This window comes from Ruegeria sp. BI11, assembly GCF_056538005.1.
In genome coordinates, this window is sequence record NZ_JBQFSM010000003.1 from 1 (window position 1) to 56159 (window position 56159).

The window sequence follows — 56159 nt, forward strand, 5'->3', positions numbered from 1 at the left end:
ACCTATCGCGATGGAAGACGGCCTGCGTTTCGCCATCCGCGAAGGCGGCCGCACCGTCGGCGCCGGCGTTGTCTCGAAAATCATCGAGTAAATCGCTTAAGCGAATGATCTATCGGAAAGGGCGCCCCTAGGGGCGCCCTTTTTTTGTTTTAATTCAAAACTAAACCTGCAAACTGCGTTTGCCGAGGATCTACTCGTAGGCCGCGTCTACGATGAATTCCACCTTAAGTTCGGGTCGCGCCAGTTTGGCTTCTCCGCAGGCGCGGGCCGGTGCATGGCCTTTTGGAACCCAGGCATTCCAGACCTTGTTCAACCCGGCAAAGTCCTTCATATCGGCCAGCCAGATCGTTACGCGCAGCATGTTTTCGCGGGATGATCCGGCTTGTACAAGCAGGGCATCAATTTTCTCAAGGCAAATTTGGACTTGTTCCTGAATCGTATCACCCTCGGCGACTTGTCCGGTCAGGTAAGCTACACCGTTGTGTTTTACGATTTTTGAGGACCGTTCGCCGGTATCGATGCGTTCAATCATTGGGCATTCTCGTTTTTGGATGTTTGATGCGGGTGTTCATGGTCACAAGATGACCAGCTTGGCAATTGCTATTTTCACGGTAAGCGCTGCGGTCGTCAGGACGGATTAATTTTCCCTCCACCTCAACGCAAAGAAATCCCCCCATATTTTCAATCGAAATAAGGGGTGCCGAACACTCTGGTGTAGGCGCCAGACAATCAAAGCTTGGAGTGAACCATGTTTGGCCTTCCGTTTGTACATTACAGCACGCGCATCTTGCACAGCATCGATCTGGACGACATGCAGACAGCCATTTTAAGCGGTGACGATGTTGTGTCCGGGGGTAAGGCGCCTAAGTTGCGCTCGCAAAAAAAGGTAAGTCCGATTACCTTTCTTTCTGAAGAACCCGAGAGCTTTCGGATAGATAAGCAATAGGCCGAATACAACACTGTGGCTCGGATCACCGCGACTGCTACACTCAACATGTATCCTTAAAGCGTGGCTGGCATCTGTCAGCGCGCATAGCTGACGAGGTAAGGGCATGGTGGGTTTGGACATCTTGGTGAATGCGGCGAATGTCTTTTACCTGATTTCCTATTCGGTCCGCGACATCTTCTGGCTGCGTGTTCTGTCGGTAATCGGGGCGACGATCTTGCTCCCTTATTACTATCTGCAACCCGCACCACTTTGGGCTCCGATTGGTTGGAACTTGTTCTTCACCGGTATCAACATCTTTTGGATTGTGCGTTTGCTGTTGGAACGGCGTCCAGTGCCATTTACCGATGCGGAACGGCACCTCTATGAAACCGCTCTGCGCAATTTCTCAGAACGGGATGCGTATAACCTGCTGAGAATGGGCGTTGCCAAATCGGTTCCGGCCGGATCCAGTCTGTTAACGCAGGGAAGCCCGGTGCACAGTCTTTCGTTAATCGTGGATGGCGAGATCGACGTTGAGATGAACGGAAATCACGTCGATACGCTGGGCGAAGGCCGCTTCCTTGGCGGAACAGCCTTTCTGAGCAAAGATCGGGGTTTCGCGGCGCCCGTGACCGTGACGGCGAGAACGCCCTCACGCGTGATTGAATGGAAAATGCCAGATCTGACTGCAGAACTTCAGAAACAACCTGATCTGGCGATTTCAATCGAAGCCAGCCTTGGGCTCGAAATCTCGCGGTTTCTGCAAACCGCCAGATTGCAGATGGCCTAAAGCGCGGATTCTGCGGCGGCCCGAACGGCGCGTATATTGTCGCCATAGACACCAGGGTTCTCAACTGATCCGCCTTTAAAGACGGCTGAACCGGCGACCAGAACGTCAGCGCCTGCGGCTGCAACCAGCGGGGCGGTTTTCGGATCAACGCCGCCGTCGATCTCGATATGCACAGGGCGGTCACCGATCATATCGCGCAGTTTGCGAACCTTGCTGGTCATGTCGATGAATTTTTGACCGCCGAAACCGGGGTTCACGGTCATGACGCAGACCAGATCAGTCAGGTCCAGCAGATGCTCGACCGCGTCGGCAGGAGTGCCGGGGTTCAGGGCGACGCCCGCTTTCATTCCTGTAGCGCGGATCGCCTGCAGGGTGCGGTGAGTGTGCGGACCGGCCTCGAGATGGGCGGTCAGGATATCAGCGCCTGCATCGGCATAGGCCTGAATATAGGGATCAACTGGCGTGATCATCAGGTGCACGTCCATCACTGTATTGACATGCGGGCGGAATGCTTTCACGGCGGGCGGGCCGAAGGTCAGGTTCGGTACGAAATGACCATCCATCACATCGACATGGACCCAATCTGCGCCCTGGGCTTCGATGGCCTGAATCTCTTGTCCGAAATTGGCGAAATCTGCGGACAGGATCGACGGGGCGATCTTGATGGTACGGTCAAAGCTCATGGTGGCCTCGTGTCAGCTGAAGAGTCGCGGTCGCATATACCTGTGCCACGCCGCGATGGGTAGCCCTTATGGTTTGCCCGAAGTTACAAAACACTCACTGGGTTGCGGGAACGTTCGATCAATACGGAGACTGTCACATCAAAAGGCGGCAATACTCCCGCATCCGCAGGTGCATCGGCTGCGCCGGGCCCAACGGGATGAAGCCTCCCCTAGGGGGTCGAAGACGGGCGGGAGCCTCCGGTGTTCAATCGTCGTTCAGGGTCAGAGTAACGCGCTCTCCTGCAAAAACAGTGCGTCCGTATTCCACCGGCACACCGTTCAGGTCGGCATTTATTCCCACAGAGTAGAGCACTGGGGCGCCTTGGGGCAATTGCAGATGCAAAGCCTGCGTCGCCGTGGCAGCCCGTGCCGTCAGGCGGGTGGACACGCGGGTGTAGTCTGCAACGCCACAGTGTTGCAGGGCCTTGGTCACGGATTGTGTGTCTCGCAGGGCCGTCAGGATGTTTGGTAGGTGATCTGCCGGGAAAACGCTCTGGAACAGGCCGACGGGCTGCCCATCGGCCAGAGATAAACCATCATACACATGAACCTTGTCTCCGGGGGCAAGCTGCAGAGCTTCGGCTTCTGTCTCATCTGCAATGCGGGTGGTCAGGGAGAGGATCGTCTTGCCCGGCATCTTGCCGCTGGCCGAAATGCTCTTGTGGTATCTCACTCGCTTGCCAATCGGATAGTCGGTCGGACGCGCGGCCACAAAAACGCCTGACCCGCGCCGGGGGCGGACCAGACCTTGCTCGGACATGTCCGATAGCGCGCGCCGTACCGTATGCCGATTGACCCCGTGTTGCGCCGCCAACTGTGCCTCGGTCGGCAGACGGTCACCCGTATTGTATCGCCCCTCGGCAATGTCCGAGGTCAGGCTCAGCGCAATGCTTTTCCAGACTGGCGTTTTACTCATGTCGTCAAACTTTCACCGGTCGCGGATTGCGCCCCACCTTTCGGGGGTGTAATATTTGTCTAGTTGTATAGTTCAAATAGACAACCCGGCCAAGAGGGTTTGATGGCAGATCAGAAAAATATAGCGGCTGTCGCGCGTCAGGAATGGATGGGATTGCTGGCCCGCGCGCCGGAAAAGACGCTTATGGCGTTTTGGGGTGAGATGGGCTTGAAGCCGAGCTTCCAATGGCTTCGCAATCCCGAAGTAGGCGGTGTGATGGTGCGTGGGCGGATCGGCGGTACCGGCGCGCCATTCAACTTGGGTGAAATGACGGTCACGCGCTGTTCGCTGGTATTGCAGGATGGAACAGTTGGTCATGGCTACGTGCAGGGACGGTCCAAGCGCAAGGCTGAAGCAGCGGCGCTGATTGACGCGTTGATGCAAACCGAAACCGCCAGTGAAATCCGCGCGCGGGTGATCGCTCCGCTTAGCCAGCAAATGCAGACGCTCAAAACCGCCCGTGCCGCCAAAGCTGCGGCCACCAGGGTTGAATTCTTCACGATGGCGCGGGGAGAGGATTGATGGCCGTGCAAAACCAATTCTCAGGCGGGTTCCAGAACGCACCGATCAACGCAGCCCGTGCTTTCCGCGCAGCAATGACCGTTATGGCGCGTCCGGGTGATATCTGCTGCATCTCGGGCAGTCAGCCACCGACGCCCTTGTCTGTGGCGGCGGGGACATTGCTGCTGACGTTGTGCGATCCGGACACCAAAGTCTTTCTGGCGGGAACGACCGATACTGATGCGGTGCGGCAATGGTTGACCTTCCACACTGGCGCGCCGCTTGTTGCTGCGGAACAGGCCGATTTCGCTGTGGGAACGTGGCAGGCGCTGGTACCCTTGGAGCAATTCCGCATTGGAACGGCTGAATACCCTGACCGGTCGGCAACTCTGATCGTAGAATGCGATGACCTGCGACAGGCGGGGCCCGAGTTGACCGGTCCGGGGATCAGTAAAACGGCGCATCTGTCGTTGCCGGATATTCCGGCGCTTCAGGCCAATGCGGCACTGTATCCTCTGGGATGTGATTTCTTCTTCACCTGCGGTGACAGAGTCGCGGCGCTGCCTCGCAGCACGCAAATCAGGGTAGAGGTTTAGCCGATGTACGTAGCTACCAAAGGTGGTGAGAAGGCCATCGAAAACGCTCATGCCTGGCTGGCCGAGGAACGGCGCGGGGCGACCGATGTCACCGAACTCAGCATCCCGCAAATCCGCGAGCAGCTCAGCCTTGCAGTGAACCGGGTGATGGCCGAAGGATCTTTGTTCGATCCTGATCTTGCTGCGCTGGCAATCAAACAGGCGCGCGGCGATTTGATCGAGGCGACATTTCTGATCCGCGCCTACCGCACCACCTTGCCCCGGTTTGGTTATTCGAAACCGGTCGAAACGGACCAGATGGCTTGTGACCGACGAATCTCAGCCACATTCAAGGACGCGCCGGGCGGGCAGGTGCTGGGTCCGACCTTCGATTACACCCACCGTCTGCTGGATTTCAAACTGGCCGCCGAGGGTGAGGTTTCCCCGGCGCCCGAGGGTCAGCCGCGCGCAGAGCCGATCCCCCACATCACCGATTTCCTGAAGGACGAGGGTATCATTCAGGACGAACCCGCAAGCGACGACGCTCCGGATGATTTGACCCGCGAACCGATGGAGTTTCCGGCCGGGCGCCCTCTGCGCCTGCAATCGTTGACCCGCGGGGACGAAGGGTTCGTGCTGGGAATGGCCTATTCAACCCAGCGCGGCTATGCCCGTAACCACGCCTTTGTCGGCGAGTTGAGGATCGGAAAAGTCGCGGTCGAGATGGAGATCCCCGAACTGGGATTTTCAATCGAAATCGGCGAGGTCGAGCTGACTGAATGCGAAACGGTGAACCAGTTCAAGGGCTCCAAGACCGAACCACCTCAATTCACGCGCGGCTATGGTCTGGTCTTTGGCCAGTCGGAACGCAAATCAATCGCCATGGCTTTGGTTGACCGCGCGTTGCGCTGGCAGGAATTGGGAGAAGACAATCTGGGCGCCCCCGCACAAGACGAAGAGTTTGTGCTGAGTCACGCGGACAACATTCAGGCGACCGGGTTCCTCGAACATATCAAGCTGCCGCACTACGTGGACTTTCAGGCTGAACTGGAATTGGTCCGCAAGCTGCAGCGTGAGGCTGACGGGCGGACCACACCGCAGGAGGCTGCGGAATGAGTTCAGTCGCCTCCGTCACCGCCGCCATCCCCATCGCCTCCGTCTTGCGAGTACCATTCTCCTCCTGGGCGGTCGGGGTGCAGTATGGATTTTCGTTCATTACCGTCAATTTCAATCCAAACCCAAAGGCCGTATTCGTCTTGTCGCAGAGACTTTCTGCGCTTCGCCTTCCGGATCATGTCGCGGGCGATCAGGCTTCCGACAACTGCAAAAATTGCCCAGAAAATCGTTTGCTCCACTGCCTATCCCTTCAAGAATGCGGAGAAATCAATGTCTGAGTACAACTTTGCATATTTGGACGAACAGACCAAGCGGATGATCCGCCGGGCGATCCTGAAAGCTTTGGCCGTGCCCGGATATCAGGTGCCCTTTGCCAGCCGCGAGATGCCCATGCCCTACGGCTGGGGAACGGGCGGCGTGCAGGTCTCGGCCGCGATGCTGACACCCGATGATACGTTCAAAGTGATCGACCAGGGGGCCGATGACACCACCAACGCGGTTTCAATCCGAAAGTTCTTTGAAAACACAGCTGGGGTAGCGACGACCGAGAAAACCGCGAAGGCGACCGTCATCCAGACCCGCCACCGCATCCCCGAGGCAAATCTGACCAAGGATCAGATCCTTGTGTATCAGGTACCGATCCCGGAGCCACTGCGTTTTCTGGAGCCGCGTGAGACTGAGACCCGCAAGATGCACAGTCTTGAAGAGTACGGTCTGATGCATGTGAAATTGTATGAGGATATCAGCCAGCACGGGGCGATCTCGACCGCTTACGCCTATCCGGTCAAAGTTTCAGGGCGCTATGTGATGGATCCGTCGCCGATCCCTAAATTCGACAATCCGAAACTTGAAATGGACGCGATCCAGTTGTTCGGGGCGGGGCGGGAACAACGCATCTATGCGGTGCCGCCGCATACCAATGTGGTGAGTCTGGATTTCGAAGATTACCCGTTCGAACCTACCAAGGCCGACCATCCCTGCGATCTCTGCGGGGCGGATGACAGCTATCTGGACGAGGTGATCATGGATGACGCGGGCAATCGGATGTTTGTTTGTTCAGACACGGATTACTGCCGGGCACGCCGCGCGCAGGGGCATGAGGGACGTTTAAGTAAGGAGGACGCGGTATGATGCGTCAGAAGGTATTGGGAATTGATCACCTTGGCCTGACGGTCGCTGATTTGGACGCGACCAAAGGGTTCTTTGTCGACGGGCTGGGCTGGGACGTGGTTGGTGGCAAGCCGGAATACCCCTCGGCCTTCATCAGCAACGGTGCCGCCGTGCTGACCCTGTGGCAGCAGAAGGGTGACAACCAGCGCGGGTTCGATCGGCACGCAAATGTGGGTCTGCATCACGTGGCATTCAAAGTGCCGGACGAGGCCGCGCTGAACACCGTATTCGATGCCATCAAGGACTGGCCGGGGGTTAAGGTCGAATTCGCGCCAGAGCTATCGGGCGCGGGTCCGAAAATCCACTTCATGATCCGGGAACCCGGCGGCAACCGGATCGAATTTGCCTACGACCCGAGGTAACAGGCATGACACCCCTGCTGAGCGTTCAAGACATCACCAAGACATATGGCCCGCGGATCGGCTGTACTGGTGTCAGTTTCGATCTCTATCCCGGCGAGGTGATGGGGATCGTCGGTGAAAGCGGCTCGGGCAAAACAACCCTTTTGAACTGTCTGGCCGGCTATCTGGAGCCGGATACCGGGCAGGTGATCTTTGACACGCGCGCCGATGGTCCGAAGGACACAATGACCATGTCGGAATCTGAGCGCCGAATGCTGGGGCGGACGGATTGGGCCTTCGTCCATCAGCACGCCCGCGACGGCTTGCGCATGTCTGTCAGCGCGGGGGGGAATATAAGCGAGCGGCTTATGGCCGTAGGTGAGCGTCATTATGGGTCGATCCGTGGCAAGGCAATGAGCTGGCTGGGACGGGTCGAGATCGACACAGACCGCGTAGATGACCGCCCCACCGCGTTTTCGGGCGGGATGCAGCAGCGCCTGCAGATCGCGCGCAATCTGGTGACGGGCCCTCGGCTGGTGTTCATGGATGAACCAACCGGTGGGCTGGATGTCTCGGTTCAGGCGCGCCTGCTGGACCTGCTGCGGGGGTTGGTGCGCGAAATGGGGCTGAGCGCCATTATCGTCACCCATGATCTGGCTGTGGTTCGCCTGCTGGCGGACCGCTTGATGGTGATGAAGGGCGGCCATGTGGTCGAAGCCGGGCTGACCGATCAGGTACTGGATGATCCACAGCACGCTTATACCCAGCTGTTAGTCTCAAGCGTTCTGCAGGTTTAAAGGCGAAGACGATGATAGAACTCAGAGATGTCAGTAAAAGCTTTACCCTGCACAATCAGAGCGGCGCGGTGATCCCGGTGGTGGAGGGCGCATCGCTGAAGGTGTGCCCCGGCGAATGCGTTGCTCTGACCGGGGCGTCAGGGTCGGGCAAGTCGACCTTGATGCGAGTGATCTATGGTAATTATCTGGCGGCCTGCGGTCAGGTTCTGGTCGGTGGCCTGGACGTGGCACAGGCCGAACCGCGCGAGATTCTGGCCCTGCGGCGCGAGACGTTGGGGTATGTCAGCCAGTTCCTGCGGGTTGTGCCGCGAGTGCCGACGCTTGAGGTGGTGGCGGAGCCACTGCTGGCAATTGGGAGTGATCGGCAGGCAGCGCTGGACAAGGCGGCAAGCCTGCTGGCGCGACTCAACATTCCAGACCGCTTGTGGACCCTAAGCCCCACGACGTTTTCCGGTGGTGAGCAGCAGCGGGTGAATATCGCGCGCGGCTTTGTGCGTGACTATCCGGCGTTGTTGCTGGATGAACCCACGGCCTCATTGGACGCCCAAAATCGCGAGACGGTACTGGCACTGATAATCGAGGCCAAGGCGCGCGGTGCGGCGGTTGTAGGCATTTTCCATGATAACGACGCGCGCGCGCGGGTGTGTGATCGCGAGGTTAACGTGTCAGATTTCGCACCCGGAATGGCCGCATGAACCTTGCCCCGGTCATAGCGGTCGTCGGCCCGTCGGGCGTGGGAAAGGATAGCGTGATGCAGGCGCTTGCAGTCCGGGCGACCGTTATCCAACGGGCACGTCGGGTGATCACGCGACCTGAGGGTGAGGAAGGTGAGGATTTCGACCGGGTGTCTATTGACGAGTTTCAGCAGTTAGTCGCGCAGGACGCTTTTGCTGTGCACTGGTCCGCGCATGGGCTGTTCTATGGGGTAACTCGCGCTATTGAGGGCCAGAGGCAACAGGCGGATGCTGTGCTGGTGAACCTGTCTCGGTCTGTCCTGTTGCAGGCGCAAGAAGTGTTTGGCGATCTGATCGTAATCTCTCTAACCGCTGACCCCGACGTGTTGGCACAACGCCTTTCTGCACGTGGACGCGAAAGCAAAATTGAACAGACGCGGCGCTTAGCGCGTGCCAAAACGCCTTTACCCGAGGGGCTAGCACGGGTCATCGAAATCGATAATTCCGAACGGCTTGAGGTGACGGTCGACGCCATCCTGGCCCAGCTTCAAGCGGAAAGGGCGTAGCGTTGGATCAGATGAAACCGCCCATCTTCGGCTTCGCCCACCAAAGCCAGATCGTTGATTTGGAAGGGCGCGGGCAGCAGGGGAACGAGACGCGATTGCAGCTCAGTCTCAACCGTGGCCAGCGTGGTTTTGTCCAACCTGCTACTGAGGGTGATGTGAAAGCGGAAGGAATCCATCACGTGGGGATAGCCCCACTGCTCGAGATTGGCCTCCTGTTGGGCGTTCAGGACATGGGCGCGGCGGCGCTGCAACTCGGCCTGCGTTGCGGGCGCGCGAAAGCCGTCCAGATCACGCACACAGGCCGCGGCCAACGCGTTCAACGCAGCCTCATCCCCCAGCGGGCGCAAGGCCAGAAAGCGGCCCAAACGGGCGATCTGAAGCCCATCCAGAATAACCCGGGTCCGCGTGGACGCAAGCCGCGCGCAAGCCTCGCTCAACGCTTCAACCGACTGCCCGTCTTGCAGGCGAAAGGGTGGCTTCATCGTCGCATGCAGCCCGTATTTGCGCGGCACCTCGGTCACGGCTGCAACGTTCACGCCGTCGATCACCGGGTGGGCAAGGGGCTGTCCGGCCTTCATATCCCAGCCCAGCCAGCTGGTGGCGAAATTCGCCCATTCAGCTTGGGCCGGGGGAGCAAAATAGATCGCATAACGCGTGAATGTCACCTTGGCCTCCTGTGCGCGGCCTTGCCAATCGTTCAGACCGTGTAGAGTTCAGATGACAGAAGAATTGATCCTTGCCAATGCCACGCTTGTTCTTGCCGATGAGGTGATCACCGGCAGCGTCCGCATCGTGGGTGAAACGATTGCCGAGGTCGCCACAGGCCGCGCGGTTCCCGCGGGTGCGGTCGATTGCGAAGGCGACTATGTCTGCCCCGGTTTGGTCGAGCTACACACCGACAATCTGGAGCGCCATATTCAGCCGCGCCCCAAGGTCGACTGGCCGCATGCGGCGGCCATCCTGGCCCATGATGCCGAGTTGGCCAGCACCGGGATTACCACCGTGTTCGATGCTATGCGCGTCGGCTCGATCCCCAGCGGCCAGCGGTATCGGCGTTACGCTCGCGAACTGTCACGTGAATTGTGGCAGCTGCGGGAACAGGACGTCTTGAAGATCAGCCATTTTCTGCATCTACGGGCCGAGGTGTGTTCGGAAACACTGGTTGAGGAACTGAATGAATTCGGCCCCGAAGATCGTGTTGGGTTAGTATCGCTGATGGATCACACACCAGGCCAACGTCAGTTTCAAGATATGTCCAAGCTTGAGACTTATCTGAAAGGAAAGCTGGGGCTGGAAGGCGAAGGCTTTCAGCGCCATGTCGCGGACCTCAAGGCGATGCGAAAGCGGAACGGAGATAAGCACGAGGTCGAGACCGTCAAGGCCGCCAAACGGTTCGGGGCCATGCTGGCCAGCCATGATGACACCACAGCTGAACAAGTGCGTGTCTCAGCCGGTCACGGCATCCGGTTGGCCGAGTTTCCCACAACTGTCGAGGCCGCCCGTGCCTGCCGCGATCACGGCCTCAAGGTGATGATGGGAGCGCCCAACCTGATCCGGGGCGGGTCGCATTCCGGCAATGTCGCCGCACAGGAGCTAGCTGATCTGGGCCATCTCGACATTCTGTCCTCGGACTATGTTCCAGCCGCGCTGCTGCTGTCGGCTGTGCGTTTGGGAGAGGTGTGGGGTGACCTGGCCCGTGGTCTGCGGACAGTGACACGGAATCCGGCGCAGGTTGTAGGTTTGGATGACCGCGGAGAACTGCGCAGCGGTGCCCGCGCAGACATCATCCGATTTCGTCTCCATCAGGGAGCCCCAGCTCTGAATGGGGTGTGGTCGCGCGGGCGGCGCGTGGCCTGATCAGGCGCGATAGAACAGATACCGGTCCGGGGCGATGGTTTCTGGGCCCTTGATCTGCTGGAATCCAACCAGAGGTTGCCCCGAAATCAGCAACCCGCCGGGCAGCATCACCTGCGCAATCAACGGACTAAGGCGCGCTGCTTCGGCAACATCTTCTTCCTTGATTCCGCGTCCGAAATCATAATGCGCCAGCGCGATCTTCGGTCCGTCGATGCCAAGCTTTGCCAGCATGGGTTCCGCTTCGCCCTGCAAAAAATCCTCGGTCGGAGGGGTGCTGGACGGGTGGCATTGCAGAACCCGATCCATAACCCAGATCCGCCGCTCCGGCAGGATTTCCCGCAAATGATCATAGGTGCGACCATTGCCCAGCCCCATGTCCAGAACATCGCCGTCCATGTCGCTGATCTGCGCCACGGTCCAGTTCAGACCGTCGCGTTGTGCCGTCAGGCGGCGTAGCATGGAATCCAGTCGGCTCATTGGGGTTCTCCGGTTGGTTCTGTTGGTGCTGCCCAGGCAAAACCGGGGCCGTTCAGAAGTCGGCTCAGCAGCGCATGGGTAAAGGTCCAGATGTCCTGATCATGGACCAGATGGTGGGTCAAAATGCCGAAAGGTTCGGTATTGTCGGCACGCCCCTCACGCCGGTCACGCAACAGGTCTGCCGTTTGAGCGATCAACCTGTCCGCCGCGACCAACCCGCGCGTTCCGCGCCAGTCGATCGGGTCCAGATGGGTGTTGATTTGTTCTAGCCCCGGCGCAGGTTCTCGCGTCTTACGCGGTGTCGCCGTCGAGACAATGCGATATCCCAGATCAGGCAATTTCTGAACTACTTCGGGCGAGATGCGGTTCCACGGGGGTACAAACATTGGGCACAGCCCGTCTCCGAACAAAGTGCGCAGCTGCTCTAGCCCAGACTGCGCATCGGCAGTTATATCCTCAAACGGGCGATGCAGGCGGAATTCAGATTTCTTCTGGGCAGACGGCGCATGATTGTGATGCGCCCAACCATGCACCACCGGGATTAGTGTTGGCTGCTGTGAGACGTAATCAACCAGTCCGGCCTCGGCATCGCGAGGGATGATCGCCAGATGAATGGGCAGATCGAGCGACCGCGACAACTCCGACAGCCTCTCAAGCTGCGGTGTCCTTGAAACAGCGTCATCATCCCGCCACCATAGCGGCAGCGACAAACCCTGCACGCGCCAGATGTCTAATTCAGCTTCCAGAGGGCGCCAGTCCATCGTCATGCCTGCCCCCGCAGGTTCACGGCAATCTCGACCGATCTTGAGGCCCCGTCAAAGCCCTGCGTCGATACCGGACGAGGACCGTCCGACATCACAGACGCGACGGCCTTCGCCAAAGTAGCTCCATTCAAGGATTTGCTTGGCAACACCTCGATAGCCGACAAGTCCGACAGGCTCTGACCACGCAAGCCCTGTTCAACCTCTTTGCCATCATCAAACGGGATAAACACCGCAGGCGTTCCCGACTGCAAAATGTCCAACGCGGTGTTATAGCCGCACATACTGACCGAGGCCGCTGCATGCGGCAGCATTTGCCGAAAATCCGGGCGGACTGGTTCAAGTGTCACTTGGGCATCGCCCACGAATTGTGTCAGTTGATCAATGCGCGCTCTTGCGTCTTGTCCGCCCACCAACAGGCGCCAGCGGCTGTTGGGCATCTTTCGGGCGGCCTCGATGGCCGCCCGAAAAATCGGCTGGCCCACCGATCCGCCACCAGCACTGACCAGTATTTCGTCTTTACCGGCTGCATCCGGATGCGGCACAGGGGCCTCGGGCGCGACGAAACCGGTATAGAACAAGCGCTGCCGCAAGCGGTCGGTCATCGGCCAGCTTACCTCCAGCGGGACTACGTTTTGATCTGAATGGACAAGAATACCGTCGTAATACTGGCACACGATCTCTTCCGTGCGCTCTGCCTTTGACGGCTTCGACGGCGGAGCCAGAATATCTCGGATCGAGCCAAGAATGACCGGACGGCGCGGCATATTCCAGGCGGCCTCTAAAGCGGCATTGAACTCGGCCGCCAGTGACCTGCGGCCAAAGGGGAACAATTCGGTGATCAGCACATCCGGTGCGAAACTCCGAACAGCCTCGACCAGTGCGGTCTCGCGCGGCGTCAGATAGGCGGTATCCGCGACATCACCGTTTTGGGTCAAAAGCCGGGTGAAATCCGTGCCATCCGAACGCAATGGCGGCAACCCCAACAGGGTCATACCCGTGCTATCCAGCTGCGGTGCGGGCATTCCGCCCGAGGCAACAAAGGTCTCATGCCCGGCCCGCACGAAAGCCCGGCCCAAAGTCAGTGCTCGGCTAAGATGTCCGGTGCCCAGCAAGTGGGTGACAACGATCATCACCTTCATTGTGAGTCCTCTGGTCTGATCAGGCGAATGGGTTCGGACAGGGGGCTGAGCGATGGCATGTCAACGATGTAGAGACGATTGCGCTTGATTTTAAAGGGAGCAGGGCCCTCGAAATCCCATCCCCACGCCCGCGCCAGAATGACCCGCATGATTCCGATATGGCAGACGGCGACTGTGTCGCCGGATAAAGCGTCCAGCCATGGGCGCAGGCGGGTCCAGATCTCGGCAGGGCTCTCCCCGCGGGGTGGACGAAAATCCCAGCTCCAGTCCTCGATATGGCGGTATCCGCTGTCCGGGTCTGCAATCAGGTCGACCCCGCGCAGCCCCTCCCAGTCACCCCAGTTCATCTCGGTCAGCGCATCCGACGTCTGCGGGTGACGCCCCGCGATCAGACGGGCTGTTTCGCTGGCCCGCAGCAGAGGGCTGGACCAAAGATCAGCATCGTTCCACGGCACGGGCAGGCGGGTGGTGGCCAGTTCCGACTTCGTATCGTCGTCCAGCGGAATGTCGCTGCGCCCCTGAATCCTGCCTGCGCGGTTCCAGTGCGTGTGACCGTGCCGAAGTAACGCCAGTTTTGTCATGGCCGGGCCTCTATCAAGGGTCGCGCTGCCTGCCAGAACCGTTCGGTGGCCGCAGGCATCAGGTGACGTTCAATCATCCGCGCGCGGGCTTTGGTTCCAAGTGTCCGGCGCAACGCGGGGTCATCTAGCAAGGCGCGCAGGCGTGCGGCCAGGCCTTTAGGGCCTGCTTCGACCGACGGATAGTCCGATGGGCTTAGTACATCCCGCACGCCAGGTCGGTCCTGCGCGACAACAGGCACACCGCTGGCCTGCGCCTCCAAATAGATCATGCCGTAGGCCTCGTGCACTCCCGGCCACACCAGAACCGAGGCCGCGCCGTAGAGTTTTTGCAAAGCATCGCGGTCACATTGACCCACAAACCGAACCTTTGATCCAAACGGGGCCATCAGCGACTCGACATCAGGGCGCGCCGGACCGTCGCCTGCAATATCCAGCGTCCAGTCCCCGTCCAGAAAGGTCAGTGCCTGCGCAAGAAGTGTATAAGAGGCCAGCTTATCGCCGTGCCGCATCATGCCGACGGTTAGCATCGGACCGTCGCAGCCAGAGGCGGGCGGCAAATCCGGCAGGGGCAGGAAGGGGGGCAGTTCCACAAGGCTTTGATCCTCATACCGTTCCCGCTCCAGAGTGATCAGGTCATTGGCGGTGTGGTAAAAGATCACATGCGCCGCATCGCAGGCATTATGCGCCGCTTGGGCAAACCCAGCCCAGGGACCGGTCAGGCGCCTGGTCGCCCGGGTGCTTTCCAGCTGGACATAGGGAATGTTGCGCGCCTTGCAGACACGCGGGCCGAGCAGGTCGGGGGCCTTGTAATAGTTGTGATAGGTCACCCAAAGCGCGGTATCCAAGGGCAGATTAGCGATCAGACGTTGCACCTCTGCGTCAGCCTTGGCGCGCACCGTAGCCTGCACCTGCGCGTCCCCGGTCTTGTCATATATGCGCAACCGTGAGGCCAGTTCGACCGTATCCCCCTGCGCGGCAATTGCCTGCATAAGGTTACGAGCCATTTCGCGATCCCCCGATGGCACCGGGCTGTCCGGCGCTTTCATCGGCGAATAAAAGGCCACTCGCGCCATCAATCTATCCACGAGCCCAACGCGCGCAGCCGCTTGGACAAGCGGGCAATGCCGGGGTCCATGCGGAAATCGGCGATCAGGCGGTCATAGGCGGCGCTGGCCATCAAAGCAGTCTGCTGCGGCTCGACGGCCAGACGGATGATAGCGCTGGCCAGTGCAGCCGGATCATCTTCGGACAACACGCCGTGGGTGCCGGTTTCGATAAATTCCGGGATGGCCGATACCGGCGTCGACAGGATCGGCAACAGCTGAGACGCAGCCTCCATCAGAACATTGGGCAACCCGTCGCGGTCTCCGTCTTCGGCTATCCGGCTGGGCAGTACAAAAAGGTCTGTTTCGCGCATTGCGGTGATGACCTCGGGCTGATCGCAGGCACCTTTCCACGTAATCCGATGCGACAGACCCGCGGCCTTGGCTTGGTGTTGCAGGGCGTCGCTGAGTGTCCCGCCGCCGATATGCGTCCAGTGCCAGTCCAGCGTTTCGGGCAGCATGGCGAAAGCATCGATCAGACGGTCAAAGCCCTTTTTCTCGACCAGACGGCCAACTGAGAGCATGTGAAACGGCTCGCCCGGCGCGCGCGGTGTCCGGCTTGGCGGGGCGGGGAAACGGTTCAGATCCAGTCCGTGATAGATCAGGTCAACCCGCGCGGGGTCATCAGCCAGACTGCGTAGATGGTCGGCCCCGATGGCCGTACATGTCGCACCAAAAGCCGCTCCGTGTGTGTCGGCCTGCAGTTTTTCCGCCTTTTCCCATTCAGGCGAAGTCCAGATGTCTTTGGCGTGGGCTGAAAAGCTCCACGGCAGGCCGCGCATGATGGCGGCGTAGCGCGCGACCGAAGATGGGGTGTGCATGAAATGCGCATACATCACCCGTGTTGTGTAGGGTAGTTCAGCTGCTAAAACGCAGGCCTGACCAAAACGCCGTATGCGGTTGTGGGTTGGATCACGCCGCAGGTCGGCGCGCCAGACCCGGTAAGCCTCGGTATAGCCGGGCAGGGATTGCGCAATGCGGCGCGCGGCCCAGACACGCTGCGGCTCTTCGTACAGGTATTCAGGCAAATAGTGCACCTGACCCCTGAACCGGTCGTGCAGCGGGTGCCGTTTCACATCGGTTGGATGGCGAAGAGACCAGATGTCAAAGCTATGTCCGGCCTCTTGCAGGGCGACGAGTTCCTGGGCGATGAACGTCTCGGACAGGCGCGGCCACCCTTTGACCAACACCGCCAGTTTCGGCTGGGCTGTGGTCATCCGATGGCCCGTTCCTGTTCCTGGCTCAGCAAAGCGTCAACACGGTCGGTGACATAATCCAATCCGTCCAGCAGCCCATCCTGAATGGCCTGAGAAGGCAGGGGTTGATGCGGCAGGTTGCGGATCGCCTCAATCATCGCATCCGCCGTCAGTCCGTCACGGTTTTCATCCAGCATCCGGACAAGGCCCAATCCTTCGGCGCGCGAGGCGCGAATCCATTGCTCCAGCCTTGGCGTCGTACGCGGCACGATGACGGCGCGTTTATCAAAGGACAGGACTTCGCAGAACGTGTTGTAACCGCCCATGCAAACCACTCCGGCGGCCCCTGCAAACAGCGTTTCGATCTGGGATTCGAAGCCCACGGCGGTAACTCGGCCATTCAACGCGGCAACACGGGCCTCAAACTCCTCACGCAATTCGCCGGACAGGAAGGGGCCATAAACCAGTACCGCGCGCGGCGACAGGCTTGCGTCTTTTTCATAGGCGGACAAGACCTGATTCACCATTGCCTTGCCGTCGCCACCGCCGCCCGGCGTGATCAGGATATAGGGCTGTTCCGGTGGTTCTCCCACCGGGCCCAGATCACGGCGCAGATAGCCGGTCCAGTGAATGCGCGATTGCGCCGCGTGGCTGAGTGGCAGCCCCTTGGTCGGGTCGTAGATCGAGCGCATACCGTAAACCCAGATTTCGTGATAGAACCGCTCGGTCGCTGCAAGGGCCTCTTTACGCTCCCACTCGGCGGCCAGAACTTCGGGTTCGTCCAGCACGTCGCGCAAGCCCAGAACCAACTTGGCGCGTTGCGAATGCAGCAGTTTTTCCAGTGTTGGCAGCAGCTCGCCCCGAAAGCCGGTCGGCTCCTTGTCGACGATCAGCATATCAGGATCGAATTGCTCGACGGCAGTCTGGATCAGACCCGAGCGTAGTTCGGTCACCTCTTCGATTTCCATGCCGATTGTGCGTGCTGCATAAGAGCCATCGGCGCGTTTGGTCACGCCTGGTAGACGCACGTGGTCAACCCGGCGGGGAAAGGTAAAACGGCCTGCCACTGGCGATCCGGTCAGGATCAGGGCCGAGGCTTGCGGGTTGGCCTGCGTGATAGCAGCGGCCAGAGCACGCGACCGGCGAAGATGCCCCAACCCAAATGTATCGTGGCTGTAGAACAGAATGCGCGGCGCACGGCCGGTGGTGTTGTTTTGTATTCCTAGGCTCATGCCTTCGCCTGCCGTGTTTTTGAGTGCAAATTCGCGCGTTTTCCTCGGATACCGTATATTCTTTGACGCCGCTTGCCAAAGGGGATGCCGAGATCGTGCAAATTCGTCAAACATGGCGAAATGGCAACATCCGATATACCAGCGGTTTCAAGGTGAATTCCCATGCGGTAGCTGACGTTGATCTTGCCGTTCCACTCATATTACACGGTCGGTCATATTCAGTTTTTCCAGGGTTGCAAACACTCTTGTCGCCTGCATTGCAGCGGGAACACGAAATGACACGAACTTGGGGCCTGAATAGCTGAAAATTTGAATACGCTCAGGCGCTTCTGTAATCTGCAATGCAACATACGATTTGGACAGAAAATTCGATGACACTCAGACAAACTGCCGGAATGGTTCTGATCCTCTGGGCGCTTGCAGCGGCCTTCGTCACCGGAGCGGCAGCGCAGGTTCCGTTGATCCCCGGATATACCTCGGAGCCCGAAGCAGCGGGCGACACGGGCGCAGATGGCGATCTGGCCGCTGCGATCAAGGCCGCGACCGAAGCCGGTGCCAGCGTGATTGTCATCGACAGCACGGGGCAGGTCGTATCCTCGGGCGGCCAGCAAGGTGACGCGGCAACGGCCGATGACGCGCAAGGGGCGATGGGCGAAGGGTCGCAACTGATGAAGGCGCAAGAGAAATTTTCGGATTTCCGTGCGTCCATGCAATCGCGGTTAGAGGCATTGCCTTATTCGATTTTCGAAGTGCAATACGTGCTGCGGCAAACCAGTCCCGATGGCCGGATTCAGACCTATGTCGAAGTTCTGGTCTGGAATATCCTGTTCCTTCTGCTGGGACGCTGGCTGTCTACCGAGATTTACGGCAAGCGCCTGGCCAAAAATCTGGTGGTTGCGCGGTCAAAGGAAAATCCGCGGGGCTATCGGGAAAAGATGCCATTTCTGGTGTTCCGTTTTTTCATGGGAATCGGCGGCACGATCTTTGCGATGCTGATGGCGTTGATCGTGGGGTATCTTTTCTTTGGCGAGGCTGAGGATATCTCGATCCAATTCACGGTGACGGCGATCTTCACGGCGTTTTTCCTGTCGCGCACGATATCCGACCTGTGGCGAATGGTGCTGTCACCCTATCTAAGCCAATACCGCTTGCCGCCATTCTCGGACCGGGATGCAAAACGATTGTATTTCTGGGCTTCGGCGCTGGCGACCTATGACATCTCGGTTGTGCTGTTCGCCACCTGGGTAGCGGATTTTGGGTTGAACTATAACGTCTATGCCTTGGTCTATGGCGGTCTGACCATGTTCGGCGCGTTGGGCAATGTGCTGATGATCCTGTTCAACGCGCGCGCCATTTCCAACGCCATTCGCGGCGGGCGGGCTCCGGATCAGGTGTCATGGATTTCGCGGTTCATCTCATTTGCGTGGGCTCCTGTTCTGGTCGTCTATATCGTATTCAGCTGGTTCAAGCTGGCTGTCGACTTGGTACTTGAAAATGAGAATTCGCTGCCGATCGTGGCCAGCAGCTATGCGATTTTCATGTCGGTGGTCGTGGCCTATGGGGCGATGAATTACCTGCTGGAGCGCTACTTTGACCGTAACCGCCAGATGGAAGACATAAACGCTGTGGCCGCAGAAGAGGCTGAAGAAGCTGCCGAGACACCCGAGGCGGAAATACGTCAGCATTCGATCCTGACATATGAGGATCTGGCGCGTCGCGTGGCGGGGATACTGGCCTTTGTGGTCGGCCTTTACGCATTGGTGGTGATCTGGAACCCCGAAGCCAGCTGGAGCGAAGACCTGCCAGTCGAGCGGGCGTTGGACGTAATGGTCATCCTGTTCATCGGTTACATCCTATTCCACTTCTTCCGTATCTGGATTGACTCAAAAATCGCCGAGGAAACCGACGATGGCGGTGAAGAGGCCGAGCTGGGCGACGAGGGTGGTGAAGGCGGGCAGAGCCGTCTGGCAACTCTGCTGCCCCTGTTCCGCGGTGCGATACTGGCCGTTGTTGTTGTCACCATCGTTCTGATCGTGTTGATGGAGTTGGGGATCAATGTCAGCCCGCTGTTCGCCGGTGCCGGGGTGGTGGGTCTGGCTGTTGGGTTCGGCTCGCAAACTCTGGTGCGCGATATCTTTTCGGGAGCGTTCTTCCTGATGGATGATGCCTTTCGAAAAGGGGAGTATATCGACATCGGGGACGTGAAGGGGACGGTCGAAAAAATCTCGGTGCGGTCATTCCAGCTGCGTCACCATCTGGGCGCGCTGAACACGATCCCGTTTGGTGAGATCAAGGTGCTGACCAACTATTCCCGTGATTGGGTGATCATGAAGCTACCGTTGCGCGTGACCTATGACACCGATGTTGAGAAGGTGCGCAAGCTGATCAAGAAACTGGGTCAGCAATTGCTGAGTGACCCGGTGATCGGCGATAACTTTATCCAGCCATTGAAATCGCAGGGTGTGATCGAGATGCAGGATTCCGCGATGATCATCCGGGTCAAGTTCATGACCAAGCCCGGCGATCAATGGCTGGTGCGCAAGAAGGTCTATCAGGAAATCCGCGAGCTGTTCGCGCGGGAGGGGATCAAGTTTGCCCATCGCGAGGTCACCGTGCGGCTGGCTGAAGGTAAAGAACCCGAGGATCTGACGCCAAAGCAGCGCGAAGCCGTGACCGGTGCGGTGCAGGCGGCGATTGACGAGGATTATCTGGACGATATCGGACCCGGAGGAGACGACCGCTAGGGGCGGCTCCCGCCCCTTTGGGCCGGGCCGCGCGTGCCGCGCGGCGGTTGATTCACTTGGTCTGCGAAGGCCAGATGGCTTGTGATGTACCCAATTTCGCGGCTGGCAGAGGCCATGACATGTGCGCGAGACCTACGGACAGTGCAGGTAACAGGCGATGGCCAGGCCCCCAGCCGGATGATTCAATCTCTTGTGCGTAATCTGTTGCCGCTGGTGTTGTGATCTCTTCGTCCTGCTCGGATTTTGCCAATGCGGCGAGCAGTTCCGCGGTGCGGGCCAGGGACAGCTGTGCAAGCATGATGGAGTTCGCGGATGCGGCCTCGGCCAGTACGGATAGAACTGCAGCAGCCATCAGATAGCCTGTCGCGTGATCTAGCGCCTGAACCGGCAGAGGGGTAGGTTTTTCAGCCTGTGCCCAAGTACGACCTGCATCTGCGATGCCTGCGCTCATCTGCACAAGACTGTCAAAACCGCGTCTATTGGACCACGGTCCCTGCCAGCCATACGCATTCAGAGTAACCTCAACCCGGTTGGGGGCCAGTTCGTCGCGTTTAACTTTGGTCAGCCCAAGCGCATCCAGCGCACCCGGGCGGTAGCCATGAATGAAGACATCCGCTTGCGCTAACAGGTCTTCCAACTTTTTCAATCCTGATGGTGATTTCAGGTCCAGGTAGGCGCAGCGCTTGCCCAGTGAAATGCCGGGAATGACGCCTGGCTCGTCCCATCCAAGCGGGTCGATACGTAACACTTCGGCTCCGAACCCCGCGAGCGTTCGGGTCGAGACCGGTCCGGCCAGAACGCGCGTCAGGTCCAGAACCTGCAAGCCTGCCAGCGGGCGTTGGGCTGTTGCTTCGGGGCGGTCGCGCAGCGTGATGGGGCGCGGGCTGTGCCAGCCGATAAGCGGATCGCGCGACACCGCCCGCCCTTGCGGGTGTTCCAGCCAATCCGTCCGGCCGCGCATGGCTGCGGCCGCGCCGCCTTGGGCCACGATTGAGTTTTCGAGGTCGGCGATAGACCAGTCTTTCAGGGCTTGCTCAACCGCGCCTCGTTCCGCCTTAACGCCCAGTATTTTCAGTGCCGCCGCTCGGTGACGGGGCAGGTTGGTGTGCAGCCTGATCCAGCCATCCGATGCCTGGTAATCACCGGCAATTGGGTCCCAGAGATTGGGCATCTCCCACCCGTCAGGCTTGAACGAAGATCCGTACCACAGCGAAGCCAGACGGTGATCGACCGATACCTCGGGTGCGGCGGGTGCAAGGTTCAGTGCGGTGACAAGACGAGCCAGTTCCTGACCCACGGCAGCAAAGCTGGCGGTTGCCAGTTCGGATACGGCGAATGCACTGCGCAGCGCCCCCTGTCCAGTCGACTTGTAGCTGTCAACAGCGGGGAGGGCGGAAATCAGGCTCATTGCTGATACGGGTCTAGACTGTCGCGCAGCCCGTCGCCCAGGAAGTTGAAGGCCAGCACAATAACGATGATCGGCAGCATTGGAATTGCCGTCCACGGATAGATTTCGATTGAGGCCAGGTTCTGTGCGTCATTCAGCATCACGCCCCAACTGACCGCTGGTGCGCGCAGTCCAAGACCAAGGAAACTGAGCGCTGTTTCTCCAAGGATCATTGCCGGGATCGAAAGTGTGGCTGATGCGATCAGATGAGACATGAAGTTCGGCAGCAGGTGCTTGCGGATCACCCGGCCGGAGCTTGCGCCCATCATCTCGGCGGCGCGCACGTATTCCTCTTCGCGCAGCGAAAGGAATTTGGCGCGCACCGATCGGGCCAGACCGGGCCAATCTAAGATGCCGAGGATGATTGAGATAATGAAAAACACCGCTACCGGGCTCCAGTTCGAAGGCACCGCAGCAGACAGCGCTAGCCACAGCGGCAGTTCCGGCAATGAGCGCAGGATTTCGATGACGCGATTGATCACCCAGTCGATCTTGCCGCCGAAATAGCCTGCCATCGATCCGAAGATAATTCCAAGGAAGAATGACACCGAGATACCGATCAGACCCACGGTCAGCGACAACTGGGCGCCGTAAAGAATGCGACTGAACACGTCGCGCCCCAAACGGTCAGAGCCCCACAGGAACAGCGTTGCGCCTTCGGGCGCGCAGAACAGGTGGGTGTCGCTTCTGATCAGGCCAGCCAGTTTGTATTCGGACCCCTCGCAGAAAAACTTGATCGGGCGAGGGTCTTCGAGATCGGGCACAAATTTCCACTGAAAGGTTTCCAGATCAGCCTCAGCGACGATGGGAAAGACGTGGGGGCCTATGAATTCACCCTCATAGAACCAGTTGATGCTTTGGGGTGGGGCATAAAGATGCTCTCCGTTCCTTTCATTCGGGCCATAGGGCGCGATGAACCCGGCGAAGGGCAGCATAAGATAGCACAGCAGCAGGAAAATGCCCGAGATCAGGCCCAGCTTGTGGGTTTTGAACTTGCGCCAGACTAACACCCAGTTCGGCGCGTCCAGATCGGCGCGCTCAAGCTGTTGCAGGGCGGCGTCGGGATCATAGGGAGTGTCGTCGACATAGCGACCGTCGGGATGTTGGGTCATGCTTCACGCCCCTCGTACCGGATGCGTGGGTCAAGCATGACCAGCAGAATGTCAGATATCATGGTGCCGATCAGGGTCAGCAGGGCGACGAACATCAGAATGAAGGCAGACAGGAACTGATCCTGCGTTTTCAGCGCTGTCAGAAGGGTCGGGCCGATGGTCTGCAGACCAAGAACGACCGAGACCAGAACCGAGCCGGACACCATCGAGGGCAGCAGGTTGCCGATATCCGCCACGAATGGGTTGAATGCCACGCGCAGTGGATATTTGGTTAGCATCCGCGACGGGGCCATGCCCTTGGCGATTGCGGTTTCCACATAGGGTTTGCCCAGTTCGTCCAGCATGTTGGCGCGCAGGCGCTGCATCATGGCCGAGGCCCCCGACGTGCCGATCACAAAGGTCGGGACGATCAGGTGGACAAGAATGGATTTTAATTTGTCCCAGCTCATCGGTTGTCCTTCAAAGGACGGATCCATCAATCCGCCGATGGGCAGGTTGAAATAGCGGTGGCCGTAATAGAACAGGATCAGCGCCAGCAGAAAGTTTGGCGTGGCCAGACCCAGATATCCTACAAAGGCAGAGGTGTAGTCGATCCACGTCCGCGACCGTGCGGCCGCAATGACGCCCAAAGGCAGCGCTACGGCGTAGACGAATAGGATGGCGGCCAGGTTGACCACAACGGTCAACCACAGGGTGTCGCCTACGATGTCGGCCACGGGGCGGTCGAATTCGAAGGACCAACCGTAGTTACCCTGCAAAAGACCTTCGAACCCGTGGGGGCCGGGCCAGAAGCCCATCCAGATCAGGTATTGTTCCCAGACCGGCCGGTCCAGCGCATATTCCGTGCGCAGAAATTCCGCTTTGGCCACACCGGCAGATTGCCCCGAGGCCTGCAGTTCGGCGATCTGGTTGCTGAGGTAGTCACCGGGCGGCAGGTTGATGATCACAAAGATCAGCACCGACACCACCAACAGAGTCAGCAGCATCGTGAAAAAGCGATACACCGCATAGCGCAGCATGACCATTTAGCTGCTCCTGATCAGTCGGCGAAGAAGAATTCGTCCGGCCGGTGAATGCCGAAATGCGCGCCGGGTTCCCACGCCCACATGGCTTGTTCGGGAACGTTGCGCAGGCGGTTCGAAACCACTACAGGCTGTGGTGCACCGTTCAGAATGCCGATTGCAAATAGCTGTTCGGCATGAATGTTCAGCATCTCGGTCCAGATCGCCTTGCGTTCGTCATCACTTGTGGCGACCTCCCAATCATGGGCCAGCTGCATCAGGCGTTCGGCCTCGGGCATGTCGGGGGCTTCGCCTACATCGCCGCTGGTCTGATAGTATTGGCCCCATTTGGGCCAGGCCAGAAAGACCTGATCCGTCGGTGCCAGATAAGCGGGCGAGGTGTGAGCCTGCGGAATGCCGTCATCCCATCCAAACCAGACCGAGGCCATGGTGCTGCCCGCAAAGACGCGGTTGCGCAGAATGTCCCGGTCCAGCGGGCGCATTACCAGATCAACACCGATCTCGCGCCAGGTGTCGGTGACGATCTGCAGCGCATTCTCGACCTCTTGCCGTTCACCGGCGGTTTCGATGATCAGTTCCATAGGTCGACCATCGGGCAGCATGCGGATGCCGTTCTTGTTGCGCTCGGTCAATCCGGCCTCATCCAGCAGGGCATTGGCCATTTCGACGTCATATTGCGCCCAGGCTTGCGCGTTGTCCTCATCATAAAAAGGAGACGCAGGCAGCACTGCCATGGCGCCAGGTTGAGCCAGTTTGAAATACAGCGCCTGATTGATTGTCTTGCGATCAATGGCTAACGATAAGGCACGGCGCACGCGCACATCGCGCAGAACATCGCGCCAGCCCTCATCAGCAAAGTTCAGGTTCGGATAGATCGCAATTTGTGAGGCGACACCGGTTTTCCACAGCCGTGTCTTGTAGTTGCCAACCTCTTCGCCCTTTTTCAGGATCGAGGCATCACGGAACGCCAACCCACGCCCTTGCAGGTCGGTTTCACCGGCATTGGTTTTCGCGGCGACCAGACCGGGGGCGACAATCTCCATCTCGACCACGTCGATATAGGGCAGTTGCACGCCCTTGCTGTCGATGCGGTGGTAATAGGGGTTGCGCACGAAATTGTGTCGAATTTTCTTGCCAGAACTGGCGTTCAGCCAGGGCTGCAGCGTGGGTAATTCGTGGTTGTCGAATTTGTAGAGGTTATCCAGCTTGTTATGCAGTGCCGCCCAGCTTTTGACGCGGTTGTCCTCGACCAGTGCGGCCATTTCATCGGGGTCAGCATATTTCTCGTGATAGGGCTTCAGAAACGCGGCGGGCCGGTAAATGAAGGGCGGGCGTGCCTGTGCCAATGATTGCAGGAAGTCCGGGTTTGGGTCTTCCCATTCGAAGACAACGGTGGTTTCGTCGGGGAAGGTTACTGTCGGTGTCTTGCCTTCGACGATCAAAAAATCAGGCGGACCGGATGGGCTGAGCAGTTCGTTATTCGCTACGTCTTCCCACCAATAGCGGAAATCTTCCGAGGTAAAGGGAGATCCATCTGACCATTTATGCCCCTCGCGCAGATTCAGGGTGAACTTGCGGTTGTTTTCGCTTTCAAACGACTCCAGCAAGTCGGGGACAAGCTCGTAATTCTCGTTGAAACCCACCAGCCGGGCATAGCCATAGACAACCATCTGACGGATGTCCTTGGATCGGGTGACCATGGTGCGCAATGTGCCGCCCGGTGTTCCGAATTCACGCCCCTTGGCGGCCAGATCGACGACCAGTGGTTCTGCGGGAAGACGGTCCTTAATGGGGGGCAGATTGCCTGCGCTCACTTCACTTTCCCAAAACCCGCTTTCCTGGGGCGTCGGTGTATCTGCCGTGGCGGGCAGTATCCAAGCAGCGGCCAGTGTGGCAGCCAGAAACAGTGGGCGAGTGGTCTTAAACATGGCATCGTACCTTATGGCCGGGTTCCATCTCTACCAGCGAAGGTATCACGGAGTTGGTAAATCGGAAGGCGTCATCCCAACTGTCTGGCGAACCTGCGCCTAAAGCAACCAATTTTAGGTCGATGGGGCGGTTGATGTCAGGTTCTGGCTGAGCGGCAATCAGCGCCTTGGTGTAAGGGTGGCGGGGATTGTAGAAAAGGGTTTCGGGCGGGGCTTGTTCAACGACCAGGCCGCGTCGCATCACGGCGACCTCGTCGGCAATACGAGCCACGACGGCGAGATCGTGAGAGATGAAGAAATAAGATAGGTTCAAACTGTCCTGCAAATCTTCAAGCAGTGTCAGGATTTGTTCCTGAACCGAGACGTCCAGGGCCGATGTCGGCTCGTCACAAACGATCAGCTGCGGGTCCAGCATCATGGCGCGGGCGATGGACAGGCGCTGACGCTGACCGCCAGAGAAAGCATGAGGATAGCGTTTCAGCATATCGGCGTTCAGCCCGACCCGGGCCAGCATTTCGGCGGCTTTGTCCCGCTGTTCCGATGCGGAGCCAATTTTGTGAATTTCCAGCGGTTCAGTCATGGCATCCTGAATGCGCATGCGCGGGCTGAGCGAGCTATAAGGGTCCTGAAACACCATCTGCGCCTTACGTTGAAACGCGGTGCGCTGGGCACGGGTCATCCGGTGCACGGTAATCGGGTCTTCGGTTGGCGAGGTACGGAACAGAACCTCGCCGCCGGGATCGGGCAGTTCGGCCCCCAATGCAATACGTGCGGCCGTGGTCTTGCCCGAGCCGCTTTCACCAACCACTGCCAGCGTCTTGCCACGCGCCAGATTCATGTCAACGCCTCGGCAAGCATGTACCAGACGGTCACCCTGCCAGCCCCTGCTGGACCGCAAGGTGTAGGTTTTTGAGACATTCTTGATCTGCAGAATCAGATCCTCGTCGGGCATCGGTATCCCAACGGAGTCTTCGTCCGGAATCTCGGGCGCGGCGTTGAACAGCTGTTGCGTATAAGGATGCGCGGGTTCGGTCAGGATCGGGGCAGCCGCCCCGGATTCCATCACACGGCCCTTGTGCATGACCACGACCTGCTCGGCCATGTTGGCGACCACGCCCAGGTCGTGCGTAACGAGGATCAGCGCCATGCCGGTTTCGCGCTGCAATTCCTTGATTAGACCCAGAACCTGCGCCTGTGTCGTCACGTCAAGCGCGGTTGTCGGTTCGTCTGCGATCAACAATTCCGGCTTGGACACCATCGCCATCGCAATCATGGCGCGTTGGCGCATGCCGCCGGACAATTCAAACGGGTAAGAATCATATGCACGTTGGGGATCGGGAAAGCCCACGCGCTCAAACTGAGTCAAAACTTCTTTGCGGGCCTGCGCCTCGGACGCGCCACGGTGCAGCCAGAGAACCTCGCTGACCTGATTGCCGATCTTGTGCAGCGGCGACAGGGATCGCATTGGTTCTTGAAAAATCATCGAAACGCGGTTGCCGCGAATGCCGCGCATCTGCTTTTCGCTTATCTTGGTCAGATCCTCTGTGCCCTTGGAATCATTCAGAATGATCGTCCCGCTGCGAATTTGCGCCGTGCGTGGCAAAATCCGCAGCGCCGCCCGGCACGAGATGGTCTTGCCAGAACCGGATTCTCCGACCAGAGCCAGGGTCTGCCCGGCCTCGACGTCAAAATTGACGCCTTTGACAACGGAGTTACCCGCACCAAAACCGATGCTCAAATCGCGGACAGACAACAAAGCTGTCATGCGGGTATTCCACCCGTTGGGCCGTAGGTCGGCATCGGCTTGATCAACTCCCCGTGTTTTTTGACGCAGTCTCGCGCGGTTGGGGCAGGCTAGTCAAACCCGTTCTTGGGGTGAAATGTCGCGGAAACGTGAAACTGACACCGATTTGTCTACACAAAGTCTTGAGGATTTGCGATCACGGGGCATATCGACCCCATCTGGCAAATCGACTGATATCAAGGAGAGATTTCCCCGTGCCCGACGAACAAAGCCGACTCGATCTGTTCATTGACCGCATGGTGTCGCAACGCGCCTGTCTGGATTTTGCCATTGCCGAATCGCGTGGCATGGCGGGGCCGGTCTTTGAATTGGGTTTGGGCAATGGGCGTACCTATCATCACATGGCGCAATACGTGAAAGACCGCCCCGTTTACGTGTTTGAACGAGCCGTGGCGTCCCACCCAGATTCGACACCGCCCGAGGATCGGGTGATTCTGGGCGATGTGCGCGAAACGCTGCCCGCCGCGCTGACGCGTTTCGGAGCCACTGCAAGCCTGGTCCACGCGGACCTTGGCGGGCATAACCGGGAAAAGAACGACGCCTTTGCCAGATTTGTTTCACCGTTGATCCAACCTCTGCTGGCGGAAGGTGGTTTGATGGTCTCAAGTGATCGGATGTATTTCGACGAACTAACCGAACTGCCTTTGCCACCCGGTGCGGTTCAGGGCCGGTGCTTCGTCTATCGCCGCTGAGACTCAGGAGCATCCCATGCTGTTCTACGATTGCAAGACCGCCCCAAACCCGCGCCGGGCCCGTATGTTCATCGCGGAAAAAGGGCTGGAGATTGAAACCCGCGAGGTCTCGATCGGCAAAGGCGAACAGCTGAGCGATGCATTCAAGGCGGTCAACCCGAACGCAACCCTACCAGTGCTGGTCACAGATGAGGGCACGGCATTGACCGAGAACCTAGGCATCGCCGCTTATCTTGAGGCCCGCTTTCCCGAACCACCTTTGATGGGGCGCACCCCGGACGAAAAAGGGCAGGTTCTAATGTGGAACAGCATTGTCGAACAGCAGGGTGGCGCGCCCACTGCCGAGACACTGCGCAACACACACCCCGCCTTCACCGACAGGGCAATTCCCGGCCCTGTGAATCACGCTCAGATCCCCGAACTGGCGCAGCGAGGCGCGGTACGGGTCGGGCATTTCTTCAATCTGCTGGAACAGCGATTGGCGGAAAGCCCCTATATTGCCGGGTCCGAGTTCACGCTGGCTGATATCTCGGCTTTTGTCTTTGTTGACTTCGCCCGTGTGATCAAGGCGCGGATACCGCAGGAAAATTCGGCCACTCTTGCGTGGTTTGAAACGATCAGCGCCCGGCCCAGCGCGCAGCTTTAAATTTGTGAACTTCACCCGTAGGTTTCTTGCGAAAAGAACTGTACAGAAATGTCTAGACAGAAGTGAACAGTGGGTCTAGCGTTCTGTCCAAGCCATGTAGGAGGGGGCAGGATGAAATCTCAGTACCGCGTTGTGGTCATCGGGGGCGGCGTTGTAGGTGCCTCGGTTCTGTATCACCTGGCCAAGTACGGCTGGTCGGATGTGGTGATGCTAGAACGGCGGCGGTTGGCCTCGGGGTCTTCGTGGCACGCAGCCGGTGGTGTTCACGCGCTGAATGCCGATCCAAACATGGCCTCGCTGCAGGCATACACCATCGACCTGCTCAGCGAGATCGAAAAGGAATCGGGTCAGAATATCGGCCTGCACATGACTGGCGGCCTTACATTGGCGGGAACGCCCGAACGGTGGGAGTGGTTGCAGGCCAATTACCGCATTTTCCAGTCCATCGGCATTGACGATTGTGAGTTGCTGTCACCGGAAGAAGCACAGCGCCGTTGTCCTATCATGTCCACCGACGGGGTGCTGGGCGCGATGTGGGCGGATCGCGAAGGCTATATCGATACGACCGGAACGGTGCACGCTTACGCGACAGCGGCAAAAAAACGTGGCGCGGAATATTACGAAGAAACCAAGGTCGAAGAGCTGATCCAGACCGACGATGGCTGGCAGGTCGTGACCGACAAAGGCACGATTACCTGTGAACATGTGGTTAATGCGGCGGGTCTTTGGGCCAAGCAGGTTGGCCGCATGGCGGGTATCGAACTGCCGGTTTCTCCTTTGAAACATCACTATCTGATCACCGATACAGTGCCCGAAGTGGCGCAGGCGGAATTCGAGATGCCGATGACTGTCGACCTCGAAGGGTTCACCTACATGCGGCAGGATCAGAAAGGCGTTCTGGTCGGCATCTACGAGGTGGACCACGAACATTGGGCCATGGATGGCGCGCCGTGGAACTATGGTGAAGAGCTGTTTCAGGAGCAACTCGACAGGATCGAAAATGAACTGACGCTGGGCTTTGAACGCTATCCCTCGATCCAGAACGTCGGCATCAAGACTTGGGTGAATGGGGCGTTTACTTTCTCGCCGGACGGTAACCCTCTGGTCGGTCCGGTGCCGGGCAAGCAAGGTTATTGGTCGGCCTGTGCGGTGATGGCTGGGTTCTTGCAGGGTGGCGGTGTCGGCAAGACATTGGCCGAATGGATGATCCACGGTGAGCCAGAGGCCGATGCATGGCCGATGGACGTGGCACGTTATGGCGATTTCGCGCAGAACAAACGCTACATCCGCGAAACCACCGGCCAGTTCTATTCTCGCCGTTTCGTGATGACCTACCCGAATGAGCAACTGCCTGCGGGCCGCCCTCTGAAAATGGCCCCCGCCCACGACGCCATGACCGAAGCCGGGTGCAAATGGGGCGTCAGTTGGGATTTGGAAGTTCCGCTTTATTTCGCGCCGAAAGGGTTTGAAGAAACGCCAACGCTCAAGCGGTCGAACGCGCATGACATCGTGGCCGAGGAATGCAGGGTGATCCGCGAAGGGGTTGGCTTGCTGGATATCTCGGGCTTTTCGCGGTTCGAGGTCAGCGGCACCAATGCCGAAGTTTGGCTCGATAAGGTCATGGCCTCGAAACTGCCTGCGCCCGGCCGGGCGAAGCTGGCACCGATGCTGGGTGAAAGCGGGCGGCTCAAGGGGGATCTTACGGTTCTCAATTGGGGCGATGGGACTTGGTGGATCATGGGCAGCTATTACCTGCGCGCCTGGCACATGCGCTGGTTCGATGATCACATGATTGACGGCGTCAATATCTGCGATCTTGGCGAAGATTATTGCGGGTTTGCCGTGGTCGGCCCGAAGTCGCAGGCCGTGGTCGAGAAACTTGCAGAACAGGATATCTCGGGCCTGAAATTCATGGGCTGCGGTGAATTCGATATCGGCCTGGTCCGCGCCCGCGTTGCGCGCATGTCAGTGACGGGTGAGAAAGGGTATGAAATCAACTGCCGCTATGGTGATCACATTGCGCTGCGCCGGATGCTGCTTGAGGCCGGGGCGGAGGAAGGTATCCGCGAATGCGGCTTCAATGCGATGCTGTCGACACGGCTGGAAAAAAGCTTTGGTATCTGGTCGGCGGAATTCACCCAAGCCTACACGCCGGGGATGACTGGAATGGATCGCTGGATTGATTGGGACAAGGATTTCGTCGGCAAAGATGCCGCTATGGCCGAGCGTGACGGAAACGGCCCGGCGCAGGTGCAGGTAACGCTGGAAATGGACGCACTGGACGCAGATGCAAGCGGGTATGAGCCGATCTGGTCAGGCGAAGACCGAGTGGGTTTTGTGACCTCGGGCGGATATGGCCACTATACTGGCAAATCTCTGGCGATGGCGTTGGTCGACCGCGGCAAGGCCGAACCGGGTACGGAACTGACCGTACATGTGGTCGGTGTGGAACGCCCCGCACGCGTGATCGCTCAGTCTCCGTACGACCCGCAAGGCAAAGCGATGAGGGGCTAATGGTGATCTCGCAAATACCCGAGCGTGGCAGGCGGCGTCGCGGACGTGGTGCAGACGCCGCGCCTGCGCCGAGTCGGGATGTAAATTACCGCCAGCTGCGCAATCCGTTCCCGTTAATGGAGGTGTTCCCGGCAGATCAGATAGCGGACATGCACGAAACCGCCCTGCGGACGCTTCAGGAACTAGGCGTCAAGGTTTTGCTGCCAGAGGCCCGCCGAATATTCGGCAAAGCAGGTGCGCGGGTCGAGGAAGACGGCGAAATGGTCTTCATCGGCCGGGAAATGATCGAGGCCGCCGTTGCGTCCGCCCCCAAATCGATCAATTGCCGCGCAGGTGCGCGCCGCCGTGATTTTACGTTGGAACTGGGCAGTCTTGTGTTCCAACCGGGGGCAGGGGCGCCGAATGCCACCGATCTGGAACGGGGCCGCCGCCCGGCGACTGGACAGGACTATCTGGAGTTCCTGAAACTCACGCATCATTTCGATGTGTTCCAGATGATCTCGCCGCAGGTCGAGCCTCAGGACGTGCCAACCCCTCTGCGCCACTATTTCACCACGCAGGCACAAATGGAGCTAACGGACAAGTTCCCGTTCTTCTTTTCGCGTGGGACATCACAGGTGATGGATTGCTTTGAGATGCTGTCGACCGCGCGAGGCCTGTCGGATGACGAATTCCGCGCCAACCCGCACAGCTATACGATCATCAATACCAACAGCCCGCGCACCTTGGATACCCCTATGGCGCAGGGTCTGATTGACTTTGCCCGCCACGGTCAGATGTCTATCATCACACCGTTTACTCTGATGGGGGCGATGGCACCCATTACGGTGGCCGGGGCAATTACGCTGTCGCATGCCGAAGCTTTGGCGGCGCTGACCCTGACTCAACTGACCAATCCCGGCGCGCCCGTATGCTATGGGACATTTACCAGCAACGTGGATATGAAATCGGGCGCACCTGCATTTGGGACGCCCTCGCATTTTCAAGCGTCTCTGGCGGCGGGACAGTTGGCTCGACACTTGGGCTTGCCATGGCGCTCCGCCGCCGGGTCGGCGTCGAATATCAACGACGTTCAGGCTGCGAATGAAAACCAGTTCGGCCTCTGGGGGTGTCTGATGGCTGGGGCCACGGTGATCATCCATTCGGCTGGGTGGCTTGAGGGCGGGTTGACGGTCTCGTTTGAAAAAATGATCTGTGACGCCGAAGTGCTAAACATGGTGGCCGAGTTGTGTGCAGGGGCGCAGGCCGGGAGTGCCGAGATTGGTTATGACACCGCTTTGCGTGAGGTCGAGCCCAGCGGACACTTCTTTGCCTCCAGCCAGACGATGGAGCGTTACAATACTGAATTCTACGAGCCCCACGTGCATGACTATGCCAATTTCGGCACTTGGACCGAGCGTGGATCGATCGATGCCAATCACCGCGCCACGGGCGTGTGGAAAGGCATCCTGAACGACTTCAAAGCTCCCTCTGTGGACAGTGATGGACTGGGTGCCTTGCAGGACTTCATCGCGCGTCGTACGGCTGATGGCGGCGCACCGCCGGAGAGTTGAATGAACACCAAACCGATCCTGCACAGGGATGATCCCAAGGCCGAACCATTGGTCGGTAACATCAAAGTCACGCGCGACGACTGGCTGAACGTGGCGATGGACGTGCTGATCTCGGATGGGGTGGATCAGATCAAGGTTCTGAACCTGGCTGAACGGATGGCAGTGTCGCGGTCATCTTTCTATTGGTATTTCAAATCCCGGCAGGAATTGCTGGACGCACTGCTGGCCCGCTGGCAGGCAACCAACACGGCAGCGCTGGTCGCACAGGCCGAAGCACCGGCTGATACGATCACGGCGGCCGTCTGCAATGTGCATCGTTGCGTGGTGAACACAGAGCTTTTCGATACGGCATTGGACTTCGCCGTCCGCGACTGGGCACGCAAATCGGGCAAGGTGCGGCGGGCACTGGACCAATCGGACGCGCGTCGGCTTGCGGCGTTGAACGCCATGTTCACGCGCTATGGGTATTCTGAGATCGAGGCCGAAACCCGCGCGCGCGTACTATATTACATGCAGATCGGATACGATCTGGCGCAGTTGAATGAGCCGATGGAAACGCGCCTGTCGCTGGTGGCGCATTACCTTTACGTCTTTACCGGAGTCGAGCCCAGACCCGAGGAAGTTGATGAATTCAGCGCCTATTCAAAGCGCTATTGGGAGGGAAAAACAGAATGAGCCAACCAGACGCAATAATCATTGGCACAGGTGTCATTGGCGCAGCCATCGCGTTCGAGATGGCCAAGGCCGGATGGAAGACTCTGTCGCTTGATCGAAATGCCCAGGTCGGCCATGGGTCTACCGCCGGGTCCTGCGCGATCATTCGAATGCACTATTCGACCTTTGATGGCACGGCCTTTGCGTGGGAAGGCTATCACTATTGGCGCGATTGGGCCGAATATCTGGGTTTGCCTGCGGATGCCAATCTGGCACAGTTTCGCGAAACCGGATGTCTGGTGATGAAGACCGAGGCCAACGGAATGCTGGAAAAGCACATGAGGAACAGTGCTGATCTGGATTGTCCGTTCGAGGATTGGTCGCCTGAAAAAATCACCGAGCGCCTGCCGGTCTATTCATTGGATAGCTTTACACCGCCCAAACGTATGGACGACCCGGATTTTGGCCAGCCAAACGGGCGCAAAATGCAGGGCGGCGTGTTCTGGCCGCAGGCCGGATATGTCACAGACCCAGCATTGTCTGCACAGAACCTGATGGATGCTGCCAAACAGTACGGGGCCAAGGTGCGCACCGGGGCCGAGGTGGTCGAAATTTTGACTGAAGAGGACCGTGTCGCCGGGGTCAAGCTGGCCTCGGGCGAGGAAATTCGTGCCAAAGTAGTGGTGAATGTCGCGGGGCCAGGATCAGCCATCATCAATAAGATGGCAGATGTGCTGGAGGATATGACCATCGAAACCCGCCCTCTGCGGCAGGAAGTGGTCCACGTTCCCGCACCCGAGGGCTTCGATTTCGAGAACGATGGCACCATCGTCTCGGATAGCGATATCGCGTGTTACTGCCGCCCCGAACACGGCAACCACATCCTCGTCGGATCAGAAGACCCAGAGTGCGATCCACATCAGTGGTGCGAGGATGACGTGCACTATAACCACGACTTTACCGACCAGTGGACCACACAGGCGATGCGCTATGCCCAGCGGGTGCCCAGCCTTGGCATTCCGTCCAAAACCCGTGGGGTGGTTGATCTGTACGATGCGTCGACCGACTGGATTCCGATCTATGACAAATCCAGCCTGCCGGGATTCTATATGGCCTGCGGCACTAGCGGGAACCAGTACAAGAATGCTCCGATCGCAGGCAAGATGATGACCGCCCTGATCGATTATTGCGAGGGTGGGGCGGATCACGACACACAGCCTCTGCAATTTGAGTTGCCTTATATCAAGCGGGTGATTGATGTCGGGTTCTATTCGCGCAAACGTGCGATCAACGAAGAAAGCAGTTTTTCGGTTCTGGGCTAGCCTGCCCGGAAAAACGCCCTAGTCTTTCCGGGAACCACGTGCGGAGTCCCGGATGACCGAGCCAACGAACCGAGTTCTGATACTGGGCAGCGCGCCCGGCGCGTTGGCCGCGCAGGGCTGGGCGCGCACGCCCTTCACCCAAATTGTTGCCATCAACAACGCGTGGCGCATCCGGCCCGATTGGGACGTTCTGATCCACCCCGAGGATTTCCCGGAAAAGAACCTCCCGACTAGACTTACCGCGCATCAGCGGATTGTCACTGCGCAAGAGTATGTTCCTGCGCAAAACCGGTTTGGAGGGTTCGTCTATGCCGGCGGTACAATGGCGTTTACAGCAGGATATTGGGCGTTGGCGGCACTGCAGCCTGCGGTTTTAGCCTTTTTCGGTTGCGACATGATTTATCCGGGAACCGGAAATACGCATTTCTACGGAACCGGACAGGCTGACCCTCTTCGCGCAGACATCACATTGCGGTCGCTCGAGGCCAAATCTGCACGTCTGGGCCTGTTTGGTGCGGCTCAAGGATGTCGGGTTGTCAGGCTGTCTAAAGGGGATAGCCGCCTGATGTTTCCATCCTTCGGGATGGACGAAGTGGCAGAAAACGATCTTCCTCAAACCGATGCGATGAAAGCCATTGTTCAGACGGAAGATGAACTGGGGTATCACGTACCCTCTGGGCGGTATTGGGAGGTTGCGGACAGGTTCGACCAAAACAAACTTGACGCGTTGGACCAGAGATGGCTGCAGGCCTATCGCGCCTCAGTCCTGGAAAACCAAGCCTGACAGGTCGTAAACGATCAGACGGCGAATTTCGCCCAAGCCCAGACCATCGCGATATAGGTTAGGTTGTGCATGAACTGGTCCAGCCCTGCGGCGCGCCAGAAAGCAGCCTGCGTTGGCGTCAACTGTTTCTTGTCCGAATAGCTGGCCTTGGCAAAATCGATATTGAAATGCACGAACCATTCCAACGCGGCGATGATCAGAATAAATGCCCATGGGGCTCCAAACAGCACAAAGACGATAACTGATCCGATAACGTGCACGCCAGCATGCTGGGCACGACCCCAGTGAAGATATTCACCACGGCCGGACAACATTTTGGGAGTCTGGAGGTAGAAGTCAGCAAACATATGTTTGATCTGCAATAAGCAGAGCATCAACAACACTGCGCCTAGGCTGGCAGTCAAATTGTTCCTCCCGATATCGTCCTAAGGCGGACTCTAGGGGCTAAACCGGTGAGGCGCAAATAAACTAGTTCACACACGGCGAATAAATGTTCAAACTGGAAACTATTTGCGTCAGTGGTCACGAATGCTGTAAATTCAGGGTGTTGGATGTGCCGCTCTTTCTTCCAGATTGGATCGGTTATTCATAGCAGGGGCAGGTTCCATAGAACGTTCGATTTTCCGGTTTATTTGGAAGTATTCAAAACGCGATCAGCTGATCCTGCTGGCCGTGACCTCTACACTGTTTCCGCTGTTGTATCTGACGCTGGAACTGCCCAAGCGCATCATCAACGATGCCATCGGTGCGACCAGCCCGATTGTGGATGTTCTGGGCTATGAGGTTCCGCAGACCACCTTCCTGATTATTCTGTGTGGTGGATTCTTGCTGGCGGTGCTGGCGCATGGCCTGATGAAGATGCGTATCAACACCATGAAAGGTGTGCTTAGCGAACGGATGCTGCGTCGCTTCCGGTATCAGTTGATCAACCGCGCCCTGCGTTTTCCCCAACCCTATTTCGAGCGTGTCAGCCAAGGTGAAATGGTGTCGATGATCACAGCCGAAAGTGAGCCGATGGGCGGGCTAATGGGCGATGCGATCAGTCAGCCGGTTTTACAGGCCGGACAGATGATCACGATCCTGTCGTTCCTGTTCTTGCAAAGCGTGTGGTTCGGGCTGGCCGCAGTGTCGCTGATTCCGCTGCAGGCTTGGCTGATCCCCAAACTGCAGCGCCAGATCAACCTGCTGAACAAGAAGCGCATTCAGGAAGTCCGGGTTCTGGCCGCGCAGATCGGCGAGAACGCCGCCGGGGCCTCGACCCTGCGGGCCAATGGTGGTTGGCGGTATAGGCGGGCGATGATCTCGGAACAGTTGGGGCGGCTGTTCGGTATCCGGTTCGAGATCTACCAGAAAAAGTTCTTTATGAAGTTCATCAACAACTTCATCTCTCAGCTGACGCCGTTCATGTTTTATCTGGTTGGTGGCCTTCTTGTGCTGCAGGGCTCGGTCTCTCTGGGGGCTCTGGTGGCGGCCTTGGCCGCGTACAAAGACCTGAGCTCGCCGTGGAAAGAGCTGCTGACCTACTACAACCAGACGCAGGACATGTCGCTGCGCTGGGACGTAGTTATCGAACGTTTTGCACCGCCGGGAATGCCTGATGAAAAACTGTTCGAAGGTGAAGCCGAAACGCGACCGCACCTGACAGGGGATATCGTGCTGGATCGGGTTTCTGTCCGGGATATGGATGGAAATCAGGTTCTGGATGATCTGAATCTGACCTTTGCGGGCGGACAAACCATCGGTATCGCCGCGCCTAGCGAAGAGGACAGGCGCGCCGTTGCCGAGCTACTGACGCGGGAAGTCCTGCCCAGCGCGGGCCGGGTCGAGGTCGGAGGCGAAAACCTGTCGAACCTGCATCAGAGTGTAGTGGCCGCACGTATCGGCTATGCCTCATCGCGCCCGGTCATGTTCCAGGGAACCTTGGGCGACAACGTTATGATGCCGATGCGTCAAAAGCCGTTGACGTCGCAGAGCGACGATCCTGATTTTGCCGAAACCCAACGCGCTGGCAACAGTGCCGATCCATATGATGCCGAATGGTTGGATCCGTCTCTGGCCGGGTTGGACAGCCCTGATGCGCTGCGCGATTGGTGGCTGCACCTGATCGACGGCATGGGGTCTGGCGCGGCATTGTTCCAGCGCGGGTCAGAGCAGGTGTTTGATGCAGACGAACATCCGGAATTGGCCCGCAAGTTGGTCGAACTGCGTCCCCTGGTCCATCAGGCGGTGCAAAAGGCAGGGCTGGAACAACAGGCTTTGGTTTTTGATCGTGAAACCTACAACCCGGCCTTGCCGGTGGTGGAAAACCTGCTATTTGCGACACCGCGCGTGCCGGTTACACAGGAACTACTGGCGCGTCAGACTATCTTTCTGGGGCAACTGCGCGAGTTGGGGCTGGATGAAACGCTGGTCGGCCTGACGCGCGATGTAATTGAAATGCTGCGCCAGATTTTTGGTCTGGATGGCACCGATCACCCGCTGTTCCGCAAACTTGGTCTTGAGGCGCAAACTTACGAGGCCGCGCTGGAATTGGTCGAGCGGACCAGGAATGAGGGTGTGTCCGGGCTGGATGACGAACAACTGGCCAATCTGTTGGCGGTGCCTTTCGTGATCTCGGCGGAACAGATCGGCCCTGCCTTCACGGATGAACTCAAGAACCGCATCCTCGAATTGCGTCACAGCCATTCCGAGAAATTGCTGGAGCGGTTGTATGACGTATTCGTCTCGCTGGACAAAACCGCATTTGCGCCGGGCCTGACGGTGATGGAGAACGCCTTGTTCGGCAAGGTTAGCCAGATCGGGGGCGGCCGCTCGGACGAAGCACGCAAGCTGATCGTTGATGTACTGGACGAAAACGGTGCACGCCCGCTGGTGGTTGAGCTGATCTATGACGTTCCGGTTGCGTTAGGTGGTCAGAATTTGCCTGCAGTTTTCGCTGAACCGCTGGCCTTTACCCGTGCAACGATCAAAAAGCCGGACATCCTGATTCTGGAAAACGCGCTAGCCAGCTATGATATGGCCACTCAGGTTGCTGTTTACAAAAACCTGCGCCAGTTGTTGCCGGATGCGACCGTTATCTATCTGAACGACCAGTTCGAAAATCCGGATGTATTCGACATGTATGTTGAAATCCGGCAAGGTCGGGTGGTCTCGGACGAAGGATATGACGCCGTGGAAGAGGACAGCGCCGCCTCAGCCGATCTGGCGCGCAAGCTGCGCGCGTTGGAACAGACGCCGCTGTTTTCCGGTCTCGACCGCAGACAGCTGCGCCTGCTGGCCTTTGGTGCGCGCTGGTTCGATGCCAAACCGGGCGAGGTTGTGTTCCTGAAAGACGACCAGCCTACCGACGGTGCCTATGTGGTGCTTGAAGGTGAGGCCGGGCTGTACCTGCCGCAGATGGAAGGCCCCGATCAGCTGATCACTAAGGTAGGGCCGGGGGCACTGGTGGGAGAACTCGGGCTGATCCGCAAAGAACCCCGCGCGTTAAGCATGATCGCCGAGACAGAACTGTCATGCCTGCGGATCGGTGAAGAGGAATTCCTCGCGGTGGTCGAAAACGATGCCGCGACCGCGTTCAAGCTGATGCAGGTGATCGCGGGATATGTTTCGAACTAGGAACTAGACCTTGGGTTTGCAAAACAATTCGTAAAGCAGCCCGATGACCTGTGCGGTGTTGCCGTCCTGCAGTGAGTAATAGATCGTCTTGCCGTCCCTGCGTGTGGATACCAGTCGTTCCTGCCGCAGCCGGGCCAGCATCTGGCTGACGGCGGCCTGCCGGATTTGCAGTAACTCTTCCAGTTCACCCACCGATTTTTCGCCGTCGCCCAGATGACACAGGATCATCAGTCGGCCCTCATGCGCCAGCGTTTTCAGAAACGCCGCAGCCCGCGCGGCGCTTTCTTTCATGTCCGCCGGGTTTTCAGAATGTGCGCTTTGGGTGTCTATGGCTTTGGGGGTCACACGCAGCCTGTTTATTCGCAAAGGGGTTAGACCAATATGCCCTGAAACAGGTTTGGTTGTCACCCCTCGGTCGCTGGCGCACCGCCCTGAAAGGCATTGCCGTTTACATAATCGCAAGGCTCTTCCTGCATTTGCAGGTGTAGCCCGTCACCGCTGTAGGGATGAGCACGGGCCAGGTCCTCGTCTACTTCGATCCCAAGGCCGGACGCGGTTGGGGCGGTCACGAAACCATCGTCAACACGCAGTGTGCCTTTGATCAGCAGATCGTGGAAAGGAGTTTCGATGGTTTCTAACAACAGCAGGTTCGGGATTGACGCGGCCAGATGGATATTGGCCGCCCACTCGATTGGTCCGGCGTACAGGTGCGGTGCCATCTGAGCGTTAAACACCTCGGCCATGGCCGCGACCTTCTTCATCTCCCATATACCACCGGCGCGGCCAAGGGCAGGTTGCAGGATCTCGGCGGCCCCGGCACGCAATACCGCCCCGAATTCGGCCTTGGTGGTCATGCGTTCACCGGTCGCCACAGGGATACGGACGTTGCGGGCGACGCGGGCCATATCCTCGATCATGTCAGGTGGGGTGGGTTCCTCGAACCACAGTGGCGAATAGGGCTCCAGCGCATGACCCAACCGGATTGCGCCTGCCGTGTTGAACTGACCATGGGTGCCAAATAGCAGGTCCGCCCTGTTCCCTACGGCCTCGCGAATGGCTTTGCAGAACGCGACCGACATTGAGATATCAGACATCGCAGGCATATGTCCGCCGCGGATCGTATAGGGGCCGGCAGGGTCAAATTTCACAGCGGTGAAACCACGCCGCACCATCTCGGCCGCGCATTCGCCTGCCTGATCGGGTGAGGTCCAGAAGTCAGTCAGGTCATGCTGGGGCAGGGGGTAGAGATAGGTGTAGGCCCGGATGCGCTGGTTCATTAGCCCGCCCAACAGGGCGTAGACCGGACGGTCGCGATCCTTGCCCAGAATGTCCCAACAGGCGATCTCCAAACCCGAAAATGCGCCCATCACGGTCAAATCGGGGCGCTGGGTGAAGCCGCTGGAGTAGGCACGGCGGAACATCAACTCGATATTTTCCGGGTTTTCGCCCAACATATGCCGCTCGAACACGTCCCTGATCACGTGCTGCATCGCCTCGGGTCCGACCGATGAAGCATAGCATTCGCCCCAGCCGGTGATCCCGGTATTGGTCGTAACCTTGACCAAAATCCAATATCGCCCGCCCCAGCCTGGCGCAGGCGGGGCCGTGATGATGATGTCGAGGTCCTGCAGTTTCATCCAGTGTTCTCCCCGTGGATGGCGTCAGCGCTGGTTGAACAGGATCACGTTGCGCTTGGCTGATCCAGTCTTGGTGTCTTCGATGGCCTCATTGATCTGATCCAAAGACCACCGACCTGAGATCAGCTCATCCAGTTTCAACCGCCCCTGTTCGTACAGGTCGATCATCCACGGAATATCGCGCTGAATGACCACATCGCCCATTTTTGAACCCACCATGCCCTGACCCAACGCGGCCAGAACCACTGGTTCATAGGTGGACATATCACCCGAATGGGGCATGCCGATCATAATCGCCCGACCACCCCGGCCCAAATAGCGCGGGGCCTGATCATAAGCCGGGATCGCGCCGACGGTGATTAGCACCGCATCTGCGCCGCGCCCACCTAAGGCCTTAAAGGCGGCCTTCCACGGTTCCTTCAGGCTGGCCAATACGCCGTGCGTTGCACCGAACTCCTTGGCGATCTCCAACTTTTCTTCGTTCATGTCGACGGCCACAATCCGACGAGCCCCAGCGATGCGAGCACCCTGAATGGCGTTCAAACCAACCCCACCCGCACCGATGACCACGACGTCCTGACCGGGACGTAATTTTGCGGCATTTACCGCCGCACCGACCCCAGTAATCACGCCACAGGACAGCAGGCTGGCCACATCCTTCGGCATATCGGCAGGAAGTTTCACAATCTGCCGGTGGCTGACGACAACCTTCTCGGCAAAGGCACCGCAAGCCATCGCCTGATCTAATGGACCATCATCCGCTGTCCGCAACGGGCCTTTGACGGTGTCGTAAGGTGTCTCACAGATGGTTGGCCGCCCGCCAGCGCAAGAGGGGCATGACCCGCACGCGCGGATCAACGTGACAACGACTGGATCGCCGATTTTGAACCCACCGGCATCATCGCCGACTGCGGTGATCACACCTGCGGCTTCATGCCCATAGACGGCAGGCAAATGCCCACCCCATGCCCCACTGGCAAAGGTGATGTCGGAGTGGCAGATCGCAACGGCCTCTAATGTCACCTCGACCTCACCTGCGCCCGGAGGTGCCAGTAAGATATCTTCGATGACCAGAGGTTCGTCAAACGCCCTGCAGACGGCGGCTTTGATGGTTTGCATGTGGTCCCTCACTCCCTTTTGGTCACGGTGGCGTGGGAAACTGCATGTAGCAAGACGGAAACCGTCATTCGGGCGTCGTTGTTACGCCACGACAGGCCGCGATCGCAAAAACAGTGCAAATCCGACGATCATCAGAACAAGGGCAAGCAGGAAGGGCGCGCCAGGCAGGTAGATTGCTGCGTCGGGTTTGGCGAAATACGCAAACACGCTGGTCATGACCAGCGGTGAGATCACCATCGACAGCGCATGTAACGAGGTGAGTACGCCCTGCAGCTCACCTTGCTGCGAATCCGGGGTGGCGCGGGACGCCAGGGCCTGTATGGCAGGGGTTACCACAGCCCCTATCGCGGTGATCGGGATCAGCATCAAGGCAACGAACCCATTGGTCAGGAAGGCCAGCAGCAGGAAGCTGATGACCTCGAAGGCCATGCCGTAGATGATTGTCACCCTCTCGCCCAGATACCGGGTTGCAGGGCGGATCAGGCCACCTTGCACGGCGGCCATACCGATTCCGTATACGCCCAATGACAAGCCAATCATTTGCGGCGACCAGCCGAACCGTTCCGTTGTGAAATAGGCCCAGATGGCGGGGTAGACGTAGATCGACACCGAATAGAGGAAATAGACCCACAGCATCGGGCGGATGCCGGGCAGGGATGCTATGGCACGCAGAGAGTTCACCGGATTGGCACGGCGCAGGCTGAAGGCGCGGCGGGTTTTGTCCGTTACCGTTTCCGGCATCACCAGCAGACCGGTCAGGAATGTCAGGGCTGACAAGGCGGCCGCAGCCCAAAATGGCGCGCGGGTTCCATATTCGCTCAGCAACCCACCGATGACCGGTCCCAGCACGAATCCGACTCCAAAGGCAGCCCCCAGCAATCCGAAATTCGCCGCCTTTTCCTGCGGTTTTGAAACATCCGCCATGAACGCTGCTGCGGTGGCATGGGTGGCCGCGGTGATGCCGCCCACGATACGCCCGGCCAGTAAAAGCCAGATACTGCCCGCAATCGCCATCACCACGTAGTCCAGAGACATGACGAACAAGGACACCAGCAGAACCGTGCGCCTGCCATAGGCGTCTGACAAATTACCAAGGATCGGTCCAAAGACGAATTGCATGGCGGCAAACGCAGTGCTCAGCACGCCGCCCCAGATCGCGGCGTCGGCCAGCGTGCCCCCCTGAACCTCGACAATCAGGTCGGGCATGATGGGCAGCACCAGACCGATGCCCATGGCGTCGATCATGACCGTGCCGAGAACGAAGAAAAAAGGTAGACGCATTGAAACCGCTCGCGAGATTCACCCGGACCCTATCATGCTTCGTTCACGTGTGAAGCGTCTGTGACGTCAGGTTACGCTGCCGGTAATTTTTGTTCTAGATCGTCAAGCATTTCGGAAAGGAGACGAGGGTGAGAGAAGAACGGGGAATGCGAGCTGTTGATCGTCGCTCGTAACCCTTCGGGTGCCACGTGGCTCATTTGTTCTTCGTATTCCGTCGGGATCGTATGGTCGTCCGTGGCACGAATATAGGCCTTTGGAACGCGCGCGAAATTGTCTGAAACGGGCAGCGGCGTGTCTTGAGGTGCAATAGGTTGCGGGCACATTCGCGCAAGGGCATAGGGTACAATTTCGGGCGCGCAGTCGTGGTAGAACAAGTCCTGCACCCTGTCCGGCCGGACCGTGTATGACAAGCCATCAGTCGATTTGTCGACAGCATCCGTGATCAATTGACGTGGGGCCCGTTTGCGCATCTCGATCATCGACAGGCCATCCTGCGGAACATAGCCGCACAGATAGATCACGGCCCGCATAGCGTCCGGGGCGGTTTCGGCGGCGGCGCTGACGGGATAGCCGCCCCAGGAGTGGCCAACGATGATCGTTTGCGGGGTCGAGGCCGCCAGAACCGCATCGCGGCAGCTGTCCAGTGTGACATCGGCAATCGGTGTTGGGTCCGAGCCATGGCTAGGCAGGTCAATCGCGCGCGCCGTGTGCCCCAAAGCCGTCAAGGCGGGGACCACATCACGCCAGCACCAGGCGCCATGACAGGATCCATGGACCAACAGAAAATCTGCCAAAATAGTGCTCCTTCAAATATGTCCAATATCGGTCAGAAAATCACGCAAGAGGGCCGCGTATTCTGCCGGTTGCTCAACGCAGGGCAGGTGACCGGCCCGGCGCATCAGTTCGAATTTCGATCCGGGGATCAGGTCAATAGTCTCGCGCACAAGGTCCGGAGGAGTCGAACCGTCCTCGCTGCCGGCGATTCCAAGCGTCGGCAGGCGCAGGCCGCTGGTTGGTGTGAAGAAATCCGTGCCAGAAATCGCAGCACAGCACCCCAGATAACCGTCAACCGGTTGTCGCACCATCATATTGCGCCACAGGAGGTGGTCTGGCGTGGCGCGGAAACTCTTGGAAAACCAACGCTCCATTGTTGCATCGGCGAGTGCTTCGATACCGCCTTGGCGCACCGCATCCATACGGTCCTGCCAGATTGAGGGGATGCCGATCTTGGCAGCGGTGTTCGACAGCACCAGTGCCCGAACCTGATCCATGCGCTTTACTGCCAATCCCTGCGCGATCAGCCCGCCGATGGACAGACCAACAAAAACGCAATCGCGAACGTCCAGATGATCCAGCAGAGCCTCGGCGTCGCGCACCAGTGCCCCCATGGAATACGGGGCCGGGGGTTGAGACGACAGGCCATGCCCGCGCTTGTCATATCGGATGATCCGCAGGCCTTCGGGCAGATGGGATAGCATTGCGTCCCAAAGACGCAGATCAGTGCCCAGCGAATTGGCAAAGACAATGGGCGCGCCGTTTGGATCACCATCGACGCGATAGTGCAGCTGCACCTCTCCAATATCTGCGATTTGCATGACTCAATCCCCTACGGCCACACCTTAAAGTATCAGGTTGACCTATGCTATAATCATTGTCAGGTCAGGAATTCCAGAGCTTTTCCAAACACTTCTGCGTCCGTGTTTCCGCCCGAGGCGACGACGACTACCGCGTCGCTTTCGATTTCATCCTTACGGAAAAGGGCTGATGCCAGCGATACAGCACCGCCCGGTTCCAGCACGATTTTCAGGCGCAGAAAGGCCAGAGCCATTGCACGCATCGCTTCTTCTTCGGTGACTGACAGACCCGGACCGCACAGGCGTTTTAGAATCGGAAAGGTGATATCGCCGGGTTGTGGCGTCAGGATCGCGTCGCAGATATTGCCCGCAGCGGCCTCGTTGGTCTGAATCTGACCGCTGGCCAATGAACGTTTGACATCGTCAAACCCCTCGGGCTCGCACGTGCGGACCCGCAGGCCGGGTGCGTGACCTTCCAGCGCGAGCGCGATCCCCGAGGACAGCCCGCCACCACCACAGCAAACCAGAACATCCCCCTGTTCAACGCCCATTTCGGACGCCTGTCGGGCAAGTTCCAGCCCAGTGGTGCCCTGACCGGCAATCACAAGCGGTTCATCATAAGGCCGGATCAAAGTCAGGCCGCGTTCGTTGGCCAGGGCCTCGCCAATCTCTTCGCGGCTTTCGTTGGCGCGATCATACAGGACGACCTCGCCCCCCAGTGCGCGCGTGTTGTCAATCTTCAGCTGCGGTGCGTCCGAGGGCATGATGATCACTGACGAAATGCCGTGCCGAGCGGCGGCCAGGGCCACGCCCTGCGCGTGATTGCCCGAGGAATAGGCGATCACGCCGCGCTTTGGTTCCGTGGCTTTCAGCGCCGAGATCGCCGACCACGCGCCGCGAAATTTGAAACTGCCGGTATGTTGCAGGCATTCCGGCTTTACCAGCACCCTGCGCCCAGCCAATTCGTCCAGAAAGGGCGACGTCAACAACGGCGTTTCCCGAACGTGGCTCCGCAGCCGATCGGCGGCGGCTTCGATCATCTCCAACGTGCTCATACGGTGTCCAATACTTTTCGGATAAGTGCCAAAGACTGCGGTTCGTCGAGAAACGGCACATGACCGCGATCTGGTATTTCCGCAGAGATAAGACCGGGGTGACGTTTGTGCATCTCAGCCAGCGTGTCCTTGCCGAGGACATCTGAATATTCCCCCCGGATGACACCGGTTGGAATGTCGCGCAGGCCTTCGAAGAACATCCACAAATCCGGAGGAGCACCGGCTGCTGATTGTTCCATAAGTGCTGTCCGCAATGTAGGGTCGTAGCGTAGGGTCAGGCCACCTTCGGTCTGTTCGTACTGGATTTCTGCCTGCCGCCGCCATCGATCCAGCGAAACACCAGGGAATTGCGGCTCCATCACCTGCTGCAAGATCAATGCGGCCTCATCATAGGTTTTTGAGATTGGCTGTTTGCCCACGTAATCCATGATTTTGGCAATACCCACGGGGTCGATCACCGGGCCGACATCATTCAGAATCACTCCGGAAAGCCGCTCGGGGTGGCTGACGGCCAGCGCCATGGCAATCAGCCCACCTCGCGATGTGCCTAAGACAACCACACGGTCCAATCCCAGATGACCCAGCAGTTCGACTACATCAAGAGATTCGCGGACGACGTTGTAATTCATGTAGTCCGGGTCATGCTCAGATTGCCCGCGCCCCCGGTAATCAATCGTGATCATCCGCAGATCGGCGATATGCGGTGCAAGGAACGCGAAATCCCGGCCGTTGCGGGTAAGCCCGGGAAGGCACAGCACCGGAGTGCCGGTCCCGGAGTCCTCAAAGAAAAGACGCCTGTCGTCAGAAGTGGTGAAAAAAGGCATTAAAGTCCGGCCAGTTGAGGGATCGTCGTCAGGTCGGACAGTACATGTGCAGGCTTCCATGGCAAGCGGTCCATTGGCTCACCTGCACGATTAACCCATGCGGTCACAAATCCGTACCCGGTGGCACCGGCAGCGTCCCATCCGTTCGAGCTGACAAAAAGTACCTCGTCACGGGCACAGTCGAAACGCTGCTGCACCAGATCGTATACACTGGAATGAGGTTTGAAGACGCCGACGCTTTCGACCGACAGCACATCGTCCAGCACGCCGCCGATTCCGGCCGATTGCACAGCGCCATCCAACATGGGCGGTGATCCATTGGACAGAATCGCAGTATTCAGCCCACCCTCTTTCAGAGTCGTCAGCATCTGCGGCACTTCCGGATAGGCTTGCAATTCCCAATACAGGTCCAGCAGGCGCTGGCGCAGGGTGGAATCGCCCTCAAGCCCGGTGGCTTCCAGAGCCCAGTCCAGCCCGTCCTGTGTCACGTCCCAGAAATCGGCATGGGCATCGGTGATCGCGCGCAGCCAGGTGTATTGCAACTGTTTCAGCCGCCAGTGATTGGCCAGTTCGGGCCATTTCTGTTGCAGTTTCTCATACCCCGGTTCGGCTGCAGCTTGTCGTGCGGCTGCGGCCACGTCGAACAGCGTGCCGTAGGCATCGAATACGCATGTGGTGATCGGCATCAAATCCCCTCCCTCAATCGGGCGCAGGGTGGCACAAGTGGTGCATTCACAAAAGGGGGAAGGGTTTACAATACCGTGTCACCCCCTAGGGTTGGCGGCTCATTTTCTTAACGGCCGGAGGCCACCTATGACCGAGATCAAGCAAGGCGACACGGTTCGCATCCATTACAAAGGTACTTTGCTGGACGGAAACGTGTTCGACAGTTCCGAAGGGCGCGATCCGCTGGAATTCGTGGTTGGGTCCGGTCAGATCATTCCCGGTCTGGATACGGCCATGCCCGGTTTGACGGCGGGTGAGAAAAAGCGGGTCGAGATTGCCTGTGTGGATGCCTATGGCCCGATCAACCCGGCAATGCGTCAGCAGATCCCGCGTGAAGGGATACCGGATGACATCCCGCTAGAGCCTGGCACTCAATTGCAGATGCAGACACCGGATGGGCAGGCATTGCCTGTGACTGTGGTGGAAGCGGATGACGCAACTGTTACCCTGGATGCCAATCATCCCCTGGCAGGGCAGGATCTGATTTTCGATATCGAGGTTGTTTCGATCAACTGAACGACTTGGGTCAGAATGTTGGATCAGCCTGAAATCAGGCTGGTCCAAGATGTGAGGGCCGTGCGTACGTCCGGCTGTGTGAAGAACACAAACAGCATCAACAGTGTGGTCAGGGCCAATAACGCGATCCGTCCGCGTTGACCAAGAAAACCCGATTTGCGCCGGGACGCCCGTGTGGTGGTGGCGATGATTTGTTCTGCTTTGCTCATGCCGCTATCCGTGCCCGTGAAAGATGGTTAAATCTGGGCGCGGGCAGGGAAAGATCGGGTCACATGTGATCGGGTTGCGGCATGCCCAGAACGTGGAACCCACCGTCGACTCGAATGATCTCGCCCGAGGTACAAGCCCCAGCGTCCGAAGTCAGGTAAACGGCGGTGCCACCGACCGCTTCAAGCGTGGCGTTCGCGCGCATCGGTGCGTTCTGATCGCAGAACTTATAGGTCTTGCGTGCGCCGCCGATAGCCGCGCCTGCCAGCGTTTTCATCGGGCCGGGTGAGATGGCGTTCACGCGGATGCCTTCGGGGCCCAGGTCATTTGCCAGATAGCGCGTCGCCGATTCCAGTGCGGCCTTAGCCACGCCCATGACGTTGTAGTTTGGCACGACCCGGTTCGAACCCTGATAGGTCAGTGTCAACAGCGAGCCGCCATTGTCCTTCATCAGCGGGTAAGCGCGGCGTGCAACTTCGATAAAGGAATAGGCGGAAACATCCATGGAATGTTTGAAATTTGCCCGGGTGGTGTTCAGAAAGCGGCCCGTCAGTTCGGACTTGTCCGAATAGGCAATCGCGTGCACCACGAAGTCGATGCTCGGCCAGCGTGCGCCTAGTTCCTCGAACGCGCGGTCCAGTGAGGCGTCGTCGGTGACATCCGCATCCACCATGAAGTCGCTGCCCAGGCTTTGCGCCAGTGGTTCCAACCTTTTGCCGAACGCTTCACCTTGATATGTGAACGCCAGTTCCGCGCCGGCTTCGTGCATAGCCTTGGCAATGCCCCACGCAATCGAGCGGTCATTTGCCACGCCCATGATCAGGCCGCGTTTGCCCTTGAGAGTATCCGACATCGTATTCACCCGTTATACTTTGACAGAACCATGGACCCGTTGGTGCCACCAAAGCCGAAGCTGTTGGTCATCACGCTGTCCAAGCCTGCGTTTTCAACTACTTGAGTTGCAATTTCACCGGGCAGGATGCCTTCGGCAAGTGTGTCGACGTTGATCGACGGAGTAATGAAATCATGGTGCAGCATCAGCAGGCAGAAGACCGCCTCAAGCGCGCCTGCTGCCCCTTGTGCATGGCCCGTCATCGACTTGGTCGATGAAATCGGGGGTACGTTGCCTTCGCCAAAGATACGGCGAACGGCTTCGACCTCTCCCACATCGCCAACCGGGGTCGAGGTGCCATGGGCGTTGATGTAGTCGACCTTGCGGCCTTCAGGCAGGGTCGACAAGGCCAACCGCATGGCGCGCTCGCCACCTTCACCGGACGGGGCCACCATGTCGTGGCCGTCCGAGGTTGCTGCGTAACCGGTTACTTCGGCATAGATTTTGGCACCGCGGGCCAACGCGTGTTCCAATTCCTCAAGCACGACGATGCCGCCGCCGCCGGAAATCACGAACCCGTCGCGATTTTGGTCAAACGCGCGCGAAGCTTTTTCTGGCGTGTTGTTGTATTTCGAGGACATCGCGCCCATCGCGTCGAACAGACAGGACAGGGTCCAGTCCAGCTCTTCGCCGCCGCCAGCAAAAACGATATCCTGCTTGCCCAACATAATCTGTTCGGCTGCGTTGCCGATGCAATGCAGCGAGGTCGAGCAGGCGGAAGTTATCGAGTAGTTCAATCCTTTGATCTTGAACGCAGTCGCCAGGTTCGCGGAAATTGTCGAGCACATGCACTTTGGCACCGCAAACGGTCCGATCCGCTTGGTCGCGCCGGTTTTCAACACCGTCTGATGCGCCGTCAGCATAGCGCTGGTTGACGGGCCGCCCGATCCGGCCACAAGCCCGGTGCGCGGGTTCTGTACCTGATCTTCGGTCAGGCCGGAATCGGCAATCGCCTGGGTCATGGCAATATGGGCATAGGCCGCGCCGGGCCCCATGAAGCGTAGGGTGCGCTTGTCTACATGCTCGGATACATCGATATCCAGCGATCCGGCGATCTGGCTACGAAAGCCATGTTCGACCATCTGTTCATTGGCCACGATGCCGGACTTCCCGGCCTTGAGTGAGGCGAGAACCTCTTCGGCATTGTTCCCGATGGAAGAGACAACCCCCAAACCGGTGACAACTACTCGACGCATGTGCGTGCTCCTTATTTCAGGCCGGTCCGGCTTAGGCTTCGGACAGAACGACTTTCATGTCTTTGACGTCGTAAATCATTTCGCCGTCCGCTTCGACGATACCATCTGCCACGCCCATGGTCAGGCGCCGGGTCTGGATCGCTTTTTTGAAATCAATCTTATAGGTCAGCATCTTGCGGTCCGGACGCACCATGCCGGTCAGCTTAACCTCGCCCACGCCCACGGCCATGCCGCGTCCCTGCCAGCCACGCCAGCCCAGGTTGAAACCGGTTAGCTGCCACAGACCGTCGAGGCCCAGACAGCCGGGCATGATCGGGTTGCCGGGGAAGTGGCAGTCAAAGAACCACAGATCCGGAGTAATATCGAATTCGGCCAGTACGTGGCCTTTTCCGTGTGCGCCGCCATCTGCCGAAATATCGGTGATGCGGTCCATCATCAGCATCGGCGGAGCAGGTAGCTGCGCGTTGCCGGGGCCGAATAACTCGCCACGGGCGCATTTCAGCAGATCGTCCTTGTCAAAGCTGCTCGGGAATTGGGCCATTCTGCCGCCTCTCCTGCCAGGGGTCCGTTTATCTAATCTGGCCTCACCTAGCACCCGTATGCAAGGTCCTGCAAGAGCGGTCGCCCACATCATGTTGTGTTCAGTGCATTCTTTGCGAATGAATTTCATTTGAAATTGCCTAACCGGAACCCTTATATATACTTCAGCAAAGAACAGGTATCGGATTCATGACACCTCAGAGCCAGAACATAGCCACAACCTGGTTGGTCGACGCAGGATTGCGCCCGACGCGTCAGCGCGTTGCCTTGGCCGAATTGTTGGTGGGCGACGGCAAACATCGCCATGTCACGGCGGAAAGCCTGTTTGATGCGGCCAAAAAGAACGGCGATGCCGTTTCACTTGCGACCGTCTACAACACCCTGCGCGCGTTCTGCGAGGCCGGGGTGCTGCAGGAAATCACGGTGGACGGGTCCAAAAGCTATTTCGACACCAATACCCATGATCACCCCCACTTTTTCTGGGAGGATGAGAGCCGTCTGAGCGATGCGCCCTCGGATCAGTTGGTGATTCAGCGTCTGCCCGAAGCGCCCGAAGGGGTTGAAATCGCGTCGGTCGATGTCGTGATCCGCCTGCGGAAAAAATAATCTTACGGTTTTAGATCGGATAACGCCCGCTCGGCGGTCTCAATCTGTGCGTCCGTGGGGCCTGTGCCATGCCGGGCCAACACGACGGGTTCTGCTGTGAACGGGTCCGACACGGGCAGGCTGAGCAGGGGCTTCTTGTCATAGCTGATTTTGGTTGGCGGATTGGCGTAGCTGATCGCAACGCCTTCGCCATGCGCCGCAAGGCTACGCTGAATTTCCAACGAACCCGCGCGATGTGCAACCGTTGGGTTTTGCCCGATTTTTCGAAACAGCCCGAGCATATGCTGCGCCGAAAGCCCTTCTTCTGACAGGATCAGTGGATAGGTCGCCAAATCCTGCAGGGAAACGTTGTCCTGAACTGCCAAAGGATGATCCGGGGACATCAGGGCATGCGGCGTGCTGGTGAACAGCGTCTGCTGGGTAAAGCCCGCATCCATTCTCAGCCCATACGTCAGCGCCAAGTCGATCCGCCCGTCAATCAGGCCTGAGATCAGCCCCTCGAAACTGTCCACCCTGTAGGTGATCGCAACGTCCGGCATCTGCACGCGCAACTGGTGCAGAGCGCGTGATAGCAAAAAAGGCGCTAGATCAACAAAGCATCCCAACTGCAACCGCGCCTTGCCCGCACCTGTTTCAGCATTTTCCAACCGGGCGGCGTTGGCCAGCAGCGCCTCGGCCTCTTCGATGAAACTGCGCCCTTGCGGTGTCAGCGCCATAGCTGCCCCCCGTCTGCGGGCGAACAGGGGGTAGCCCAATTGTTCTTCGACTCGCGTCAACGCATTAGACAACGCGGGCTGCGAGACATTCAGATGCTGCGAGGCGGCAGACAGGCTGCCATGGCGCCCGATGGCGCAGACATATTCATATTGGCGCAAGGAAATATATAACATGAAGTTAAGTGTATCTTTGAAAGATATGACTTGAACAGAGGGCTTTCCCATGTGCAGATCACCCAACCAAACGGCACGGAGACCGACATGACGCACCCTCTGGTCACGCAAGAGATGATTGACACTTATCAGCAGGACGGGGTTGTCCTGATCAAGGGCTTGTTTACCGATCAAGTCGAAAAGCTACGTGAAGGCGTTGCCGCGAACATGGCCGAACCGGGCCCCTATGCGTCGGAAAATAAGAAACAGGGTGAGACCGGTCTGTTCTTTGACGATTACTGCAACTGGTCACGGATAGAGCAGTTTCGGGATGTGATCGAAACTTCTCCGGCGGCCGAGGTCGCAGCGGATCTGATGCAATCGCAAACCGTACAGATGTTTCACGATCACGTTCTGGTCAAAGAGCCCGGCACCTCGATGGCGACACCGTGGCACCAGGACGGGCCGTATTATTTCGTCGAGGGGCAGCAGACCATCAGCTTCTGGTCGCCGCTGGACCCGGTGAAAAAGGCGACGCTGCGCTGCGTGGCGGGGTCTCATCGTTGGGAAAAAGAGGTTCTGCCGACCCGCTGGGTGTCGGAAGAGGGGTTCTTTCCCGATGATGGCCAGTACATTCCCGTTCCGGACCCGGACGCCGAAGGCATGAGGGTCGTGGAATTCGAAATGGAACCAGGTGACGCGGTTGCATTTAATTACCGCACCCTACACGGTGCACGGGGAAATCAGTCCGACAGCCGTCGCCGAGCGTTTTCGCTGCGCCTGGTCGGGGATGACGCACGGTATGTGGAGCGCCCGGGCCGAACCTCACCGCCCTTTCCAGGTCACGATATGACTCCGGGTCAGCGTCTGCGCGAAGACTGGTTCCCGGTACTGCTGCGGCGCTGAGGTCGGGTTCAGAACCACTGACCCGATTCGATCAGTCCGAGGTCGAGGAGTTGGCCGGATTTCCACTGAAACGGCACCGAGTTGTGCCAGCAGAAACTTGGGATATCGAAGGTGGACCCGGCGTTGGTTTTCAACGCTTTGGCCGCGCGGAACGAACACACAGCCGCCGTCATATTGTGATGCCACGGACAGGAATAGGTGTTGTATTCCGGCTCGCTAAAGGTGTGGTCGGGTCGTAACTCTAGCCCCTTGCGCGACTTAAACAATGCGATCCGGTCAATGCGGCGCCGTTCGTAAGGGATGTGGTCTTCGAACCGCCAACGCAGGCCGCCGGACATGTCCAACTGCCGTTCGACCGGGTGACCTTCGGCGTCATGACGGGTATGGGCGTAATATCCTGTGCTGTCCAACATCGCGCGATCCGGGGCTACTCCGTTTGGAAAGGCGTCCAGGTCGTCGGCATAAAGATCGACCACGTGGCTGAGCATCGCGTCGCGACGCTCCTCGGCATGGAATGCCAGCAATTCACCCACTGTGCGGGTCTCGCAAAACGGAAAAAACAGGTATTCGGCATTATAACAGTAATACATCCAGATACCCGGCGCGGCCTGAATGATCCTGTTGATGGTGTCGAACACAATCTTGCTGGGCACGCAGGTCATAGTGATCCTGTGGATGCGGTCAGACAATTCAGAATCCAGCGCAAAATCCTGTGGCATGAAGGTAATCACGGATTTGAACCCCAGATGCAGATGATGGCGCAGAGTGCTGTCGACCTCGACTTTATCTTCAATGAAGATCAGCGCGACAGGGCCTTTGGCCATGACGGATTTGCCTGAGGCGAGGAAATCATCGAGAGAGTCGTAGTGCATTGCCTGTCCGGTTCCACTTTGCTGGAATCTGCGGTCAAAATCGGGTATCCGCCTCGGCATTGCAAGCGGCGTTCGTAGGGTATAGATGACGCCGATCCCGCCAGCGCAAAGGCCATACCCATGTCGGAACCCAAAAAGCTGTATATCAAAACCTATGGTTGCCAGATGAACGTCTACGACAGCGAGCGCATGTCCGAGACGCTGGGTGGGCAGGGATATGTGGAAACCAAAAGCCCCGATGATGCGGATATGATCCTGCTGAACACCTGCCATATCCGGGAAAAGGCCGCCGAAAAGGTCTATTCCGAATTGGGTCGATTCAAAGGATTGAAGGCGGAAAAGCCGGACCTCAAGATCGGTGTGGCAGGGTGTGTGGCGCAGGCCGAGGGCGAAGAGATCATGCGCCGGCAGCCGCTGGTCGATCTGGTCGTCGGGCCGCAAAGCTATCACCGCCTGCCCGAGATGGAGGCGAAGACCCGCACCGGTGCCAAAGCGCTCGACACGGATTTCCCCGAAGAGGACAAGTTCGAAAAGCTAAAAAACCGCCCCAAGGCCAAGCGTGGCCCGACGGCGTTTCTGACCGTGCAGGAAGGCTGTGACAAATTCTGTGCCTTCTGTGTGGTGCCCTATACCCGTGGTGCCGAAGTCAGCCGCCCGGCGGATCGCATCATCCGCGAGGCGCATGAACTGGTTGAACGTGGCGTGCGTGAGATCACTCTGCTGGGGCAAAACGTCAATGCTTATCATGGGGCCGGTGCCAACGGAGACATGACGCTGGCCGGGCTGATCTGGGAGTTGAACAAGGTCGACGGGCTGGAACGCATCCGCTTTACCACATCGCACCCAAATGACATGGCCGATGACTTGATCGAGGCACACGGAACCTGCGAGAAGTTGATGCCGTATCTGCATCTACCGGTTCAGTCGGGTTCGGACCGCATCCTCAAGCGCATGAACCGCAGCCACACCGCCGAAAGCTATCTGCGTCTGATCGAGCGTATCCGCGCCTCACGTCCCGATATTGTCATGTCCGGTGACTTCATCGTCGGCTTCCCCGAAGAGACCGAAGAGGATTTCCAGGCCACTATGGACCTGGTTGAGGAGGTCAAATACGGCTACGCCTATTCCTTCAAATACTCGACACGCCCGGGAACACCCGCGGCCGAGCGACCTCAGGTCGATCCCGATGCGGCTGACAATCGCCTGCAACGCCTGCAGGCCCTGATCACCCAGCATCAGCGGGAAATTCAGGATGCAATGGTAGGGCGTAAGGTCAAGGTTTTGTTTGAAAAATCTGGACGGCTGCCAGGACAGATGGTCGGAAAATCCGAGTATTTACATTCGGTTCACGTGTCTGATGCCGATGTCGCAGTTGGTGATTTGAGGGAAGTTCAGATCACTGATTCAGGGGCGAATTCGCTGGCTGGGGCACTGATCTGATGCCTTTGGAAAGTGCTGTTTAAAAGTCATAGTGGGTATTTGTTCCAAAAATTAACCCTTGATTTATCGCTGATATCTATGCTCGGACAAAAGCCGGACGTATTTGGGGAAAAGGGTTTCTGTTTCCTGAAATTCAGGTCGGTGCTGACCCGGTTGTCGGGTCGGGACGATGGAGGGTACGAGTGAAATTCCTGACACGTTACTTTGGCCAGAAAGGCCGGTTTGTTTTTCCGACGGTGCTGGTGCTCTCACTTTTTTCCAGCGCGACGGTTGCGGGCAACCTCGAGAAGGGTGTGACCGATCCTCCGGTCGTCAGTCCAAAGCGGTATGGCAGCGATGTGAGCGCGTTTTATGTCGGCCTGAGTGGGGCCTATGCATCGGGTGGGACAGACCGAGTCGGTTTGCGTACTCCGGCGGGTTTGTTCGAAATCGGAGAGCTGGACCTGAGTGGTGGCTACGGCGGTGTCCGAGGCGGTTGGCGCGGTGTTCTTCCAGCCATTGGTGGACGGGACTACGTTTATGGTTTCGAACTCGGATATGATTTCGGAAAGATTGACGATGAAGTGTCGACCGATATT

General features: G+C 58.4%; 58 protein-coding genes (1 of these 58 running past the window's edge). 26 read left to right on the plus strand and 32 right to left on the minus strand.

The window, feature by feature from the left end; genetic code table 11:
- A partial coding sequence (locus tag ACR0DT_RS08375) for an EF-Tu C-terminal domain-related protein (protein WP_211330766.1) occupies positions 1-91 on the plus strand: 91 nt, incomplete at its 5' end.
- A 99-nt stretch (positions 92-190) separates the two neighbouring features.
- Here the strand turns inward: ACR0DT_RS08375 and ACR0DT_RS08380 are convergent.
- Positions 191-532 carry a RidA family protein gene (locus ACR0DT_RS08380; protein WP_480710290.1) on the minus strand — a complete coding sequence of 114 codons (342 nt, stop codon included), beginning with the start codon at positions 530-532 and terminating at the stop codon, positions 191-193.
- A gap of 520 nt (positions 533-1052) precedes the next feature.
- Between ACR0DT_RS08380 and ACR0DT_RS08385 the strand changes: the two genes are divergently transcribed.
- On the plus strand, positions 1053-1718 hold the full coding sequence (locus ACR0DT_RS08385; protein ID WP_480710291.1) for a Crp/Fnr family transcriptional regulator: 666 nt from the start codon (positions 1053-1055) through the stop codon (positions 1716-1718).
- Here ACR0DT_RS08385 and rpe read toward each other — a convergent pair.
- Positions 1715-2401: a ribulose-phosphate 3-epimerase gene (gene rpe / locus ACR0DT_RS08390; RefSeq protein WP_480710292.1), complete on the minus strand. Its 687-nt coding sequence runs from the start codon at positions 2399-2401 to the stop codon at positions 1715-1717. The genes ACR0DT_RS08385 and rpe overlap by 4 nt on opposite strands.
- A 244-nt stretch (positions 2402-2645) precedes the next feature.
- Positions 2646-3356 (minus strand): phosphonate metabolism transcriptional regulator PhnF, encoded by a 711-nt coding sequence (phnF, locus tag ACR0DT_RS08395; protein ID WP_480710293.1) that lies wholly within the window; start codon positions 3354-3356, stop codon positions 2646-2648.
- Positions 3357-3458: 102 nt separating this feature from the next.
- Here phnF and phnG point away from each other — a divergent pair, with 102 nt between their 5' ends.
- From phnG to ACR0DT_RS08440, 9 genes are read left to right on the plus strand one after another with little or no spacing between them, the layout of a single operon-like run.
- Complete coding sequence (gene phnG, locus ACR0DT_RS08400) at positions 3459-3917, plus strand: phosphonate C-P lyase system protein PhnG (RefSeq protein ID WP_480710294.1); 459 nt, start codon at positions 3459-3461, stop codon at positions 3915-3917.
- On the plus strand, positions 3917-4492 hold the full coding sequence (gene phnH, locus ACR0DT_RS08405) for a phosphonate C-P lyase system protein PhnH (RefSeq protein WP_480710295.1): 576 nt from the start codon (positions 3917-3919) through the stop codon (positions 4490-4492). Before phnG ends, phnH begins: the two co-directional genes overlap by 1 nt.
- A 3-nt stretch (positions 4493-4495) precedes the next feature.
- The gene (locus tag ACR0DT_RS08410; RefSeq protein ID WP_480710296.1) at positions 4496-5587 is read left to right on the plus strand and encodes a carbon-phosphorus lyase complex subunit; all 1092 of its coding nucleotides are present in this window, start codon (positions 4496-4498) and stop codon (positions 5585-5587) included.
- The gene (locus ACR0DT_RS08415; protein ID WP_480710297.1) at positions 5584-5865 is read left to right on the plus strand and encodes a hypothetical protein; all 282 of its coding nucleotides are present in this window, start codon (positions 5584-5586) and stop codon (positions 5863-5865) included. Before ACR0DT_RS08410 ends, ACR0DT_RS08415 begins: the two co-directional genes overlap by 4 nt.
- Positions 5858-6718 (plus strand): alpha-D-ribose 1-methylphosphonate 5-phosphate C-P-lyase PhnJ, encoded by an 861-nt coding sequence (locus tag ACR0DT_RS08420; protein ID WP_480710298.1) that lies wholly within the window; start codon positions 5858-5860, stop codon positions 6716-6718. The genes ACR0DT_RS08415 and ACR0DT_RS08420 overlap by 8 nt, the downstream gene beginning before the upstream one ends.
- A complete protein-coding gene (locus ACR0DT_RS08425) occupies positions 6715-7119 on the plus strand; it encodes a VOC family protein (RefSeq protein WP_480710299.1) in 405 nt (134 codons plus the stop codon). Before ACR0DT_RS08420 ends, ACR0DT_RS08425 begins: the two co-directional genes overlap by 4 nt.
- Before the next feature lie 5 nt (positions 7120-7124).
- Positions 7125-7895 carry a phosphonate C-P lyase system protein PhnK gene (gene phnK / locus ACR0DT_RS08430; protein ID WP_480710300.1) on the plus strand — a complete coding sequence of 257 codons (771 nt, stop codon included), beginning with the start codon at positions 7125-7127 and terminating at the stop codon, positions 7893-7895.
- A gap of 11 nt (positions 7896-7906) precedes the next feature.
- Positions 7907-8590 carry a phosphonate C-P lyase system protein PhnL gene (gene phnL, locus ACR0DT_RS08435; RefSeq protein WP_480710301.1) on the plus strand — a complete coding sequence of 228 codons (684 nt, stop codon included), beginning with the start codon at positions 7907-7909 and terminating at the stop codon, positions 8588-8590.
- Positions 8587-9135, plus strand: a complete 549-nt coding sequence (locus ACR0DT_RS08440; RefSeq protein WP_480710302.1) for an AAA family ATPase — start codon at positions 8587-8589, stop codon at positions 9133-9135. The genes phnL and ACR0DT_RS08440 overlap by 4 nt, the downstream gene beginning before the upstream one ends.
- On the opposite strand, the gene ACR0DT_RS08445 is transcribed toward ACR0DT_RS08440, so the two are convergent.
- Positions 9117-9800, minus strand: coding sequence for a DUF1045 domain-containing protein (locus ACR0DT_RS08445; protein WP_480710303.1), 684 nt, complete (start codon positions 9798-9800; stop codon positions 9117-9119). The genes ACR0DT_RS08440 and ACR0DT_RS08445 overlap by 19 nt on opposite strands.
- Positions 9801-9852: 52 nt before the next feature.
- On the opposite strand from ACR0DT_RS08445, the gene ACR0DT_RS08450 reads away from it, so the two are divergent.
- Complete coding sequence (locus ACR0DT_RS08450; RefSeq protein ID WP_480710304.1) at positions 9853-10992, plus strand: alpha-D-ribose 1-methylphosphonate 5-triphosphate diphosphatase; 1140 nt, start codon at positions 9853-9855, stop codon at positions 10990-10992.
- On the opposite strand, the gene ACR0DT_RS08455 is transcribed toward ACR0DT_RS08450, so the two are convergent.
- The 7 genes from ACR0DT_RS08455 to ACR0DT_RS08485 are packed head-to-tail and all read right to left on the minus strand — an operon-like array spanning position 10993 to position 17484.
- Complete coding sequence (locus ACR0DT_RS08455; protein ID WP_480710305.1) at positions 10993-11469, minus strand: class I SAM-dependent methyltransferase; 477 nt, start codon at positions 11467-11469, stop codon at positions 10993-10995. It abuts the gene before it with no gap.
- A complete protein-coding gene (locus tag ACR0DT_RS08460) occupies positions 11466-12236 on the minus strand; it encodes a polysaccharide deacetylase family protein (protein WP_480710306.1) in 771 nt (256 codons plus the stop codon). The genes ACR0DT_RS08455 and ACR0DT_RS08460 overlap by 4 nt, the downstream gene beginning before the upstream one ends.
- A complete protein-coding gene (locus ACR0DT_RS08465; RefSeq protein ID WP_480710307.1) occupies positions 12233-13372 on the minus strand; it encodes a glycosyltransferase family protein in 1140 nt (379 codons plus the stop codon). Before ACR0DT_RS08465 ends, ACR0DT_RS08460 begins: the two co-directional genes overlap by 4 nt.
- Positions 13369-13953 carry a histidine phosphatase family protein gene (locus ACR0DT_RS08470; RefSeq protein WP_480710308.1) on the minus strand — a complete coding sequence of 195 codons (585 nt, stop codon included), beginning with the start codon at positions 13951-13953 and terminating at the stop codon, positions 13369-13371. Before ACR0DT_RS08470 ends, ACR0DT_RS08465 begins: the two co-directional genes overlap by 4 nt.
- Positions 13950-15026: a glycosyltransferase family 4 protein gene (locus tag ACR0DT_RS08475; protein WP_480710309.1), complete on the minus strand. Its 1077-nt coding sequence runs from the start codon at positions 15024-15026 to the stop codon at positions 13950-13952. Before ACR0DT_RS08475 ends, ACR0DT_RS08470 begins: the two co-directional genes overlap by 4 nt.
- Entirely contained in the window at positions 15026-16273 is a 1248-nt protein-coding gene (locus ACR0DT_RS08480; protein ID WP_480710310.1) for a glycosyltransferase family 4 protein, read from the minus strand. Before ACR0DT_RS08480 ends, ACR0DT_RS08475 begins: the two co-directional genes overlap by 1 nt.
- Positions 16270-17484, minus strand: coding sequence for a glycosyltransferase family protein (locus ACR0DT_RS08485; RefSeq protein ID WP_480710311.1), 1215 nt, complete (start codon positions 17482-17484; stop codon positions 16270-16272). Before ACR0DT_RS08485 ends, ACR0DT_RS08480 begins: the two co-directional genes overlap by 4 nt.
- A 371-nt stretch (positions 17485-17855) precedes the next feature.
- On the opposite strand from ACR0DT_RS08485, the gene ACR0DT_RS08490 reads away from it, so the two are divergent.
- Positions 17856-20228, plus strand: a complete 2373-nt coding sequence (locus tag ACR0DT_RS08490; protein WP_480710312.1) for a mechanosensitive ion channel family protein — start codon at positions 17856-17858, stop codon at positions 20226-20228.
- Positions 20229-20280: 52 nt separating this feature from the next.
- On the opposite strand, the gene ACR0DT_RS08495 is transcribed toward ACR0DT_RS08490, so the two are convergent.
- Genes ACR0DT_RS08495 through ACR0DT_RS08515 form a run of 5 tightly spaced genes read right to left on the minus strand, consistent with a single transcriptional unit; the run spans position 20281 to position 27502 of the window.
- Positions 20281-21636 (minus strand): CoA transferase, encoded by a 1356-nt coding sequence (locus tag ACR0DT_RS08495; RefSeq protein WP_480710313.1) that lies wholly within the window; start codon positions 21634-21636, stop codon positions 20281-20283.
- On the minus strand, positions 21633-22787 hold the full coding sequence (locus tag ACR0DT_RS08500; protein WP_480710314.1) for an ABC transporter permease: 1155 nt from the start codon (positions 22785-22787) through the stop codon (positions 21633-21635). Before ACR0DT_RS08500 ends, ACR0DT_RS08495 begins: the two co-directional genes overlap by 4 nt.
- Positions 22784-23812 (minus strand): ABC transporter permease, encoded by a 1029-nt coding sequence (locus ACR0DT_RS08505; protein WP_480710315.1) that lies wholly within the window; start codon positions 23810-23812, stop codon positions 22784-22786. Before ACR0DT_RS08505 ends, ACR0DT_RS08500 begins: the two co-directional genes overlap by 4 nt.
- A gap of 14 nt (positions 23813-23826) precedes the next feature.
- On the minus strand, positions 23827-25737 hold the full coding sequence (locus tag ACR0DT_RS08510; RefSeq protein WP_480710316.1) for an ABC transporter substrate-binding protein: 1911 nt from the start codon (positions 25735-25737) through the stop codon (positions 23827-23829).
- The gene (locus tag ACR0DT_RS08515; RefSeq protein ID WP_480710317.1) at positions 25730-27502 is read right to left on the minus strand and encodes an ABC transporter ATP-binding protein; all 1773 of its coding nucleotides are present in this window, start codon (positions 27500-27502) and stop codon (positions 25730-25732) included. Before ACR0DT_RS08515 ends, ACR0DT_RS08510 begins: the two co-directional genes overlap by 8 nt.
- A gap of 275 nt (positions 27503-27777) precedes the next feature.
- Here ACR0DT_RS08515 and ACR0DT_RS08520 point away from each other — a divergent pair, with 275 nt between their 5' ends.
- From ACR0DT_RS08520 to ACR0DT_RS08550, 7 genes are all read left to right on the plus strand, one after another.
- The gene (locus ACR0DT_RS08520; RefSeq protein ID WP_480710672.1) at positions 27778-28233 is read left to right on the plus strand and encodes a class I SAM-dependent methyltransferase; all 456 of its coding nucleotides are present in this window, start codon (positions 27778-27780) and stop codon (positions 28231-28233) included.
- Positions 28234-28249: 16 nt separating this feature from the next.
- Positions 28250-28879, plus strand: a complete 630-nt coding sequence (locus ACR0DT_RS08525; RefSeq protein ID WP_480710318.1) for a glutathione S-transferase family protein — start codon at positions 28250-28252, stop codon at positions 28877-28879.
- Positions 28880-28990: 111 nt separating this feature from the next.
- Positions 28991-31393: a GcvT family protein gene (locus ACR0DT_RS08530; RefSeq protein ID WP_480710319.1), complete on the plus strand. Its 2403-nt coding sequence runs from the start codon at positions 28991-28993 to the stop codon at positions 31391-31393.
- On the plus strand, positions 31393-32946 hold the full coding sequence (locus ACR0DT_RS08535; protein WP_480710320.1) for a trimethylamine methyltransferase family protein: 1554 nt from the start codon (positions 31393-31395) through the stop codon (positions 32944-32946). The genes ACR0DT_RS08530 and ACR0DT_RS08535 overlap by 1 nt, the downstream gene beginning before the upstream one ends.
- Positions 32947-33621, plus strand: coding sequence for a TetR/AcrR family transcriptional regulator (locus ACR0DT_RS08540; RefSeq protein WP_480710321.1), 675 nt, complete (start codon positions 32947-32949; stop codon positions 33619-33621). It begins immediately after the preceding gene.
- Positions 33618-34922, plus strand: a complete 1305-nt coding sequence (locus ACR0DT_RS08545) for an NAD(P)/FAD-dependent oxidoreductase (RefSeq protein ID WP_480710322.1) — start codon at positions 33618-33620, stop codon at positions 34920-34922. The genes ACR0DT_RS08540 and ACR0DT_RS08545 overlap by 4 nt, the downstream gene beginning before the upstream one ends.
- Before the next feature lie 52 nt (positions 34923-34974).
- Positions 34975-35706, plus strand: coding sequence for a hypothetical protein (locus ACR0DT_RS08550; RefSeq protein WP_480710323.1), 732 nt, complete (start codon positions 34975-34977; stop codon positions 35704-35706).
- A gap of 14 nt (positions 35707-35720) precedes the next feature.
- Here ACR0DT_RS08550 and ACR0DT_RS08555 read toward each other — a convergent pair whose 3' ends face one another.
- A complete protein-coding gene (locus ACR0DT_RS08555) occupies positions 35721-36080 on the minus strand; it encodes a DUF3307 domain-containing protein (protein WP_480710673.1) in 360 nt (119 codons plus the stop codon).
- A gap of 244 nt (positions 36081-36324) precedes the next feature.
- On the opposite strand from ACR0DT_RS08555, the gene ACR0DT_RS08560 reads away from it, so the two are divergent.
- On the plus strand, positions 36325-39321 hold the full coding sequence (locus ACR0DT_RS08560; RefSeq protein ID WP_480710674.1) for an ABC transporter transmembrane domain-containing protein: 2997 nt from the start codon (positions 36325-36327) through the stop codon (positions 39319-39321).
- 3 nt (positions 39322-39324) lie between these two features.
- Here ACR0DT_RS08560 and ACR0DT_RS08565 read toward each other — a convergent pair whose 3' ends face one another.
- The 9 genes from ACR0DT_RS08565 to ACR0DT_RS08605 all read right to left on the minus strand — a co-directional run bounded on the left by ACR0DT_RS08565 (position 39325) and on the right by ACR0DT_RS08605 (position 47497).
- Positions 39325-39612 (minus strand): ArsR/SmtB family transcription factor, encoded by a 288-nt coding sequence (locus tag ACR0DT_RS08565; RefSeq protein ID WP_480710675.1) that lies wholly within the window; start codon positions 39610-39612, stop codon positions 39325-39327.
- A 113-nt stretch (positions 39613-39725) separates the two neighbouring features.
- Entirely contained in the window at positions 39726-40958 is a 1233-nt protein-coding gene (locus tag ACR0DT_RS08570; RefSeq protein WP_480710324.1) for a mandelate racemase/muconate lactonizing enzyme family protein, read from the minus strand.
- A 24-nt stretch (positions 40959-40982) separates the two neighbouring features.
- Positions 40983-42077: a Zn-dependent alcohol dehydrogenase gene (locus tag ACR0DT_RS08575; protein WP_480710325.1), complete on the minus strand. Its 1095-nt coding sequence runs from the start codon at positions 42075-42077 to the stop codon at positions 40983-40985.
- A gap of 81 nt (positions 42078-42158) precedes the next feature.
- A complete protein-coding gene (locus tag ACR0DT_RS08580) occupies positions 42159-43358 on the minus strand; it encodes a TCR/Tet family MFS transporter (protein WP_480710326.1) in 1200 nt (399 codons plus the stop codon).
- A 71-nt stretch (positions 43359-43429) separates the two neighbouring features.
- Positions 43430-44152, minus strand: coding sequence for an alpha/beta fold hydrolase (locus tag ACR0DT_RS08585; RefSeq protein WP_480710327.1), 723 nt, complete (start codon positions 44150-44152; stop codon positions 43430-43432).
- A gap of 12 nt (positions 44153-44164) precedes the next feature.
- On the minus strand, positions 44165-44953 hold the full coding sequence (gene pcaD, locus ACR0DT_RS08590; protein WP_480710328.1) for a 3-oxoadipate enol-lactonase: 789 nt from the start codon (positions 44951-44953) through the stop codon (positions 44165-44167).
- A 59-nt stretch (positions 44954-45012) separates the two neighbouring features.
- Positions 45013-45987 carry a threonine ammonia-lyase gene (locus ACR0DT_RS08595; RefSeq protein WP_480710329.1) on the minus strand — a complete coding sequence of 325 codons (975 nt, stop codon included), beginning with the start codon at positions 45985-45987 and terminating at the stop codon, positions 45013-45015.
- The gene (locus ACR0DT_RS08600) at positions 45984-46811 is read right to left on the minus strand and encodes an alpha/beta fold hydrolase (RefSeq protein ID WP_480710330.1); all 828 of its coding nucleotides are present in this window, start codon (positions 46809-46811) and stop codon (positions 45984-45986) included. Before ACR0DT_RS08600 ends, ACR0DT_RS08595 begins: the two co-directional genes overlap by 4 nt.
- Positions 46811-47497 (minus strand): haloacid dehalogenase type II, encoded by a 687-nt coding sequence (locus ACR0DT_RS08605; RefSeq protein WP_480710331.1) that lies wholly within the window; start codon positions 47495-47497, stop codon positions 46811-46813. The genes ACR0DT_RS08600 and ACR0DT_RS08605 overlap by 1 nt, the downstream gene beginning before the upstream one ends.
- Positions 47498-47624: 127 nt before the next feature.
- Between ACR0DT_RS08605 and ACR0DT_RS08610 the strand changes: the two genes are divergently transcribed.
- Positions 47625-48053 carry an FKBP-type peptidyl-prolyl cis-trans isomerase gene (locus tag ACR0DT_RS08610; RefSeq protein ID WP_480710332.1) on the plus strand — a complete coding sequence of 143 codons (429 nt, stop codon included), beginning with the start codon at positions 47625-47627 and terminating at the stop codon, positions 48051-48053.
- 23 nt (positions 48054-48076) lie between these two features.
- Here the strand turns inward: ACR0DT_RS08610 and ACR0DT_RS08615 are convergent, their stop codons facing one another.
- Genes ACR0DT_RS08615 through fabA form a run of 4 tightly spaced genes read right to left on the minus strand, consistent with a single transcriptional unit; the run spans position 48077 to position 50889 of the window.
- Positions 48077-48262 (minus strand): hypothetical protein, encoded by a 186-nt coding sequence (locus ACR0DT_RS08615; RefSeq protein WP_480710333.1) that lies wholly within the window; start codon positions 48260-48262, stop codon positions 48077-48079.
- Between the two features lie 59 nt (positions 48263-48321).
- A complete protein-coding gene (locus ACR0DT_RS08620; protein ID WP_480710334.1) occupies positions 48322-49113 on the minus strand; it encodes an enoyl-ACP reductase FabI in 792 nt (263 codons plus the stop codon).
- Between the two features lie 5 nt (positions 49114-49118).
- The gene (gene fabB / locus ACR0DT_RS08625) at positions 49119-50348 is read right to left on the minus strand and encodes a beta-ketoacyl-ACP synthase I (protein WP_480710335.1); all 1230 of its coding nucleotides are present in this window, start codon (positions 50346-50348) and stop codon (positions 49119-49121) included.
- Between the two features lie 31 nt (positions 50349-50379).
- The gene (gene fabA / locus ACR0DT_RS08630) at positions 50380-50889 is read right to left on the minus strand and encodes a bifunctional 3-hydroxydecanoyl-ACP dehydratase/trans-2-decenoyl-ACP isomerase (RefSeq protein ID WP_170326986.1); all 510 of its coding nucleotides are present in this window, start codon (positions 50887-50889) and stop codon (positions 50380-50382) included.
- Between the two features lie 188 nt (positions 50890-51077).
- Between fabA and irrA the strand changes: the two genes are divergently transcribed.
- Positions 51078-51494, plus strand: a complete 417-nt coding sequence (gene irrA, locus ACR0DT_RS08635; RefSeq protein ID WP_058283234.1) for an iron response transcriptional regulator IrrA — start codon at positions 51078-51080, stop codon at positions 51492-51494.
- Positions 51495-51496: 2 nt separating this feature from the next.
- Here the strand turns inward: irrA and ACR0DT_RS08640 are convergent, their stop codons facing one another.
- Entirely contained in the window at positions 51497-52384 is an 888-nt protein-coding gene (locus ACR0DT_RS08640; RefSeq protein WP_480710336.1) for a LysR family transcriptional regulator, read from the minus strand.
- Positions 52385-52471: 87 nt separating this feature from the next.
- Here ACR0DT_RS08640 and ACR0DT_RS08645 point away from each other — a divergent pair, with 87 nt between their 5' ends.
- Positions 52472-53269: a phytanoyl-CoA dioxygenase family protein gene (locus ACR0DT_RS08645; RefSeq protein ID WP_480710337.1), complete on the plus strand. Its 798-nt coding sequence runs from the start codon at positions 52472-52474 to the stop codon at positions 53267-53269.
- 8 nt (positions 53270-53277) lie between these two features.
- On the opposite strand, the gene ACR0DT_RS08650 is transcribed toward ACR0DT_RS08645, so the two are convergent.
- Positions 53278-54141 carry a hypothetical protein gene (locus ACR0DT_RS08650; protein WP_480710338.1) on the minus strand — a complete coding sequence of 288 codons (864 nt, stop codon included), beginning with the start codon at positions 54139-54141 and terminating at the stop codon, positions 53278-53280.
- 120 nt (positions 54142-54261) lie between these two features.
- Between ACR0DT_RS08650 and miaB the strand changes: the two genes are divergently transcribed.
- Together miaB and ACR0DT_RS08660 are read left to right on the plus strand one after the other, a co-directional pair.
- Positions 54262-55581, plus strand: a complete 1320-nt coding sequence (gene miaB / locus ACR0DT_RS08655) for a tRNA (N6-isopentenyl adenosine(37)-C2)-methylthiotransferase MiaB (protein ID WP_480710339.1) — start codon at positions 54262-54264, stop codon at positions 55579-55581.
- 182 nt (positions 55582-55763) lie between these two features.
- Positions 55764-56159: the 5' portion of an outer membrane protein gene (locus ACR0DT_RS08660; RefSeq protein WP_480710340.1), read on the plus strand. It continues 369 nt past the right edge of the window; the window shows 396 of its 765 coding nt (coding positions 1-396); the start codon lies at positions 55764-55766; the stop codon falls past the right edge of the window.

Coding starts and splice junctions, on each gene's coding strand:
- phnL (WP_480710301.1), top strand. CDS start 7,907: ATGATAGAACTCAGAGATGTCAGTAAAAGCTTTACCCTGCACAATCAG.
- ACR0DT_RS08600 (WP_480710330.1), bottom strand. CDS start 46,811: ATGCCTTTTTTCACCACTTCTGACGACAGGCGTCTTTTCTTTGAGGAC.
- ACR0DT_RS08475 (WP_480710309.1), bottom strand. CDS start 15,026: ATGGCGCGAGTGGCCTTTTATTCGCCGATGAAAGCGCCGGACAGCCCG.
- ACR0DT_RS08615 (WP_480710333.1), bottom strand. CDS start 48,262: ATGAGCAAAGCAGAACAAATCATCGCCACCACCACACGGGCGTCCCGG.
- pcaD (WP_480710328.1), bottom strand. CDS start 44,953: ATGCAAATCGCAGATATTGGAGAGGTGCAGCTGCACTATCGCGTCGAT.
- ACR0DT_RS08385 (WP_480710291.1), top strand. CDS start 1,053: ATGGTGGGTTTGGACATCTTGGTGAATGCGGCGAATGTCTTTTACCTG.
- ACR0DT_RS08415 (WP_480710297.1), top strand. CDS start 5,584: ATGAGTTCAGTCGCCTCCGTCACCGCCGCCATCCCCATCGCCTCCGTC.
- ACR0DT_RS08610 (WP_480710332.1), top strand. CDS start 47,625: ATGACCGAGATCAAGCAAGGCGACACGGTTCGCATCCATTACAAAGGT.
- ACR0DT_RS08425 (WP_480710299.1), top strand. CDS start 6,715: ATGATGCGTCAGAAGGTATTGGGAATTGATCACCTTGGCCTGACGGTC.
- ACR0DT_RS08465 (WP_480710307.1), bottom strand. CDS start 13,372: ATGAAGGTGATGATCGTTGTCACCCACTTGCTGGGCACCGGACATCTT.
- ACR0DT_RS08530 (WP_480710319.1), top strand. CDS start 28,991: ATGAAATCTCAGTACCGCGTTGTGGTCATCGGGGGCGGCGTTGTAGGT.
- ACR0DT_RS08460 (WP_480710306.1), bottom strand. CDS start 12,236: ATGACGATGGACTGGCGCCCTCTGGAAGCTGAATTAGACATCTGGCGC.
- ACR0DT_RS08410 (WP_480710296.1), top strand. CDS start 4,496: ATGTACGTAGCTACCAAAGGTGGTGAGAAGGCCATCGAAAACGCTCAT.
- ACR0DT_RS08480 (WP_480710310.1), bottom strand. CDS start 16,273: ATGACCACAGCCCAGCCGAAACTGGCGGTGTTGGTCAAAGGGTGGCCG.
- ACR0DT_RS08535 (WP_480710320.1), top strand. CDS start 31,393: ATGGTGATCTCGCAAATACCCGAGCGTGGCAGGCGGCGTCGCGGACGT.
- phnG (WP_480710294.1), top strand. CDS start 3,459: ATGGCAGATCAGAAAAATATAGCGGCTGTCGCGCGTCAGGAATGGATG.
- ACR0DT_RS08645 (WP_480710337.1), top strand. CDS start 52,472: ATGACGCACCCTCTGGTCACGCAAGAGATGATTGACACTTATCAGCAG.
- ACR0DT_RS08580 (WP_480710326.1), bottom strand. CDS start 43,358: ATGCGTCTACCTTTTTTCTTCGTTCTCGGCACGGTCATGATCGACGCC.
- ACR0DT_RS08570 (WP_480710324.1), bottom strand. CDS start 40,958: ATGAAACTGCAGGACCTCGACATCATCATCACGGCCCCGCCTGCGCCA.
- phnH (WP_480710295.1), top strand. CDS start 3,917: ATGGCCGTGCAAAACCAATTCTCAGGCGGGTTCCAGAACGCACCGATC.
- ACR0DT_RS08485 (WP_480710311.1), bottom strand. CDS start 17,484: ATGAGCCTAGGAATACAAAACAACACCACCGGCCGTGCGCCGCGCATT.
- ACR0DT_RS08595 (WP_480710329.1), bottom strand. CDS start 45,987: ATGAGCACGTTGGAGATGATCGAAGCCGCCGCCGATCGGCTGCGGAGC.
- ACR0DT_RS08420 (WP_480710298.1), top strand. CDS start 5,858: ATGTCTGAGTACAACTTTGCATATTTGGACGAACAGACCAAGCGGATG.
- ACR0DT_RS08525 (WP_480710318.1), top strand. CDS start 28,250: ATGCTGTTCTACGATTGCAAGACCGCCCCAAACCCGCGCCGGGCCCGT.
- ACR0DT_RS08515 (WP_480710317.1), bottom strand. CDS start 27,502: ATGACAGCTTTGTTGTCTGTCCGCGATTTGAGCATCGGTTTTGGTGCG.
- ACR0DT_RS08450 (WP_480710304.1), top strand. CDS start 9,853: ATGACAGAAGAATTGATCCTTGCCAATGCCACGCTTGTTCTTGCCGAT.
- ACR0DT_RS08605 (WP_480710331.1), bottom strand. CDS start 47,497: ATGCCGATCACCACATGCGTATTCGATGCCTACGGCACGCTGTTCGAC.
- ACR0DT_RS08575 (WP_480710325.1), bottom strand. CDS start 42,077: ATGCAAACCATCAAAGCCGCCGTCTGCAGGGCGTTTGACGAACCTCTG.
- ACR0DT_RS08620 (WP_480710334.1), bottom strand. CDS start 49,113: ATGTCGGATACTCTCAAGGGCAAACGCGGCCTGATCATGGGCGTGGCA.
- ACR0DT_RS08510 (WP_480710316.1), bottom strand. CDS start 25,737: ATGTTTAAGACCACTCGCCCACTGTTTCTGGCTGCCACACTGGCCGCT.
- ACR0DT_RS08520 (WP_480710672.1), top strand. CDS start 27,778: ATGGTGTCGCAACGCGCCTGTCTGGATTTTGCCATTGCCGAATCGCGT.
- miaB (WP_480710339.1), top strand. CDS start 54,262: ATGTCGGAACCCAAAAAGCTGTATATCAAAACCTATGGTTGCCAGATG.
- fabB (WP_480710335.1), bottom strand. CDS start 50,348: ATGCGTCGAGTAGTTGTCACCGGTTTGGGGGTTGTCTCTTCCATCGGG.
- phnF (WP_480710293.1), bottom strand. CDS start 3,356: ATGAGTAAAACGCCAGTCTGGAAAAGCATTGCGCTGAGCCTGACCTCG.
- ACR0DT_RS08505 (WP_480710315.1), bottom strand. CDS start 23,812: ATGGTCATGCTGCGCTATGCGGTGTATCGCTTTTTCACGATGCTGCTG.
- ACR0DT_RS08380 (WP_480710290.1), bottom strand. CDS start 532: ATGATTGAACGCATCGATACCGGCGAACGGTCCTCAAAAATCGTAAAA.
- ACR0DT_RS08470 (WP_480710308.1), bottom strand. CDS start 13,953: ATGACAAAACTGGCGTTACTTCGGCACGGTCACACGCACTGGAACCGC.
- phnK (WP_480710300.1), top strand. CDS start 7,125: ATGACACCCCTGCTGAGCGTTCAAGACATCACCAAGACATATGGCCCG.
- ACR0DT_RS08565 (WP_480710675.1), bottom strand. CDS start 39,612: ATGAAAGAAAGCGCCGCGCGGGCTGCGGCGTTTCTGAAAACGCTGGCG.
- ACR0DT_RS08650 (WP_480710338.1), bottom strand. CDS start 54,141: ATGCACTACGACTCTCTCGATGATTTCCTCGCCTCAGGCAAATCCGTC.
- ACR0DT_RS08640 (WP_480710336.1), bottom strand. CDS start 52,384: ATGTTATATATTTCCTTGCGCCAATATGAATATGTCTGCGCCATCGGG.
- ACR0DT_RS08555 (WP_480710673.1), bottom strand. CDS start 36,080: ATGCTCTGCTTATTGCAGATCAAACATATGTTTGCTGACTTCTACCTC.
- ACR0DT_RS08455 (WP_480710305.1), bottom strand. CDS start 11,469: ATGAGCCGACTGGATTCCATGCTACGCCGCCTGACGGCACAACGCGAC.
- ACR0DT_RS08440 (WP_480710302.1), top strand. CDS start 8,587: ATGAACCTTGCCCCGGTCATAGCGGTCGTCGGCCCGTCGGGCGTGGGA.
- ACR0DT_RS08550 (WP_480710323.1), top strand. CDS start 34,975: ATGACCGAGCCAACGAACCGAGTTCTGATACTGGGCAGCGCGCCCGGC.
- ACR0DT_RS08540 (WP_480710321.1), top strand. CDS start 32,947: ATGAACACCAAACCGATCCTGCACAGGGATGATCCCAAGGCCGAACCA.
- ACR0DT_RS08500 (WP_480710314.1), bottom strand. CDS start 22,787: ATGACCCAACATCCCGACGGTCGCTATGTCGACGACACTCCCTATGAT.
- irrA (WP_058283234.1), top strand. CDS start 51,078: ATGACACCTCAGAGCCAGAACATAGCCACAACCTGGTTGGTCGACGCA.
- ACR0DT_RS08495 (WP_480710313.1), bottom strand. CDS start 21,636: ATGAGCCTGATTTCCGCCCTCCCCGCTGTTGACAGCTACAAGTCGACT.
- ACR0DT_RS08490 (WP_480710312.1), top strand. CDS start 17,856: ATGACACTCAGACAAACTGCCGGAATGGTTCTGATCCTCTGGGCGCTT.
- rpe (WP_480710292.1), bottom strand. CDS start 2,401: ATGAGCTTTGACCGTACCATCAAGATCGCCCCGTCGATCCTGTCCGCA.
- fabA (WP_170326986.1), bottom strand. CDS start 50,889: ATGGCCCAATTCCCGAGCAGCTTTGACAAGGACGATCTGCTGAAATGC.
- ACR0DT_RS08545 (WP_480710322.1), top strand. CDS start 33,618: ATGAGCCAACCAGACGCAATAATCATTGGCACAGGTGTCATTGGCGCA.